Origin of the sequence: Selenomonas sp. oral taxon 149 str. 67H29BP (assembly GCF_000146365.1) — a bacterium.
Lineage (GTDB): Bacteria > Bacillota > Negativicutes > Selenomonadales > Selenomonadaceae > Centipeda > Centipeda felix.
Map to the genome: position 1 here is coordinate 369280 of NZ_GL397087.1, position 54673 is coordinate 423952.

The 54673-nt window shown below is 57.3% G+C and carries 67 protein-coding genes and 4 tRNA genes (2 of these 71 running past the window's edge); 8 read left to right on the plus strand and 63 right to left on the minus strand.

The window, feature by feature from the left end; translation table 11 throughout:
* The 16 genes from HMPREF9166_RS01765 to HMPREF9166_RS01840 form a co-directional block, all read right to left on the minus strand.
* Positions 1-969, minus strand: the 5' portion of a protein-coding gene (locus HMPREF9166_RS01765) for a Xaa-Pro peptidase family protein (RefSeq protein ID WP_009442327.1). It extends 108 nt beyond the left edge of the window; the window shows 969 of its 1077 coding nt (coding positions 1-969); the start codon lies at positions 967-969; its stop codon lies off the left edge, out of view.
* Positions 959-1408: a type II 3-dehydroquinate dehydratase gene (gene aroQ, locus HMPREF9166_RS01770; protein ID WP_039981520.1), complete on the minus strand. Its 450-nt coding sequence runs from the start codon at positions 1406-1408 to the stop codon at positions 959-961. Before aroQ ends, HMPREF9166_RS01765 begins: the two co-directional genes overlap by 11 nt.
* Positions 1409-1417: 9 nt before the next feature.
* Positions 1418-1699: an acylphosphatase gene (locus HMPREF9166_RS01775; protein ID WP_009442329.1), complete on the minus strand. Its 282-nt coding sequence runs from the start codon at positions 1697-1699 to the stop codon at positions 1418-1420.
* Complete coding sequence (locus HMPREF9166_RS01780; RefSeq protein ID WP_009442330.1) at positions 1696-2937, minus strand: U32 family peptidase; 1242 nt, start codon at positions 2935-2937, stop codon at positions 1696-1698. The genes HMPREF9166_RS01775 and HMPREF9166_RS01780 overlap by 4 nt, the downstream gene beginning before the upstream one ends.
* Before the next feature lie 18 nt (positions 2938-2955).
* The gene (gene mltG / locus HMPREF9166_RS01785) at positions 2956-4059 is read right to left on the minus strand and encodes an endolytic transglycosylase MltG (RefSeq protein WP_009442331.1); all 1104 of its coding nucleotides are present in this window, start codon (positions 4057-4059) and stop codon (positions 2956-2958) included.
* 96 nt (positions 4060-4155) lie between these two features.
* Complete coding sequence (locus HMPREF9166_RS01790; RefSeq protein WP_039980842.1) at positions 4156-4461, minus strand: DUF1292 domain-containing protein; 306 nt, start codon at positions 4459-4461, stop codon at positions 4156-4158.
* Positions 4462-4524: 63 nt separating this feature from the next.
* Positions 4525-4956 (minus strand): Holliday junction resolvase RuvX, encoded by a 432-nt coding sequence (gene ruvX, locus HMPREF9166_RS01795; protein WP_009442333.1) that lies wholly within the window; start codon positions 4954-4956, stop codon positions 4525-4527.
* Complete coding sequence (locus HMPREF9166_RS01800) at positions 4953-5204, minus strand: IreB family regulatory phosphoprotein (RefSeq protein ID WP_009442334.1); 252 nt, start codon at positions 5202-5204, stop codon at positions 4953-4955. Before HMPREF9166_RS01800 ends, ruvX begins: the two co-directional genes overlap by 4 nt.
* A gap of 24 nt (positions 5205-5228) precedes the next feature.
* A complete protein-coding gene (locus tag HMPREF9166_RS01805; RefSeq protein ID WP_009442335.1) occupies positions 5229-5879 on the minus strand; it encodes an HAD family phosphatase in 651 nt (216 codons plus the stop codon).
* 148 nt (positions 5880-6027) lie between these two features.
* On the minus strand, positions 6028-7533 hold the full coding sequence (locus HMPREF9166_RS01810) for an IMP dehydrogenase (RefSeq protein ID WP_039980843.1): 1506 nt from the start codon (positions 7531-7533) through the stop codon (positions 6028-6030).
* A gap of 247 nt (positions 7534-7780) precedes the next feature.
* Positions 7781-7869 (minus strand) — tRNA-Leu (locus tag HMPREF9166_RS01815).
* 53 nt (positions 7870-7922) lie between these two features.
* Positions 7923-8321 (minus strand): (deoxy)nucleoside triphosphate pyrophosphohydrolase, encoded by a 399-nt coding sequence (locus tag HMPREF9166_RS01820; protein ID WP_009442337.1) that lies wholly within the window; start codon positions 8319-8321, stop codon positions 7923-7925.
* A gap of 3 nt (positions 8322-8324) precedes the next feature.
* Positions 8325-9305 (minus strand): NAD(P)H-dependent glycerol-3-phosphate dehydrogenase, encoded by a 981-nt coding sequence (locus HMPREF9166_RS01825; RefSeq protein ID WP_009442338.1) that lies wholly within the window; start codon positions 9303-9305, stop codon positions 8325-8327.
* Positions 9302-10036, minus strand: coding sequence for a ThiF family adenylyltransferase (locus tag HMPREF9166_RS01830; RefSeq protein ID WP_009442339.1), 735 nt, complete (start codon positions 10034-10036; stop codon positions 9302-9304). Before HMPREF9166_RS01830 ends, HMPREF9166_RS01825 begins: the two co-directional genes overlap by 4 nt.
* Before the next feature lie 73 nt (positions 10037-10109).
* Positions 10110-10526: a universal stress protein gene (locus HMPREF9166_RS01835; protein ID WP_009442340.1), complete on the minus strand. Its 417-nt coding sequence runs from the start codon at positions 10524-10526 to the stop codon at positions 10110-10112.
* Between the two features lie 28 nt (positions 10527-10554).
* Entirely contained in the window at positions 10555-11043 is a 489-nt protein-coding gene (locus HMPREF9166_RS01840; RefSeq protein ID WP_009442341.1) for a universal stress protein, read from the minus strand.
* 141 nt (positions 11044-11184) lie between these two features.
* Between HMPREF9166_RS01840 and ilvA the strand changes: the two genes are divergently transcribed.
* From ilvA to HMPREF9166_RS01865, 5 genes are all read left to right on the plus strand, one after another.
* On the plus strand, positions 11185-12432 hold the full coding sequence (gene ilvA, locus HMPREF9166_RS01845; RefSeq protein WP_039980845.1) for a threonine ammonia-lyase: 1248 nt from the start codon (positions 11185-11187) through the stop codon (positions 12430-12432).
* 24 nt (positions 12433-12456) lie between these two features.
* Positions 12457-12768 carry a metalloregulator ArsR/SmtB family transcription factor gene (locus tag HMPREF9166_RS01850; RefSeq protein WP_009442343.1) on the plus strand — a complete coding sequence of 104 codons (312 nt, stop codon included), beginning with the start codon at positions 12457-12459 and terminating at the stop codon, positions 12766-12768.
* Between the two features lie 21 nt (positions 12769-12789).
* Positions 12790-13527 (plus strand): C40 family peptidase, encoded by a 738-nt coding sequence (locus tag HMPREF9166_RS01855; RefSeq protein WP_009442344.1) that lies wholly within the window; start codon positions 12790-12792, stop codon positions 13525-13527.
* 43 nt (positions 13528-13570) lie between these two features.
* A tRNA-Pro gene (locus HMPREF9166_RS01860) sits at positions 13571-13647 on the plus strand.
* Between the two features lies 1 nt (position 13648).
* Positions 13649-13725: transfer RNA gene (locus HMPREF9166_RS01865), tRNA-Arg, on the plus strand.
* 256 nt (positions 13726-13981) lie between these two features.
* Here HMPREF9166_RS01865 and HMPREF9166_RS01870 read toward each other — a convergent pair.
* From HMPREF9166_RS01870 to HMPREF9166_RS01910, 8 genes are read right to left on the minus strand one after another with little or no spacing between them, the layout of a single operon-like run.
* Complete coding sequence (locus HMPREF9166_RS01870) at positions 13982-14431, minus strand: flavodoxin family protein (protein WP_009442345.1); 450 nt, start codon at positions 14429-14431, stop codon at positions 13982-13984.
* 17 nt (positions 14432-14448) lie between these two features.
* Complete coding sequence (locus tag HMPREF9166_RS01875; protein WP_009442346.1) at positions 14449-15462, minus strand: alpha/beta hydrolase; 1014 nt, start codon at positions 15460-15462, stop codon at positions 14449-14451.
* Positions 15463-15481: 19 nt separating this feature from the next.
* Complete coding sequence (locus HMPREF9166_RS01880; RefSeq protein WP_009442347.1) at positions 15482-16339, minus strand: aldo/keto reductase; 858 nt, start codon at positions 16337-16339, stop codon at positions 15482-15484.
* 12 nt (positions 16340-16351) lie between these two features.
* Positions 16352-17005, minus strand: a complete 654-nt coding sequence (locus HMPREF9166_RS01885) for a flavodoxin (RefSeq protein ID WP_009442348.1) — start codon at positions 17003-17005, stop codon at positions 16352-16354.
* Between the two features lie 48 nt (positions 17006-17053).
* Positions 17054-18766 carry a carboxylesterase/lipase family protein gene (locus HMPREF9166_RS01890; protein ID WP_009442349.1) on the minus strand — a complete coding sequence of 571 codons (1713 nt, stop codon included), beginning with the start codon at positions 18764-18766 and terminating at the stop codon, positions 17054-17056.
* 23 nt (positions 18767-18789) lie between these two features.
* Entirely contained in the window at positions 18790-19689 is a 900-nt protein-coding gene (locus HMPREF9166_RS12765; RefSeq protein WP_050749689.1) for a cupin domain-containing protein, read from the minus strand.
* A gap of 18 nt (positions 19690-19707) precedes the next feature.
* A complete protein-coding gene (locus tag HMPREF9166_RS01905; RefSeq protein ID WP_009442351.1) occupies positions 19708-20802 on the minus strand; it encodes an alpha/beta hydrolase in 1095 nt (364 codons plus the stop codon).
* Between the two features lie 36 nt (positions 20803-20838).
* A complete protein-coding gene (locus HMPREF9166_RS01910; protein WP_009442352.1) occupies positions 20839-21915 on the minus strand; it encodes an alpha/beta fold hydrolase in 1077 nt (358 codons plus the stop codon).
* Between the two features lie 131 nt (positions 21916-22046).
* Here HMPREF9166_RS01910 and HMPREF9166_RS01915 point away from each other — a divergent pair, with 131 nt between their 5' ends.
* Positions 22047-22481 carry a MerR family transcriptional regulator gene (locus HMPREF9166_RS01915; protein WP_009442353.1) on the plus strand — a complete coding sequence of 145 codons (435 nt, stop codon included), beginning with the start codon at positions 22047-22049 and terminating at the stop codon, positions 22479-22481.
* A 96-nt stretch (positions 22482-22577) separates the two neighbouring features.
* On the opposite strand, the gene HMPREF9166_RS12845 is transcribed toward HMPREF9166_RS01915, so the two are convergent.
* The 8 genes from HMPREF9166_RS12845 to rpsU form a co-directional block, all read right to left on the minus strand.
* Complete coding sequence (locus tag HMPREF9166_RS12845; protein ID WP_009442354.1) at positions 22578-22793, minus strand: DUF86 domain-containing protein; 216 nt, start codon at positions 22791-22793, stop codon at positions 22578-22580.
* A 398-nt stretch (positions 22794-23191) separates the two neighbouring features.
* Positions 23192-23267, minus strand: a tRNA-Ala gene (locus tag HMPREF9166_RS01925).
* Positions 23268-23316: 49 nt separating this feature from the next.
* Complete coding sequence (locus tag HMPREF9166_RS13235; protein ID WP_256359023.1) at positions 23317-23451, minus strand: hypothetical protein; 135 nt, start codon at positions 23449-23451, stop codon at positions 23317-23319.
* A 405-nt stretch (positions 23452-23856) separates the two neighbouring features.
* The gene (gene guaA, locus HMPREF9166_RS01930; protein ID WP_009442358.1) at positions 23857-25413 is read right to left on the minus strand and encodes a glutamine-hydrolyzing GMP synthase; all 1557 of its coding nucleotides are present in this window, start codon (positions 25411-25413) and stop codon (positions 23857-23859) included.
* Between the two features lie 19 nt (positions 25414-25432).
* The gene (locus HMPREF9166_RS01935; RefSeq protein WP_009442359.1) at positions 25433-25936 is read right to left on the minus strand and encodes a regulatory protein RecX; all 504 of its coding nucleotides are present in this window, start codon (positions 25934-25936) and stop codon (positions 25433-25435) included.
* Positions 25933-27072 carry a recombinase RecA gene (gene recA / locus HMPREF9166_RS01940; protein ID WP_009442360.1) on the minus strand — a complete coding sequence of 380 codons (1140 nt, stop codon included), beginning with the start codon at positions 27070-27072 and terminating at the stop codon, positions 25933-25935. Before recA ends, HMPREF9166_RS01935 begins: the two co-directional genes overlap by 4 nt.
* 106 nt (positions 27073-27178) lie before the next feature.
* A complete protein-coding gene (locus HMPREF9166_RS01945) occupies positions 27179-27622 on the minus strand; it encodes a GatB/YqeY domain-containing protein (protein WP_039980847.1) in 444 nt (147 codons plus the stop codon).
* Between the two features lie 65 nt (positions 27623-27687).
* Complete coding sequence (gene rpsU, locus HMPREF9166_RS01950) at positions 27688-27870, minus strand: 30S ribosomal protein S21 (protein ID WP_005841552.1); 183 nt, start codon at positions 27868-27870, stop codon at positions 27688-27690.
* A gap of 294 nt (positions 27871-28164) precedes the next feature.
* On the opposite strand from rpsU, the gene HMPREF9166_RS01955 reads away from it, so the two are divergent.
* Positions 28165-29070, plus strand: a complete 906-nt coding sequence (locus tag HMPREF9166_RS01955; protein ID WP_009442362.1) for a metal ABC transporter substrate-binding protein — start codon at positions 28165-28167, stop codon at positions 29068-29070.
* Between the two features lie 58 nt (positions 29071-29128).
* On the opposite strand, the gene purD is transcribed toward HMPREF9166_RS01955, so the two are convergent.
* From purD to rplU, 21 genes are all read right to left on the minus strand, one after another.
* Positions 29129-30388, minus strand: coding sequence for a phosphoribosylamine--glycine ligase (gene purD, locus HMPREF9166_RS01960; protein WP_009442363.1), 1260 nt, complete (start codon positions 30386-30388; stop codon positions 29129-29131).
* Between the two features lie 10 nt (positions 30389-30398).
* Positions 30399-30992: an IMP cyclohydrolase gene (locus HMPREF9166_RS01965; RefSeq protein WP_009442364.1), complete on the minus strand. Its 594-nt coding sequence runs from the start codon at positions 30990-30992 to the stop codon at positions 30399-30401.
* On the minus strand, positions 30989-31621 hold the full coding sequence (purN, locus tag HMPREF9166_RS01970; protein ID WP_009442365.1) for a phosphoribosylglycinamide formyltransferase: 633 nt from the start codon (positions 31619-31621) through the stop codon (positions 30989-30991). Before purN ends, HMPREF9166_RS01965 begins: the two co-directional genes overlap by 4 nt.
* Positions 31614-32663 (minus strand): phosphoribosylformylglycinamidine cyclo-ligase, encoded by a 1050-nt coding sequence (purM, locus tag HMPREF9166_RS01975; protein WP_009442366.1) that lies wholly within the window; start codon positions 32661-32663, stop codon positions 31614-31616. The genes purN and purM overlap by 8 nt, the downstream gene beginning before the upstream one ends.
* Positions 32664-32669: 6 nt before the next feature.
* Positions 32670-34121 (minus strand): amidophosphoribosyltransferase, encoded by a 1452-nt coding sequence (gene purF / locus HMPREF9166_RS01980; protein WP_009442367.1) that lies wholly within the window; start codon positions 34119-34121, stop codon positions 32670-32672.
* 5 nt (positions 34122-34126) lie between these two features.
* Positions 34127-34840: a phosphoribosylaminoimidazolesuccinocarboxamide synthase gene (purC, locus tag HMPREF9166_RS01985; protein WP_009442368.1), complete on the minus strand. Its 714-nt coding sequence runs from the start codon at positions 34838-34840 to the stop codon at positions 34127-34129.
* Between the two features lie 39 nt (positions 34841-34879).
* Entirely contained in the window at positions 34880-35368 is a 489-nt protein-coding gene (purE, locus tag HMPREF9166_RS01990) for a 5-(carboxyamino)imidazole ribonucleotide mutase (RefSeq protein ID WP_009442369.1), read from the minus strand.
* 105 nt (positions 35369-35473) lie between these two features.
* A complete protein-coding gene (locus tag HMPREF9166_RS01995; RefSeq protein ID WP_009442370.1) occupies positions 35474-36424 on the minus strand; it encodes a chemotaxis protein in 951 nt (316 codons plus the stop codon).
* A gap of 87 nt (positions 36425-36511) precedes the next feature.
* Positions 36512-37411, minus strand: coding sequence for a S1 RNA-binding domain-containing protein (locus tag HMPREF9166_RS02000; RefSeq protein ID WP_009442371.1), 900 nt, complete (start codon positions 37409-37411; stop codon positions 36512-36514).
* Positions 37412-37414: 3 nt separating this feature from the next.
* Entirely contained in the window at positions 37415-37759 is a 345-nt protein-coding gene (gene rsfS / locus HMPREF9166_RS02005) for a ribosome silencing factor (protein WP_009442372.1), read from the minus strand.
* Positions 37760-37762: 3 nt separating this feature from the next.
* Positions 37763-38827, minus strand: a complete 1065-nt coding sequence (locus HMPREF9166_RS02010; protein ID WP_039980850.1) for an LCP family protein — start codon at positions 38825-38827, stop codon at positions 37763-37765.
* Positions 38828-38855: 28 nt separating this feature from the next.
* Positions 38856-39431, minus strand: coding sequence for a bis(5'-nucleosyl)-tetraphosphatase (symmetrical) YqeK (yqeK, locus tag HMPREF9166_RS02015; protein WP_009442374.1), 576 nt, complete (start codon positions 39429-39431; stop codon positions 38856-38858).
* Entirely contained in the window at positions 39415-40035 is a 621-nt protein-coding gene (nadD, locus tag HMPREF9166_RS02020) for a nicotinate-nucleotide adenylyltransferase (RefSeq protein WP_009442375.1), read from the minus strand. Before nadD ends, yqeK begins: the two co-directional genes overlap by 17 nt.
* A gap of 5 nt (positions 40036-40040) precedes the next feature.
* The gene (locus HMPREF9166_RS12665) at positions 40041-40190 is read right to left on the minus strand and encodes a hypothetical protein (protein ID WP_170950763.1); all 150 of its coding nucleotides are present in this window, start codon (positions 40188-40190) and stop codon (positions 40041-40043) included.
* A complete protein-coding gene (locus HMPREF9166_RS02025; RefSeq protein ID WP_039980852.1) occupies positions 40178-41473 on the minus strand; it encodes a glutamate-5-semialdehyde dehydrogenase in 1296 nt (431 codons plus the stop codon). Before HMPREF9166_RS02025 ends, HMPREF9166_RS12665 begins: the two co-directional genes overlap by 13 nt.
* Positions 41474-41485: 12 nt before the next feature.
* Positions 41486-42610, minus strand: coding sequence for a glutamate 5-kinase (gene proB / locus HMPREF9166_RS02030; RefSeq protein ID WP_009442378.1), 1125 nt, complete (start codon positions 42608-42610; stop codon positions 41486-41488).
* Positions 42607-42906 carry a YhbY family RNA-binding protein gene (locus HMPREF9166_RS02035; RefSeq protein WP_009442379.1) on the minus strand — a complete coding sequence of 100 codons (300 nt, stop codon included), beginning with the start codon at positions 42904-42906 and terminating at the stop codon, positions 42607-42609. Before HMPREF9166_RS02035 ends, proB begins: the two co-directional genes overlap by 4 nt.
* Before the next feature lie 13 nt (positions 42907-42919).
* The gene (obgE, locus tag HMPREF9166_RS02040; RefSeq protein ID WP_009442380.1) at positions 42920-44203 is read right to left on the minus strand and encodes a GTPase ObgE; all 1284 of its coding nucleotides are present in this window, start codon (positions 44201-44203) and stop codon (positions 42920-42922) included.
* A 124-nt stretch (positions 44204-44327) separates the two neighbouring features.
* Complete coding sequence (gene rpmA, locus HMPREF9166_RS02045; protein ID WP_006691322.1) at positions 44328-44630, minus strand: 50S ribosomal protein L27; 303 nt, start codon at positions 44628-44630, stop codon at positions 44328-44330.
* Entirely contained in the window at positions 44627-44947 is a 321-nt protein-coding gene (locus tag HMPREF9166_RS02050) for a ribosomal-processing cysteine protease Prp (protein WP_006691323.1), read from the minus strand. Before HMPREF9166_RS02050 ends, rpmA begins: the two co-directional genes overlap by 4 nt.
* Positions 44948-44950: 3 nt before the next feature.
* Positions 44951-45262, minus strand: coding sequence for a 50S ribosomal protein L21 (gene rplU / locus HMPREF9166_RS02055; RefSeq protein WP_006691324.1), 312 nt, complete (start codon positions 45260-45262; stop codon positions 44951-44953).
* Positions 45263-45568: 306 nt separating this feature from the next.
* Between rplU and HMPREF9166_RS02060 the strand changes: the two genes are divergently transcribed.
* Positions 45569-45913: a hypothetical protein gene (locus HMPREF9166_RS02060; RefSeq protein WP_039980854.1), complete on the plus strand. Its 345-nt coding sequence runs from the start codon at positions 45569-45571 to the stop codon at positions 45911-45913.
* A gap of 272 nt (positions 45914-46185) precedes the next feature.
* Here the strand turns inward: HMPREF9166_RS02060 and crcB are convergent, their stop codons facing one another.
* The 10 genes in view from crcB to cobK are tightly spaced (at most 24 nt apart) and all read right to left on the minus strand, a layout consistent with a single transcriptional unit that may run on beyond the window.
* Positions 46186-46557 (minus strand): fluoride efflux transporter CrcB, encoded by a 372-nt coding sequence (gene crcB / locus HMPREF9166_RS02065; RefSeq protein ID WP_006691328.1) that lies wholly within the window; start codon positions 46555-46557, stop codon positions 46186-46188.
* Positions 46554-47177: a histidine phosphatase family protein gene (locus HMPREF9166_RS02070; RefSeq protein WP_009442381.1), complete on the minus strand. Its 624-nt coding sequence runs from the start codon at positions 47175-47177 to the stop codon at positions 46554-46556. Before HMPREF9166_RS02070 ends, crcB begins: the two co-directional genes overlap by 4 nt.
* 24 nt (positions 47178-47201) lie before the next feature.
* Positions 47202-48080 (minus strand): GHMP kinase, encoded by an 879-nt coding sequence (locus HMPREF9166_RS02075; protein WP_009442382.1) that lies wholly within the window; start codon positions 48078-48080, stop codon positions 47202-47204.
* Positions 48068-48838, minus strand: coding sequence for an adenosylcobinamide-GDP ribazoletransferase (cobS, locus tag HMPREF9166_RS02080; RefSeq protein WP_009442383.1), 771 nt, complete (start codon positions 48836-48838; stop codon positions 48068-48070). Before cobS ends, HMPREF9166_RS02075 begins: the two co-directional genes overlap by 13 nt.
* Positions 48839-48849: 11 nt before the next feature.
* Positions 48850-49806, minus strand: coding sequence for an adenosylcobinamide-phosphate synthase CbiB (gene cbiB / locus HMPREF9166_RS02085; protein WP_039980855.1), 957 nt, complete (start codon positions 49804-49806; stop codon positions 48850-48852).
* On the minus strand, positions 49806-51344 hold the full coding sequence (locus HMPREF9166_RS02090; protein ID WP_009442385.1) for a cobyric acid synthase: 1539 nt from the start codon (positions 51342-51344) through the stop codon (positions 49806-49808). The genes cbiB and HMPREF9166_RS02090 overlap by 1 nt, the downstream gene beginning before the upstream one ends.
* The gene (gene cobU, locus HMPREF9166_RS02095; protein ID WP_009442386.1) at positions 51345-51917 is read right to left on the minus strand and encodes a bifunctional adenosylcobinamide kinase/adenosylcobinamide-phosphate guanylyltransferase; all 573 of its coding nucleotides are present in this window, start codon (positions 51915-51917) and stop codon (positions 51345-51347) included.
* Positions 51896-53272 carry a cobyrinate a,c-diamide synthase gene (locus HMPREF9166_RS02100; RefSeq protein WP_009442387.1) on the minus strand — a complete coding sequence of 459 codons (1377 nt, stop codon included), beginning with the start codon at positions 53270-53272 and terminating at the stop codon, positions 51896-51898. Before HMPREF9166_RS02100 ends, cobU begins: the two co-directional genes overlap by 22 nt.
* A 10-nt stretch (positions 53273-53282) precedes the next feature.
* On the minus strand, positions 53283-53918 hold the full coding sequence (locus HMPREF9166_RS02105) for a precorrin-8X methylmutase (RefSeq protein WP_006691336.1): 636 nt from the start codon (positions 53916-53918) through the stop codon (positions 53283-53285).
* 9 nt (positions 53919-53927) lie between these two features.
* Positions 53928-54673 carry the 3' portion of a precorrin-6A reductase gene (gene cobK / locus HMPREF9166_RS02110; RefSeq protein WP_009442388.1) on the minus strand. Its footprint extends 37 nt past the window's final position, so 746 of the gene's 783 nt are visible here — the last part of the coding sequence; its start codon lies off the right edge, out of view — the gene reads right to left on this strand; the stop codon is at positions 53928-53930.

The following is a 54673-nucleotide window of genomic DNA, read 5'->3' on the forward strand; positions in this document are numbered from 1 at the left end:
ATAGATTCCCGGCTCATCGGTAATCAGCATATTCTCCTGCAGTGCGACAGGACAGGACTTCGAAAGGCGCGGCTCCTCGTGGATCTCAAGCCCAAGGCTATGCCCGAGCCCATGTCCAAAATACTGTGCAAGATTCTTCTCAGCGAGAGCATCGCGTGCCACGCGGTCTGCCTCGATCCCTGTGACCCCGGGATGCAGTACCGCGAGTGCACGTTCCTGCGCCGCAAGCACGGCATCATAGCGCTCGCGCTGATGCGCGTCTGCCCGTCCGACGCAGATGGTCCGCGTGATGTCTGAGCAGTAGCCCTCATAGACCGCGCCGAAGTCCATCGTCACGAGCTCGCCGCGCGCGATCTCCTTCGTACTTGCCACGCCGTGCGGCAGACTGCCCCGCACCCCCGAGGCGACAATCGTCGTAAAGGCAGGGCGCTCCGAGCCCTCACGCCGCATGAAGTACTCCATCTCAGCGGCCACCTCACACTCCGTCATGCCGGGGCGAATAACGGTGATGATGTGCGCGAATGCCGCATCGGCAATCGCACAGGCACGGCGAATGGCGGCGATCTCATCCGCATCCTTGACCATGCGCAGTGCATCAAGGGAGAGCGACGTGTCAAAGGAGATCTCTCCCAGCATAGATTTCAGCTGTTCATACCGATCACAGGTCAGTGCACCGCCCTCAAAGCCAAGCGCAAGAATCCCAATATCCTGCGCGGCCTCTGCAATCTTTTTGCTCAGCCCCTCATGCTGTTCGACGACATCATAGCTTGGTGCCTGCAGCTGCGCCTGCTCCATATAGCGATTGTCTGTCATGAGAAGAAGCCGCTCGGGGGTTATAAGGAGTGCCGTGGAGTCACCGCGAAAACCGCTAAAATAATGGACACTCTCCTCTTTCGTGACAAGCACCCCGTCCAGAACCTTCTCTGCCATGAGCGCACGCAGTCGCGCGACTCGTCTCTCAATCTCCATTGTATCCCTCCATGCGGCAGATGATTGCCTCAAGTGCCGCCATATAGCTCTCCGCCCCCAGCCCTGCAACCTGCCCCCAAACGACCGGCGCAATCACCGAGTGATGCCGAAACTCCTCGCGCTGATGGATATTCGAGAGGTGTACCTCGATGACGGGAACCTCAGCGGCAGAAATGGCGTCGCGGATGGCAATACTGTAATGCGTGAAGGCAGCGGCATTCAGGATAATGTAGTCCGTGTTCCCGCGCGCTGCCTGAATGGCATCCACCAAGACGCCCTCGTGATTCGACTGCAGAAATGTGATGGCAAGGCCTGCACGCTCCGCACGACGGCGCAGACGTTCGTTGATGTCGGCGAGCGTCAGCGCGCCGTAAATCTCAGGCTCACGTGTCCCGAGCATATTGAGGTTCGGCCCATTCAGCACCAATATTTTTCCCATCATACTCCTCTAATAGCGCACGTCAAAGCTGCGCTCCCCCTCAAGCAGAGCGCGTTCCTCGACCGTGAGATGATTCACGTGGATAAACATATTTCCTGCACGCATGGCGTCAAATGCCGCCTCGACGGCATCCGCTGCGCCCTGCAGTTCCATTGTCACCGTGCCGTCCGACATATTCTTGACCCACCCCGTGATGTCACGCATCACCGCCTGCTGGCGGACAAACATGCGAAAGCCCACGCCCTGCACACGCCCTTCGGCACATGCAAAGCGGCGAATCACCGTGCTCATGATCCATCCCCCTTTTTCATTGGCACATCGCGGCGCAGGATGCTGTATGGCTCTGCCGGACGCACCAGCCGAATGCGCACGATCTGCTGCGGGTGCGGTGCGGCGTCGATTGGCGTCCCCTCCTCATCCCACATGGCATCGAGAATTTGGCGAAAGGACGGCCCCTTCGGCTGAAAGATCTCAATCTCCTGACCGACGCGCATGTGATTGCGCTGCTCCACCTCTGCCAGCCCTGTCGTGGCATCATAGGCACGCACCAGCCCGACGAACTCCGAGTTCTGCTCATAGGACGAAGACCCATAGATCTGATCCTCTGCCGTCGTCTTTCCGAAGAAAAAGCCTGTCGTGTACGCACGGTGGGATACCTTGTTCAATTCCTCCAGCCACGATGCTTCGACATGGTAGGGCTGCTCTGACAGGCAGGCATCCAGCGCCATGCGATACGCCTTCACAACGCTCGCCACATAGTGAACGCTCTTCATGCGTCCCTCGATCTTCAGGCTGTCCACACCGCATGCGACGACCTCGTCCAGATACGTGAGCAGGCACAGGTCTTTCGAGTTCATGATATAGGTGCCGCGCTCATCCTCGGCGATGGGATAGTACTCTCCGGGACGGGATTCCTCGACCAGTGCATACTTCCATCGGCAGGACTGGGCACAGCTTCCGCGGTTCGCATCGCGCCCCGTGAAGTAACTGCTGAGCAGACATCGTCCGGAATAGGAGATGCACACCGCACCGTGCACGAACAGCTCCAGCTCCACGTCCGTTGCCCGCCGAATCTCCCGTATCTCCGCCGCCGAGAGCTCGCGTGCGAGCACGACGCGCGCCGCGCCAAGCTCCTGCCACGCGCGCACCGTGCGCCAGTTGACATTGTTCGCCTGTGTGCTGACATGGATGGGAAGTCCGGGGGCCGCCTCGCGTGCACACATAAAGACACCGAGGTCGGCAACGAGGACGGCATCTGCCCCTGCCTCCTTAAGAAAGCGCAGATAGTCCGGCAGTGACACCAGATCCTCATTGTGCGGGAACACATTGACCGTCACATAGATCTTCTTTCCCATCCCATGAGCAAGGCGAACGGCCGCCGCAATCTCGTCCTCTGTAAAGTTTCCGCCAAAGGCACGCAGGCCGAACTGCCGTCCGCCGAGATACGCCGCATCCGCACCATAGCGGAGCGCCGCCTCCAGTTTCTCCATCGTCCCCGCAGGGGCAAGGAGCTCAGGTCTGCGCGTCATCGGAGCACCTTCACTGCATCAGCGCACCTGATCGACAAGGGCGAGGTGATCCGCATAATTCGTTGCATAGTAATTCTTTCCATTCCGATCCGCCACGAAATACAGATAGTTCGTATGTGCGGGATGCAGCACGGCCATCAGCGACGCTGTACCGGGGCTTGCAATCGGTCCTGGCGGCAGGCCGACATTCTGATAGGTATTATAGGGCGACGCGACCTCCGTGTCGCTGTAGAGAAGATCCTCCTTCGGCTCATCGAGCAGATACTGCACCGTCGGGTCAGCCTGCAGCGGCATACCAAGGCGCAGACGCTTCAAAAAGATCTGCGCGATGATCGGGCGATCCTCATCATGATACGCCTCCTTCTCCACGAGGGACGCGAGCGTCACGAGTTCATAGATTGAGAGGTGCATCTCCTTGGCGCGGTCTCGCATCTCCTTCGTCAGGCGATGATCGAAATTCTCCGCCATCATCGTCATGATCGAGTCGGCATCGAACGAATCGCTCAGCTCATAGGTGTCGGGGAAAAGGAATCCCTCCGCCGCATAGCGTACATTCTCATGCTGTTCCATATAGGGGTAGGGGCGAAAGGTCTTGGCTCGCTCCATAAAGTCATCCGCGCGCACGAGCCCTTCCTTTTCCAGCCGCTCGGCGATCTCCTTCACACCGAACCCCTCGGGAATCACGAAACGGATCGTGACGGTATTGCCATAGACGAGTTTTTCCAGCGCATCACGCGGCGTCATCCCGGTCTGCATGGCGAACGTACCAGTCTTGACCTTGTTTTCAAGTCCGTTCAGCTTCGCCGTCCACCAGAACTTCATCTCGCTGTCGATCACACCGCGTTCGTGCAGTTCCTTGCCGATGCTGCTGACACTCATCCCGGGGCGTACGGTAAAGTATACAGGCGTCCCCTCATTGGTGGGCGAGGCGGACGGCGACGCAATCAAAAACACAAAAACAAGGAAGAGGAGGGCGACCGCAGCCGCCCCGCCGAATATCATTCTCTTTTGCTTTGGGGTTCCCTTTCCGCGGTAAGCCGCCCGCAGGACCTCCTGCCATTCGGCGTGCTCCAGAAAGTCGCGTGTCTTCTGCCACAACTCCTGCAATGACTCCCGCAACAAAATCCATCCTCTCTTGTCTCAGTGTCGTAGGCCCACGCAGTCTCCTGCTCCACAGAACATCATGGTCCGCTGATGCGGCGGCGATCTGCGAGTCCCTTATTCTTCCTCCTGCTCTGCAAGACGCTCATAGGCGCGGCAGACCGCCTCGAACTCCTCGTCCGTCGGATCTGTGTAGATGTCCTCGCCGCTCTCATCCACGATGATCTTGGCAATCGTCGCCTCGTCCTCATCGTCGCTGTCTTCAAGGGCTCCATCCGCATCCATGTGGAGTGCCACGAGCACGGCAAATCGCTCCGTTCCGAGCGGCACGATCATCTCCTCGCGATAGTAGTGTTCCACTCCCTCCTCATCGGAGATAACGACAATAACGTCCTCGTCGTGAAGTTCTTCCTGCTCAGTCATCTTCTCTGCTCCTTCAATCAAGGAAGCCCGGATAAATACTGTGTGCGTCTCCCGGCGCATCTTTTATCCGTGATTTTCCATATTCTGTCGATCCAAAAATCCCTGTAAAATATAGACCGCCGCCATCTTATCGATCACCTTGCGACGTTTTTTGCGTGAGACATCTCCGGCAATGAGCGCGCGCGAGGCGGCGACGGTCGAGAGGCGCTCATCCCAGTAGTGTACCTCCGTCCTCGGAAAGTGCTCCTCCACCTTCGCCATAAAGGCACGCACAATGCTGCAGCGCTCGCCCTCATCGCCGTTCATGTGCTTTGGCAGACCGGCCACGAGCGCATCGACCTCATACTCCTGCATGAGCTGTCCGAGGCGGGCAATGTCTGCCTCGAGTGTCGTGCGCCGCACTGTCTCAACGCCCTGCGCCGTCAGCCCGAGAAGGTCACTGACTGCAACCCCGATCGTCGCATCACCGAGATCGAGTGACATATAGCGTTTCATTTCTCGTGTTCCAGATAGAAGCGCACGAGCTCATCGAGCAGATCGTCCCGCTCAAGACTCCGTATCTTGCTCCGCGCGTCGCGGTGACTCGTCACATACGCGGGATCACCGGACAGCAAATAGCCGACCAGCTGGTTGATCGGGTTATACCCTTTCTCCCGCATCGCCGCACTCACATCCCGTATGACGACATCTGCCTTTGGCTTATCCTCCCCGAAGGAGAACATCATGGTTTTCTGTTCGTCCATTACCTTACCTCACTATGGAAATAGTCACAGCTTCCCTTGCTTGATCGCATCCAGCGCCGCGTGCAGCGATGGATAAATCCCCGTGCAGATTCCCCGCATCTCCTCTGTCGGCGGCAATGTGTCGGGAATCATCACCGCCACACAGCCCGCTGTCGATGCACCGCGCAGCCCATTGTAGCCATCCTCAAAGACATAGCAGTCCGCCGGTGCGATCTGGATTGCCGCGGCCGCGCGCAGAAAAATATCAGGGGCGGGTTTCCCACGCTCGACCATATCCCCGCCGACAATGGCATCAAAGTACTCTCTCAGGCCGCTCTGCGCGAGATTTTTCTCGATCTGCGTCACCGTCGAACTGCTTGCCGTTGCGATACGGACGCCATGCGCACGAAAATAATGGAGCAGCTCACGCGCCCCCGGCATGATCGGCAAGTTCTTCGCTGCCTCATCACGAACATACTCCGCCACACGGCGCGAATAGGCGTAGGCATCTACCATTGGATAGAAGGAATGCACCACCGCCGCCATCGTCTCCCCACTCGTGCCGCAGCATGCCTTGCCCAGTTCCGGGCTGCGCGGCACACCAAATTCATCGGCGACGACCAGCCATCCATGCTGATACATCTTCTCCGTATCAAAGAGCAGTCCATCCATATCAAAGATCGCGCCTTGCTGCATATCTCCTCCGCCATACTGCAGAAATGAATCCGCACCGGATCAGCCAAATGTCATTCCATCCGTGATTCCCCAAAATCCTATGGTTGATATTACCACAAAATGTGAAAAAAGAAAAGGCGCACTCGCCGTGCGTCTTTTCTGATCTTCGTCAATCCCGTCCGAGTTTATCGCGCAGGATTACATCGTGTGCGCCGCCCTCGACGATGCTGGTCGAGGAGACGAGGGTGAGCTTTGCCTTGTCACGGAACTCCGGGAGGCTGAGCGCACCACAGTTGCACATCGTAGAGCGGATCTTGGAGAGCGTCGTCTGCACGTTCTCCTTCAGCGGTCCTGCATAGGGGACGTAGGAATCAACCCCCTCCTCAAAGGAGAGCTTCTTGCTCCCGCCGAGATCATACCGCTGCCAGTTGCGCGCGCGGTTCGAACCCTCGCCCCAATATTCCTTATAGTAGGTGCCGTTCACCATGACGCGGTCCGTCGGGCTCTCATCGAAGCGTGAGAAGTACCGCCCCAGCATGAGGAAGTCCGCGCCCATGGCAAGCGCGAGCGTCATGTGATAGTCGTAGACGATGCCGCCGTCGGAGCAGATGGGGATGTAGACCCCCGTCTCCTTGTAGTATTTGTCACGCTCGGCACACACGTCGATGAGTGCCGTGGCCTGTCCGCGCCCGATGCCCTTCGTCTCGCGCGTAATGCAGATCGAGCCGCCACCGATGCCGACCTTGATAAAGTCTGCCCCCGCATTTGCGAGGAAACGGAAGCCCTCACCGTCCACGACGTTGCCCGCGCCAACCTTAACCGAATCACCGAACTCCTCGCGGATGTACTGGATTGTCATGCGCTGCCACTCGGAGAACCCCTCCGAGGAGTCAATGCAGAGGACATCGACGCCCGCGTCGATGAGCGCGGGAACACGCTCCGTATAGTCGCGCGTATTGATGCCCGCACCGACAATGTAGCTCTTGTTGTCGTCGGTCAGCTCCAACTCATTTTCCTTGTTGTCCGTGTAGTCTTTGCGGAACACCATATAGCGCAGGCGCTGATTCTTGTCGATGAGCGGCAGCATGTTGAGCTTGTGCTCCCAGATGAGATCGTTGGCGAGCGTCAGTGAGGTCGCATCCGCATCGGCCCAGACGAGCTTCTCGAACGGCGTCATGAACGTATGCGCTTTCGTATCGAGCGACATGCGGGAGACACGGTAGTCACGGCTCGTCACGATGCCGATGAGCTTGCCGTTCGCGGAGCCATCCTCCGTGACCGCCATAGTCGAATGTCCCGTCTTAGCGAGAAGATCGAGCACCCCACCGAGTGTCGTGTCAGGACTGATGTTCGAGTCACTGCTGACAAAGCCCGATTTATAGTTCTTCACACGCGAGACCATCGCCGCCTCTGCCTCGATGGACTGCGAGCCGTAGATGAACGATACACCGCCCTGCTTGGCGAGGGCAATCGCCATCGTGTCGTTGGAGACCGCCTGCATGATCGCAGAGGTCAGCGGGATATTCATCGTGAGCGCCGGCTCTTCATCACGACGAAATTTGACGAGCGGCGTGCGCAGAGAAACATTTGCGGGGAAGCATTCCGCCGAGGAGTAGCCGGGTACGAGCAGATACTCTCCGAACGTATGCGACGGTTCAGTGTAATAATGCGCCAAGGGAACCCATCCTTTCCACTTTTCGAAGAAAGCACTGAAAAATTCACCCATTTATCAGTGCTTACCTAAGATGGCGGTACTGAATTTATCAGTGCTTCCTTAAATTTTTCTGTTAAATATACGCGCTTCCACGCGCTGTGTCAACCAATAAATCAGTATGAGAAATATAGGTGTATGGATAAAAACTCCCTAAGAGTTTCACGTTCTCTTAGGGAGTTTTCGGAAGCCATAATGGCTGATCTTCAAATGGTGCCGAAGGCCGGGGTCGAACCGGCACGCTGCTCACACAGCGGCAGATTTTGAGTCTGCTGCGTCTGCCAATTCCGCCACTTCGGCTTGGGGGAAATACGAGATGTATTATAGCATTCCGCACGGTCTCTTGTCAAATATCAGCGCAGGCGCGGCTCGATCTTCCGGATGAGATCCATGTCTGCCGCAAACCACGGGACACTGTAGAGATCGGCGCGCCCGAGCCACCGCCCCTCGGAGTGGACACGCAGCTGCGGCTCTCCCGCTGCGAGTCGGCAGAGGTAGAGGCGCATGTTCATGTGGTACTCCGGATAATCGTGGTCAACCGTGCCGAGGAGTTCCTCCACTGTGACCATAACGCCGAGCTCCTCCTGCATCTCACGCACAAGTGCCGCCGCATCCATCTCCCCCGGCTCAACCTTTCCGCCCGCGAATTCCCACGTGCCCGCATACGCGCCATAGGAGCGGCATGCGCCAAACACCTTCCCGTCACGCAGGATCGCTCCTGCGACGACATCGATGTGCTTTCGCTCCTCCATGCCCTACTCCTTCTCGCTCTTATTGCGCCGCAGAAACAGCTGCATCAGCTGTGCACGCGGGTCGCATCCATGCGCGACGATCTCATATACCGTCGTGCAGATGGGCAGCTCAACACGATACTCCGCGGCAAGAGCCATCAATGCCTCAGCGGTGTAGACACCCTCGGCGATCTTATGAAAGTCGCCTGCCGTACCGCGCACAACAGCCTCCCCATAGCGGCGGTTGTTGCTGTGCGGAGAAAAGAGCGTTGCCTCGTAGTCACCAAGATGCGACAGCCCGTAGATGGTGTCCCCATCGCCACCCATCGCATGCACCAAACGCGAGAGCTCACGCGCACCGCGCGCCATAAGTGCCCCCTTCAGGCTGCCGTAGGAAAAGCCGTCGAGCATCCCCGCCGCGAGCCCTACCACATTCTTCGCCGCTGCGCCGACCTCTGTGCCGAGGAGATCATCCCCATAATAGAAGCGGATGAGTGGACTGCCAAGCACGTCCACCAGATCGTGCAGCACTGCCCGCTCCTCCCCTGCGAGCACCATGCAGTTCGGAATGCCGCGCACAAAGTCCTGCACATGCCCAGGGCCAACCCAGACGACGGGCTGTATGTCTGCGCCGAGCTCTTCCTTGACCACGGTGGTCAGACGCTTTCCCGTGCCGATCTCAAGCCCTTTCATACAGAGAATCATCCGCTTGGTGCGGAGCTCCTCCATAAGGCTGTGTGCGCATACATCGTGCAGGAAGGCACGCAGTGCCTGTGCATGGATGGAGATGATAACGATCTCCGCCGTCTGCAGCGCCGCTGCGAGATCATCCGTCAGATGAACCTCTGGTGGGAGAGTCAGAAACTCATTCGTCCGTGTCTTCTCCAGTGCCGCGAGATGTTCTGACCCGCTGCGCCCCCACAGCGTCACCGCATGACCGACACGCTGGGCATACCATGCGTGAAACGAGCCCCAACGCCCACATCCGAGAACCGTAACCCTCATGACGATACCTCCACCGCTGCACCCGTCAGTGCACGTACGACAACCCCCGCCATAATCATCCCCGCCACAGGCGGTACAAAGGACACACTGCCCGGTGCCAGATGCCGTCCCGGTGCCGGCGCACAGATGCCCGCGGCGGGACGCTTCGGACGCTCGCGCGAGCAGACGACCGTGAGACGCCGCACGCCGCGTTCCTTCAGCTTTTTCCGCAGAATACGTGCCAATGGATCACCCTTAGTGCGATAGATGTCCATCACCTCAAAGAGCGTGGGGTCAAGTTTGTTGGCCGCTCCCATACTCGCAATCAGCGGTATATTCCGCACCTGACACTGCACGGCAAGATCCACCTTCGCCGTCACCGTATCCACTGCATCCACGGCATAATCATAATGCGTCTCAAAAAAGGAATCCGCCTCCTCAGGCAGATAAAACGCACGAATTTCGCGTACCTCACAATGGGGATTGATCGCTCGGATGCGCTCTGCCATGACCGTGGTCTTGGCTTTTCCCACCGTCTCGGTGAGTGCGTGAATCTGGCGGTTGATATTCGTCACGTCGATCGTATCGTGGTCGATGAGCGTCAGACTGCCTACACCGGCGCGCGCCAACGCCTCTGCCGTGAATGAGCCGACCCCGCCGACGCCGAACACAGCCACCGAGCTCGCTGCAAGGCGTGCAAGTCCTGCGTCGCCAAGCAGCATCTCTGTCCGCGCAAAGCGCTGATCCTCCATCATTCCCTCCCCATTCTACATCGAAAAAGCTGCCGCAACTGAGCGGCAGCTTGAAAGAATCAACCAACGGTCATTACTTTACCACGAGAACAGGACACTTGGACTGCTCGACCACATACTGGCTGACGCTGCCCAGCAGAACCCCCTTGACGACCCCAAGGCCGCGGCTGCCCATGACGATGAGATCGATGTCGTTCGTCTCTGCAAAATCGAGCACGACGACAGCGGGCGACCCCGTATCCGAGAACGACTCCTTCTCGATTCCCTCGGGCACCATCTCCATCGCGCGGTCGAGGACGACATTCCCCGCCTTTGTCACAGAGTCGAGAATCGCATCCGACAGGACGGCATTGATCGCGAGCTGGTTGATGTTTGCGACATAGAGAAAATTCAGCTTTGCACCGCAGATCTTCGCCAGCGTCACCGCCTGCTCAATCGCACGATCTGCTCCCTCGGAACCATCGACAGGAACCAAAATATTCTTCATCATGGAAGTACCTCCTCACTGTTCCTATACTTCAATCATTTCCCGCCACGAGGACACATGCATGTGCACGCTCCAAGACAGTCTGCATCACACTCCCGAGCAGCAGACCGCTCACGCGTGAATGCTTGCGCCCGCTGATGGCAACCAGACGAATGCCCATCACGTCGATAAAGCGCAGGATCTCCTCCGCCGGCATCCCCGCACGATGATGACATGCACGGGCGACCTCCTGCGGAAGCAGGGACTCCGCCACGGTAAAAATCTCCTGCGCCTCTTCTGCCGCAGGGCGTACAATACTCGCGGGAAGCCACGACGCATCCCCCTCGTCCGTGCTCTCGTCAAACGGGGAAACATAGAGGAAATCAACGGATGCCTCCATGAGACGCGCAAGCTCTCCCGCCGGACGAATGACACGCAGCGCATCCTTGGTCCCATCCACGGGAATCAGGATGCGCCCATAGGGGGAATCTCCCATCGCGCACCTCCGCTTCGTCTTGACACGGAAAGCACGGTATTTCATGCTTTCTTTTCCTTATTTTATTCGCGAAATACGGGCAAACTCCTTCTTTATTCCGACAATTTTTCGTTGATGGAAAAGAATTTGACGCGCCTCATTGAACATGATAGACTAACTTCATTAAATAGACAAGGGGAGATTATCATGGGAGAAGAACAGCACGTACCGACCGATGAAGAGATCGTCGCATCCACAGGCATATCCGATATATACGCCGCCGCCAAGAGGCTGGAGGGGATCGTCCGCAAGACGCCGCTGGTATACAGCGACTATTTCTCTGAGCTCTCGGGGAACGCGACCTATCTAAAGCTCGAAAACCTCCAGACGACGGGAGCATTTAAGCTGCGCGGTGCATACAACCGCATCAGCATGCTCACCGAGGAGGAGCGCGCACGCGGCGTCATCACCGCATCGGCCGGAAACCACGCGCAGGGCGTTGCCTACTCCGCGCAAAAGCTTGGGGTCAAGGCGGTCATCTGCATGCCGGCAACGACACCGATCCTAAAGGTGGAGGCGACGCGGGCACTCGGCGCGACCGTCGTACTCCACGGCAACGGATTCGACGACGCCTATGCGCACAGCCTCGAACTGCAGAAAGAGCATGGCTACGTCTACATTCATCCGTTCAACGACCGCAACGTCATCGTCGGACAGGGCACGATCGCCCTTGAAGTAATCGACGCGCTCAAGGACGTAGATGCCATCCTCGTCCCCATCGGCGGTGGTGGACTCGCCTCCGGCATTGCCCTCGGGGCAAAAACCGTCAACCCGCAGGTGAAGGTCATCGGCGTCGAGCCAGAAAACGCCGCCTGTATGAAAGCAGCGCTCTCCTGCGGACACACCATCACCCTCCCGTCTGCCGATACCGTTGCGGATGGCTGCGCCGTACGCACGGCGGGCGCACTCACGCTCACGTTCTGCCGCCGCTACCTCGACGAGATCATCACCGTCTCCGAGATGGAGATCATGAGTGCCCTGCTCTCCCTCATCGAAAAACACAAGCTGATTGCCGAGGGCGCAGGCGTACTCTCACTCGCTGCACTGCAGAAGCTCCACATGAAGGACAAGAAGATCGCCGTCCTCATCAGCGGCGGCAACATCGACATCTCCACCATCTCCGCACTGATCTCCAAGGCACTCATCTCGCGCGGACGCGTCTTCCGCTTCGCCGTACAGTTGCCCGACAAGCCCGGACAGCTGCTCAATGTCGCTCAGATCCTCACAGAGCAGGACGCGAACGTCATCCGTCTTGACCACGATCAGACCATGGTGACTGACAGCTTCCAAAAGGTGCAGCTGACCGTTACCGTAGAGGCGCATGGACAGGATCACGTCGACCGCATCGTGCACGCACTGGAAGAAAATGGCTTTGAAATCAATAAGATCTACTGACCCCGCGAAAGGATATGGGAACGCATGACCTCCGCCCCCGTAAAATCGATCGACGCAGATACAGCACAGCATCTCGCCGACCTCTTCAAAACACTCGGCGATCCGACCCGCATCAAAATTCTCTCCCTGCTCACAAAGACGGAGGAAATGCGTGTCTATGACATCGCCGACAGCCTGACGATGGGACAGTCGGCCATCTCCCATCAGCTCCGCGTGCTCCGCAGCGCGCGTCTGGTCAAGTTCCGTCGTGACGGCAAAGAAGTGCTCTACTCGATTGATGATGACCACGTGATGAAGCTGCTCGGCCAGGGACTCGAGCACGTACAGCACGCATAACCGCATGAAAGGAAGATCGCGATGAATCGCCTGTACCGCCTCCTCACCTGCATGGGCATCGCCCTGCTTCTCATTGGAGGAACGGCATCCGCCTCCCCCACCCTGCGCGAGGGCTCCCATGGACACGATGTGCTCGTCCTGCAGCGAGCCCTGCAGAATGCCGGCTACCAGATCAAATCGATCGACGGCAACTTCGGCAAGGAGACCGAACACGCCGTTGCTGCCTTTCAGCGTGACAATAAGATAAAAATCACAGGCGTCGTCAACAATGCGACGTGGCGTGCCCTGCGCAACGCACCAGCCAAGCGTCCATGGGGCATTGACGTGCCGCGCCCAGCGCCGAAAAAAATCCCACTCGCACCGAATGGGACACCGATCCTGCCCGCAAACAAGGTGCAGGATCTCATCAAGACGGCAAAGACGTATATGGGCACACCCTATGTCTTTGGCGGGGCTACCCCGAAGGGATTTGACTGCTCGGGCTACCTCCAGTACGTCTTTCAGAAGCAGGGAATCACGATCCCGCGCACCGCAGATGAACAGTACAAACTTGGTCTGCGCACCAAGAGTACAAAGGAACTCGTGCCCGGCGACCTTGTCTTCTTCGAGACCTACGAAAAGGGCGCATCGCACTGCGGCATCTACCTTGGCAAGGGGGAGTTCATTCACGCCTCTACGAGCAAGGGCGTACGCATCGATGAACTCTCCAACGATTATTGGCAGCCACGCTTTCTCGGGGGAAAGCACATCGTAAAATGATGAGTTGACTTTTCCCTAACCGCTCATTATAATAATGCGGTATCGGGATGTAGCGCAGTTTGGTAGCGCGCTTGCTTTGGGAGCAAGATGTCGCAGGTTCAAATCCTGTCATCCCGACCATGCACCTGTAGCTCAGTTGGATAGAGCAACGGCCTTCTAAGCCGTGGGTCGAGGGTTCGAATCCCCCCAGGCGCACCATCGGAGAGACGGGGCTGTTGAACGAAGGTAAATTTATCTTTGTGTAACGGCCTTTTTTCGTATAGGGATGGATTGACGAAACAACGATAACGAAAACTTACACCTCTACAGAAATAGGGTACACGAACAAGGACGATAGTGACCATTACACCCACAGACTTGAACTTCACACCCGTATTCTTGATTAAAGAATCTTCATACACAAAAACCTCGGACTGCCTATTCTCAGTCCGAGGTTTTTGATTCTAAAATATTCTTAGCCGATCTTCGCCGCAAGCACATCTGCCTCGCGTACCGATGTCACCATGCCGAGATACGTCAATCCGTAGAGATCAGCAAAACGGCGCATTGTGTATTCGCCCGCCTCCAGCATCCACTTCTCAGGTGCTGCACCTTGGAAAAGGAAGGCAATCTGCCCGTGAAGACTCCCCGCCTCGACAGGACCGTAGAATCGATCCAGCAGATTGCGCACAGCGCCACAGATATTGTGCCAATAAAGCGGCGAACCGATGACGATAAAATCCGCCGCCCGCACTTTTTCAAGCACCCCAGAGAATTGATCGCCTGGCAGCTCCTGTCCATAAACATTGATCCGATAGTCCGTAAGATTCAGCGTCTCATAGGTGTGCCCTTGCAGAAACCTCGCTGCAAGAGCTGCCGTATTTCCGTCTCTGTTCGGACTGCCGTTGATAAACAGTATATTCATACCGTTGCCTCCTCATTTTATCTTTGTGCTATCCAAAAATCTGCGGCACGGTTCAGCCATCCTTCGGCAGCAGTGCCCTCACCAAGCCCGAAGCCATGCGGCAGACCTTCAAACACTTCGATCTCTGCCGCCTGTCCGTTTCTGCGGATCGCCTGTGTACGCCGCTGCATCGTCTGCCATGAGGCAATGCCATCGGCCGTCCCGACACAGCTGTATGTCGGCGGCTCTGTACCATAGACCTCCGACAAGTCCGTATACTGCATAATGACGGCGGCAGGACGCGGATATGAACGCTGTCCAAACGCCTCCGTTCCATGCGAACCGACCCACGCTGTCATACGCGCTCCCGCCGAGCCGCCCCAGAGGGAGTAACCACGCATGTCAACGCCCAGTTCTGCCGCATATTCGTGGAGAAAGGCAACCGCGCGTGAAAGATCTTCGCACGCCGTCTGCGCACGCGGTCGATAGATCAGTGCAAAGGCGTTCACTCCGCGCTCAGAGAGGACGAGCGCATGTGGAAAACTGTCCTGCATCGCCCCCACATAGGCAAATCCGCCGCCCGCACTCACGACGGCGACAGGCGCTCCCGTTCGCCCACGAAAGAAAAACAGCCCTGTATCACGCTTCGAGGGGTCGCGCCGCATCTCCTCCTCTGTGTAGATCGGATAGAAAATCCGATGCCCCGCCGCTGCGTCTGCCGCAAACCGATTCACAACTGCCACGGTTCGCGCAGGCGAGATGTGAGAATACCATGCCAGGCGCAGACTGCCGAGCGTATCGCCATCCATGTACCCGCTCTGTACGGGAAAGAGCAGCCGACCGTACGGTGCAAACAGGAGTGCCCTTGCCACATCCTCCACGCGGGACTCTGCTGAAAACACGCTCATCTCCTCCTCTGCATCGGTGCCGGTCTGTATGTTTTCTGCCTCCCGCGCAAAGGATAAACAGCTGCCGAAGCACAGCATAGCCGCCGCTGCTGCAATGATGCCGCAGACGAAAAGCCGCATACCGTCACCACTACGTTCCCTCATTTCTATTCTTCGCTATGCCTCAATCGTGAATCCTGCGCTCGTGCAGCCATTTCACAAACGCAGGGTCGTCGTGGTTGACGATCTCGCTGTGCCCGAGGTCGAGTTTTGCGATCTCTGCCATCTCCGCCTCATTCAGCGCAAAGTCCCAGATATCGAGATTTACCGCGATGCGCTCAGCACGCACGGACTTCGGCAGGATCGACACGCCACGCTGCGTATTCCAGCGGAGTGCCACCTGCGCCGCCGTCTTTCCGTACTTCTCCCCGATCTTCGTCAGTACGGGATGCGTAAAGATGCCGTGTTTGCCCTCGGCGAGCGGTCCCCATGCCTGCGGCACGACACCGTACTCCTTCATCGTCGCGAGTGCCGCCTCCTGCTGAAAGAACGGATGCAGCTCCACCTGATTCACCATTGGCTTTATCTCCACCGTCTCACAGAAGTTCGCAAGCACGGCAGGATAGAAGTTCGACACGCCGATCACCCGAATCTTCCCCGCGCGGTGCAGCTCCTCGAGCCGCCGCCACGCGCCGAAGAAATCCCCCATCGGCTGATGAATGAGGTAGAGATCGAGATAGTCCAACCCGAGTTTTTGCAGGGAACGCTCAAACGCCGTACCCGCCGCCTCATAGGAGATATCCTGCACCCAGAGCTTCGTTGTGATGAACAGTTCCTCACGCGGCACACCCGACTTTGCAATCGCCGCACCCACCGCCTCCTCGTTCTGATATGCTGCCGCCGTGTCGATCAGGCGGTAGCCCTGCCGAATCGCCTCGATGGTCACGCGCTCACACTCTGCAAGGTCGGGAATCTGGAACACGCCGAAGCCATCAAGCGGCATCATTACACCATTATTGAGTTTTACATTTTCCACTGCCATTTGAAATCCTCCTTAATATTCTTGTTTCGACATCCATTCATAAAGTGCCGTCCGCGCCTCCTCGGGCGACTTCTGCGCGATATGTCCCTGGAGTGCAAAGCCCTCCCTGACATCCGCCTTTGTCACGTCCGCAATCGACCGCTGCGTATCAGAGAGCCCGCTCCCTTCATGTGTGCAGAACGGCAGGATGATCTTGCCCGCGAAATTCTCCCGATCGAGGAAGGTGTAGACAGGCATCGGCATGTCGCTCCACCAAATCGGATAACCGAGAAAGACGATATCGTACTTGCTGAGATCGGGCAGCTCGCCGACGATTTCAGGACGGGCGTTTTCTTCCTTCTCTTGCTTGGCGGCTTCTGTCGCGGGACGGTATTCCTTCGGATACGGCTTGACGGTCTTGATTTCAAAGAGGTCACCGTGCGTGCGTTCGGCGATCATCTCTGCAAGAATCTTTGTGTTTCCCTTCTCGATGTAACCGACACCGCCTGTGTTTTCGTCGGCGCGCGAGAAGTACACGACAAGGACACGCTGATCGCTTCGTGCAGATGCTGTCGTCTGTGTTTCTTTCTGTGCAGAAGTATCTGCGCCCGTTTGCGCATTGCCTCCGCCGCACGCTGTCAGCAGCAGCATCATCGTCGTCATCAGGATTGTCAATAGGGTTCTCATGTCATGACCTCCATTTCATTCGATTCCCATATGTTTTCTTTGCCAAATCTATTGCGCAGGTGCGAGCAGTTTCAATAATTCTGCATCGTGGTGATGTACGAGCTTCGTATCAGCGTCAAACATCATGGTTGCGCCTCCTTGCAGTGTATAGGCATCCCAATTCGGCATGCCGGGCGCTTCGGGTTTTCCCGTGCGGGCGAAATGAATCCAAGCGCGGCTCATCTGCGCTTCGAGTTTCTTTGCCTCCGCGCTTGTGCCGATGCTTTTCTCCGCGCGGTCAATGTTGTGAAATACAAAGGGAATCTCTGCCGTGTGGTAGGACATATAGACTCCGCCCATCATCGGCGAATCCCACGCGAAGAGATAGGCGTAGACAGGTGCGCCGCCCTGCATTGCCTTGTGATCCATGATCTCTTTGATCGGCAGGCGGATCATCGTGTCGACGTAGAGTGCATCTGCACGTTTCTTCTGCGGATAGGCGCGCAGGAATGCCGCCGCGATTTTCTCCGCCTTATCGCCGTATGCGTCCCTCAGACGGCGGTCAACTTCCTCTGTGCTCCAGGTATTCTTGTTGTCGGACTGTGCTCTCTCCATCTGCATGATGTCGGAGAAATTCGTCCACTCCGTCCGATTTGAACCAATGAGCAGTGGGATGTCCTTCCCTGCGGCGGCAAAGCCGTCTGCCGTCACAGGATTCGTCGGCATGAAGTCGCCGTCAATCACCGGCTCCCAGCTCATACCATAGCCTGTTCCGAGTGCCTGTGGAACCTTGAATTCCTCCCCTGCTTGTTTGAGTGCCTCATTCGATGCTGTCGTGAAATGCTCATAGGGAATGGTCTGAATCTCCTCAATGCGTTCTGCCGTAATGCCGAGTTTTTCCAGCGTCAGCTCCGTCACACGCGCTGCCGCTTCTTTTGGCATGAATACCGGTCCCATGGTCGGAGCCGCACCGCTTTCGACGATGCCCTTGTGGAACAGCCCCTTTGCATATGGGGTTGTCATCAGTGCGAGTACTTTTGAACCGCCGCCCGACTCACCAAAGATCGTGACGTTTGCAGGATCACCGCCGAATTGTGCGATGTTGTCCCGCACCCAGCGCAGCGCGTCAACGAGGTCATAGATACCGACATTGTCCGCATTGCGGTATTTCTCCCCATAGGCGGAGAGGTCGAAATGTCCGAGCACATTCAGACGATGATTAACGGAAACAACGACAACGTCGCCCTCACGGCTGAGATTGGCACCGTCATAGGCGGGAATCTCAGCAGACGAACCTGCGGAGAACGCGCCGCCATGCAGCCAGACCATGACGGGGCGTTTCTTGCCGTCCGCGATGCCGGGTGTCCAGATGTTGAGATTCTGGCAGTTGTTGTCCATCGGGAACTCACGCGCGGGGTCTTCCCATGTTGTATTCGGAAAACCGCCCTTTTCCTGCGGCGCAATCGCTCCGTAGTCAAACGCGAGACGTACCCCCTGCCACGGCGTTACGCGCTCGGCGCGGACGAAACGCTCCTTTGCCTCGGCATAGGGAACGTCGTGATAGGTGTAGATGCCCTTGCGCACATAGCCCTGCACCAGACCGCTCTCGGTCGATGCCACAGCAATGCCGGGTCCCGCAAGGAAATCGCCCTGCTCCATGCGAACCGTATTTGCCTTCATTCCATCTGCGGCAAATACCTGCCCCTCGGAAAAGGGCATGCACATAAGCAGACCGAGCGAAAGCAGCGACAGGAACGTCTTTTTTGTTCGTGCTGTTTTCATTCGTTATTCTCCTTTTTACGGAATCATTCGGGTACGATTGCCTCATATTCCGCCGTAGGGAAATCGTACCATGTAACATCGTGATTATCCTGCGGACTGATCGCGATGTGGGCGAATTTGCTTGTGGGAGATGCACCGTGCCAATGAACGACATTGGGCGGACAGAAAACCACATCCCCCGGATGCAGAACCTCCAACGCACCGCCCTTGATCTGATGATAGCCGATGCCGTCGGTCGCAATGAGCACCTGCCCCGTTTTGTGACTGTGCCAGCGGTTGTACGTTCCTGCAGGAAAGGCAACATAGACCCACTCGGGCGAATTTGCGGCATTCGGCGTACCCAGAATCTTTCTGAGGTATACCGCAGAGTTGAAATTGGGCGTTGTCAGCTCCGTCATCCCAGTGCCAAACAAAAACTCGCTGTCATTGTTCTGCATTGCGCTTGGGGCGGCGGCGTTCTCATTCGCCTCCTCGTACTGCTCCTCGGTGAGCGCGCCGGTATGTGCCGCGTGTCCTTCGGGCGCTTTCCATGTGCTGTCATAGATGACGAACTGCTGGAACGCGGCATCCTTTGCCGCGCCGTGGAAATGCGGCACTCCTGCGGGAATATTCACCACATCCCCGGGACGAATCAGAACCGCCTCCTTGCCCCACTCCTGATAAAGTCCCGTCCCTGCGATGCCGATGACGGTCATCGCCCCGTGCACGTGCCAGCCGCTGTAACTGCCGGCTTCAAAGGAAATCACATTCGTCTGCGGAAGGTTGTATGTCTCATCGGTGGCAATGAGGTCATTTCTGTGTACCGTCCCATGAAAGCGATCCGATATATCTGTGCCGAGGGGAAGCGGCATTGCCCATGCGGAGCCGACAGTGAGGCCGAGCGACATAGTCGCCGCCGCGATAAAGCTCTTGCCCTTTTTCATTGACATCATCTCATTCCATCAAAGATTCTTTGCGTAGAACATCTGGAGCTGCGCCACCGCCTGATCCACGTACTCAGGCACCCAGTAGGTACGGATGTGGCTCGCGCTCGGAATCAGGAAAAGCTCTTTGTTTTCCGTGCCGGTCGCCTTGGCAAAGGCATCCTTCGTCATATAGAGGGTGTCCGCCTTCTCGCCTGCAATCATCAGGAGGGGCTGATTGATCAGCTCCATACGATCCTCCACATCAAACGCCATGAGCTTCATAAAGGATTCGGTGGTGTAGATTCCCGTAGCGTTCGGATGACGGTGGGAGAGGCCGTAGTATTCGATGCCGTCGCGATAGAGCGTGTTTTCGGGAAGCTCCGCCATCTTGGCGCGGAGCTGTTCATCGGTGGCGTTCGGCGGGAGGAATCCCTCATAGACAATTTCCCCTGCGAGCTCCTTCTCCCGTGCATCCGCTGCCTTTTGCAGACGTGTCTGGATGCCCTTGATGTCCGCATCCTGGAAACCGTTCCGACGCACCCTGCCGGAGTTGAACATCGACAGCGCGGCAACCGCCTTGATGCGCTTGTCGGTCTGCGCCGCCGCGAGTGTATAGCCGCCGCCGCCGCAAATGCCGAGCGCACCGATGCGGGTCTTGTCCACCTTCGGCAGCTGAGACAGATAGTCCACCATGCCGCTGACATCCTCGATGCGGTTCGAGGGATAGTCCCTCAGTCTCGGCGTGCCGCCGCTCGCGCCCTGATAGCGTGCATCGCAGGCAAGGGCGATGTATCCAAGCTCCGCCAGTCGCTGTGCATACAGCCCTGCCACCTGCTCCTTGCTCGCGCCGTTGGGATGCGCCACGGTCACGGCAGCATATTTCTTGTCGCTCGTTTCATCGTAGTCTGCGGGAAGGTAGAGATTCGCGGCAACCTCGATGCCCTCCACTTCGTACGTTACGGGGCGGATGTTCACCTTGCCCGTGACATTCTCCGTCAGTGCGCCCTGATAGACGAGCCCGAACGGATTCTCGTTCGGACGCTTGCTCTCGCTCGCCGAGGCACCGCCGCCCCCGAATGCAAAGAGTCCGAGAGACATCAAAAGTGCTGATTTCATGATTGATTTTTTCATTGGTAAAACTTCCTTTCCCAAATCCCCAAATGATTATTACTTTTTATCCAAGCCCTTCTCGTGCATCCATCGCTCCATCTCCGCCGCGACCTCTGCGTTGTTGAGGTCGGACATGAGGAAGTGCGTGTTTCCTTTGATGCCAACATCGGGCAGAACGATAATCTCCGCATCGCCGCCATGTGTCCGCACGACCTCCGCCCAGCGGCTTGCGAGGTTCAGCCGCGTGCGCCAGTTGTCGAGACCCCAGATTTCGTGCGGCTTATCGCCCGTCGGGATCTTGTCGCCGAAATAGACGACCATCGGCGTTTTCAGAAGAGCCTCGAACTCCTCCGCCGTCACCTCCATTCCGCGCGCGGGGAACGGGCTTGTTGTCTCCTCAACCACAGGCACCTCGCCCGGCGGGAACGGGAACGTACCCGGTTCGAGAGCGATCACGCCCTTCACTTTGGGACTGCGAATCGCCGCGAGCCACCCCGGACCGCCGCCCGCCGAGTGCGTGATGAGGACATTATCGCCCGTATGGTCAATGACCGCCTCCATTGCCTTTGCGACAACCTCCACATCGAATTTTCCCGTGTCGGGTGTCATCTGATGGAAGAACTGCCGCAGCGACTCCTCGTCGCGCGGGAACGCCATGCCATCGAAGATCATCGGGTACTGCCCGATGCGGAAGTTGTTGAACCAGAGTTGATCCTGCGGCTGTGCTTTGAGCTCTGCGGGCACGGTCGACTGTCCTGCACGCCCGCGGCGCGGTTCATCCACGATGTAGGTCGCCCACCCCTTTGCGAGGAAGATGTTCTGGAAGCCGTCGCGCCCGTCGGGTGTCGTCTCCCACGTCTTGCCCGACTGTCCGTAGCCGTGCAGGAAAATGAGCGCGTTCTTCTTCGCCTTTACAGGACGCTGCCAGAACACATAGGCAGCATCGCCGTGCAGTGTCTCACCGTCGTAGTTCGTCGGTTCGCTGTCCTTGTATACGCCGGGCGCGGTAATTGTCACGCCGCCCGCCATAAAGCTGCCTTGATCCTCGATTGTCACGGGACGGCTCAGTGCCTCGACACTCCCCATAAATAGACTCACCAAAAGTGCTGCCGTCAAAGCATACTGTGTTCGCATGATATCATCCTCCTAAAACAGATCTCCTAGGAGGGGACTTGCCCTGCCCTGCCATCCGTAGTACAATGCTATCATAACAGGCGGTAGCAGCTACCGCGCAAGCCCTTTTTGAAATTTTTTGGAGGAAAATCATGTATACAATGAAGGGAGCCTGTGAAGCGACAGGAATGAGCTATGAGACGCTGAAATTCTACTGCAATCAGGGGCTTCTGCCGAACGTCAAGCGTGATGCACACAATCACCGTATTTTCGACAATCACGATATTGGATGGCTGAAAAGCCTTACCTGCCTCAGAAACTGCGGCATGAGTCTCGCCGAAATGAAGGAATACCTCGCACTCTGCCTCGGCGGCGTCCCCACCATCCCAGAGCGCAAAGAAATCCTTGCAGGCAAGCGTGCGGAACTCGTCGATCGGCTCACTGCTGTCCAAGCATCCATCGACTACATCGACTGGAAGCAGGGATTCTATGACGATGTGCTCTCAGGGCGCACGCCCTACATCAGCAATCTTCTCCCGAATGAAGCGGATGCAGAATCTGCAGAAGAGAGCTCTCTACATGGGTGATTCCATAAGAAAATGACTGCTGCAGAAGGTACATATCCTTATGCAGCAGTCATTTTTATGTGATGATACAATTTCCTAGAGAATCATCATTTGCTGTCATACAGCATCCGTATTCTCATTTTCCGTCAAGCACGCCTCTAACTGTCTTATCAAAATTGGTAATTCTTCAAAAACGACTTCCGCTATAATATTCCAGTTTGTTCCATCATAATCATGCACAAGACGATGCCGCAAGCCTACGATCATCGCCCATGGAATCTCACTATGTTTCGCTTTATACTCCGGGGTCAAATTATGGCTATGCTCCCCCATATTATATAGCGGCGTTGTGACAACGGCAGCTGTGTCATCAGTGCTTCTTTTTCAATGCTATTTTTAGGATATATTCCTGCAGGCGAGCAGCATAGTCATATATCTTTTGAACTCTTTGTCGATCGGAATACTTCATGCCACCAAAACCTTTTCTTTCATAATTGTTTTGTAGAAATTACTGTCCGGGTTGACTTCATCGATCTCAAAAACATCTACTTTTTTCTCTAACGTCTCTCGCAAATCCTCTGCCAGAGCAAAAATCATCGTTCGCTTAAACTGTTCTCCACCGTAAACCAAAAATCCAAATCAATCCGACGATCTTCAATCGTGCAACAGCCCCATTTATTCTTGCAAAAAAAACGGATGCAGGATTTCTCTTGCATCCGTAAGTGTCGATATGGTGGAGACAAGGGGGATCGAACCCCTGACCTCTTGCATGCCATGCAAGCGCTCTCCCAGCTGAGCTATGCCCCCGCGCTCTTCGCGCTGACAAAGGAAAGTATAGCGAAAAGCAGACAGCATGTCAATAGCTGCCAAAAATAAATACCTCCGCCTCATCTTCGAGTGCCGACATGAAATAGGACATGGCCGCATCATGATACTTGTATGCAGGATCACGTAGATATCGGAAGAAATCCTGCCGTGTCACGCTCTGCAATCCGAAGGCCCTCTTAAACGGATCCAGCACCTGTTCAATTAGTGTAAGATGGTGGTAGTGGTACATAGGATGCTCCTTGATCAATGTTGTCTCGTCTCCAACAAAAAAGACAGCGCAAAGCTGTCATATATGATATACTGTCAAAAGGTGCTGCCAAGACGGTAGGCGGTCAATCTTAGCCCCTAGAGAGGGCGATGCCGATGACGATCAACGATTTACTCGCGTTGCTTCTCGTGACGCTGTTTATCCTCGTCGTTCTAAAAGCATAAGAAAGCCCGCCTAGCCCCAGCAAAGTTTAGGCGGGTTTTCTAAACCAAAAGTCTAAATGGGGCTGACCGTCTACCGACAGCACCTTTCTGTGTCTATTATAATCTCTCTCCTCGTTTTCGTCAAATCGTTCTTCTCTCACTCGAACTCGATCGTTCCCGGCGGCTTCCCCGTGCAGTCATAGAGCACGCGGTTCACGCCGCGCACTTCGTTGACGATGCGCGTCGTCACGCGCGCAAGAAGTTCCCATGGGAGCTGCGCGGACTCCGCTGTCATGAAGTCGCTGGTCTCAACGGCGCGCAGGGCGATCGCATAGTCGTACGTACGCCCATCGCCCATGACCCCGACGGAACGCATATTGGTGAGTGCCGCGAAGTACTGCCCGAGATTTTTGTGGATGCCCGCCTTCTCGATCTCCTCACGGTAGATGGCATCTGTCTCCTGAACGATATGTACCTTCTCCTCCGTAACCTCTCCGATGATGCGGATGCCGAGACCGGGCCCCGGAAACGGCTGACGATCAACAAGATAGTCAGGGATACCGAGCTCACGCCCCGCCGCACGCACCTCATCCTTAAAGAGGAGACGCAGCGGCTCGACGATCTCCTTAAAGTCCACATGATCGGGCAATCCGCCAACGTTATGATGCGACTTGATCACCGCAGATTTTCCGAGTCCGCTCTCAATGACATCGGGATAGATTGTCCCCTGCACGAGGAAATCCACCGCACCGATCTCACGTGCCGCCTCCTCAAAGACGCGGATAAACTCCTCGCCGATGATCTTGCGCTTCTGCTCTGGCTCCGTTACGCCCTTAAGCCGCGCATAGAAACGATCACGGGCGTTGATGCGGACAAAATTGACATCATAGGTGCCGCCGCGCCCAAAGACGGCCTCGACCTCATCGCCTTCATTCTTGCGCAGGAGACCATGATCGACAAAGACGCAGGTGAGCTGACTGCCGATTGCCTTGGAGAGGAGCACGGCGGCGACGGAGGAGTCCACACCGCCCGACAGGGCACAGAGAGCCCGCCCACCGCCGATCTGCTGACGCAGTTCCTCAATGGTCTTTTGCACGAAGGAATCCATGCGCCACGTTCCCGTGCATCCGCAGACATCATAGACAAAGCTGCGCAGCATCTCTGTCCCGTGCTCCGTGTGCATCACCTCGGGATGGAACTGCACGGCATAGAGACGCTCTGCGGGGTTATCCATCGCCGCGATGGGGCAGACGGGTGTGCGCGCCGTCACGTGAAAGCCGTGCGGCAGTCCGCTTATGTAGTCCGTATGACTCATCCAGCAGACGTTCGTCTGCGGTATCCCCTGAAAGAGAGGCGACGAGGTGTCGACGATCTCCACCTCCGTACGCCCGTACTCGCTCGTCGGCGCCGTCTCCACGCGTCCGCCGCAGAGATGCGCCATCAGTTGCGCTCCATAGCAGATACCGAGCACGGGGATGCCGAGGGCAAAGAGATCCTTGGGGGCGGTAACAGCCCCCTCGCCATAGACACTGTTCGGACCGCCCGTCAGGATAATACCGCGCGGAGCGAGTGCACGAATCTGCTCCAATGGCAGCGTATGCGGATGCACCTCGCAGTAGACATGGTTCTCACGCACGCGGCGCGCGATGAGCTGATTGTACTGTCCGCCGAAGTCCAGCACCAAGATCATTTCTGTGGCATCGGGTCTGTTCATCTTCGTTCCCCTTCTCACGTTATTCTTCCATATCCTCGGCAAAGGAATCCCTAAAGTGCCGAACGGCACTGTGTGCCACATCGACCGAAAATCCCCGTTGGCAGAGCGTTGCCATCATCTTCTGTTCCCTGTCGCCCGCTTTGTACTTCATGGCAAGGACACGCTCCGCTGCCATCGTCTCGCGTTCATCCGTGTCCTCGGGGACGACGCTCCACACAAGATCATGGTCAAAGCCACGATGGATGAGCTTTGCGCAGATCTGCCGCACCGAGTCACGGCTCTCCTGATAGAGATACATGAACTGCTGTGCACAGAGATCGGCATCATCGAGGTAATGGCGCTCGATCAGGCGCGCGATTGCGGCATCGATCTCCTCTGTCGGGAAGCCCTTACGCATCAGTTTTTCCCGCAGCCTTTTTTCGCTGTGTGCCTGACGCGCAAGATAGTCCACCGCTGTCATGAGGGCTGTGCGCTCCTCCCGCTTTTTGCCCCCGCGCCCTGCTTCAGCCTGCGCAGGCGTCATTCATCTTCTCCCATCGGCGGCTCCTGTGTCGGCAGATCCGAAGGATCCTGCGCTGCTGCCTCAGTGGCAGCAGTCTTCTTGCCTGCTCCCTTTTTCTTCGGCTTCACTCCCTCGACGAGGAGCTTCGTGCGGATCTTCTCCTCGATCTCGGCGATCATCTCGGGTTTTTCCTCAAGAGTCGCCTTGGCGTTTTCCTTGCCCTGTCCGAGGCGTGTTCCCTCGTAGGAGAACCATGCGCCGCTCTTATCGACGATGTCCAGCTCGACGCCCATGTCAATGATGCTGCCGAGACGTGAGACACCCTCCCCGTACATGATGTCAAACTCCGCTGTCTTGAACGGCGGCGCGACCTTGTTTTTAACGATCTTGGCACGCGTACGATTGCCGAGGGATTCCGTGCCCTGCTTGATGGAATCGGCGCGACGCACATCAATGCGCACTGATGCATAGAATTTCAGCGCGCGCCCACCCGTCGTCACCTCCGGATTGCCATAGGTAACGCCGATCTTCTCGCGCAGCTGATTGATGAAGACGGCGGCCGTACGCGTCTTGCTGATGATGCCCGTCAGCTTGCGCATCGCCTGACTCATGAGTCGCGCCTGCAGACCGACCACAGAGGTGCCCATATCGCCCTCAATTTCGGACTTCGGCACGAGAGCTGCGACCGAGTCCACGACAATGATGTCAATCGCGGCACTGTGCACGAGCGCATCCACGATTTCAAGTGCCTGCTCGCCCGTATCCGGCTGTGAGATGAGGAGCTCCTCGATGTTGACGCCGAGCTTGCGTGCATACTCCGGGTCAAGGGCATGCTCTGCGTCGATGAATGCCGCAATACCACCTGCCTTCTGCGCCTCGGCGATCATGTGCAGCGTGACCGTCGTCTTGCCCGAGGACTCGGGGCCAAACACCTCGATGATGCGTCCGCGCGGAATGCCGCCGACGCCAAGTGCGATATCGAGCGGCAGGATCCCCGTGGAGATCACCTCGACGTTCATGTTCGCCTTGGCTTCACCGAGGCGCATGATCGCCCCCTTGCCATGCGCCTTCTCGATGTTCTGCAGGGCATTCTCAAGTGCCTCCTCACGCGTCATCGGCTTATCGAGTTTGCTTGCCCGCTTGTCCTTTTCTGCCATCTGTATCTCCTTGTTCGTTTCTGTGAAAGAATTCTCTCCTTCAATTATATAAAAATCCCCGCTCCTTTGTCAAAGGAAAATGCGGGGATGTGTTCTGAAAAGGAGATTACTTCAAATGTGCACGAACGGCTTCATTGATGAGTTTCCCATCAGCACGCCCTTTGACGCGCGGCATGAGGACCCCCATTACCTTGCCCATGTCCTTTGCCGTCACTGCACCGACTTCGGCGACAGCATCCGCCACGAGCTTCTTCACCTCATCGATACTGAGCTGTGTAGGGAGATAAGGCATCAAAACATCAATCTCCGCCTTGGTCTTGGCAACGAGATCATCGCGCTTGCCGCGTGCGAACTCCTCAATGGAATCGCGGCGCATTTTCACTTCCTTGGAGATGACGCCGATCACCTCATCATCTGTGAGTGTCTTCTTCCCATCGATCTCTGCCTGACGCACCGCACCTCGCACCAGGCGAATGACGGAAAGGCGGTCCTTCTCGCCCCGCTTCATGGCTTCCTTCATATCTGCCGTAAGCTTTTCCATGAGTGACATTGCTTTCATCCTTTCCTATAAAAAGAAAAACATCCGCAGCACTGCGCCGCGGATGCCTTATGCAGTCAGCCCCTGTATTTGCGTTTGCGTGCCGCCTCAGACTTCTTCTTGCGGCGAACGCTCGGTTTCTCGTAATGTTCACGCTTTCGAACTTCGGCAAGAGTACCGGCCTTCTGTGACATACGCTTAAAGCGGCGGAGAGCACTGTCGATCGACTCATTCTTGCCGACCTTGATTTCATTTGCCATGCATTTCCCCTCCCTCCACGCGCGGAGTATTTCGCATCTCAAAATGATGCTCTGTCATTATACTCCATAGGGATAATTCGTGTCAATCTTGTAATCAAATTTTCACAAAATAAGGCTTGAGCCCTATCTTCATTTTATACTCATCTGAACATTTATTTATACATAGTATCTATTGATAAAAATTTTCTATATTTTATGCCTTGCCTATTGACAATCTATCTCACCATGGCGTATCATCTTCCTATCGTCGTTTCACCAATCTAGCAAATGTTCAGTTTTTAAGGAGCAATATTCATGAAAATGACCACAAAAATCCTATCTCTCCTGCTCGTCCTCCTCACGACAGCGCTCCTCGGCTGCGGCGGATCACAGCAATCCGCGGAGAAGAAAGCGGAGAAACCGTTCCGCATCGTCACCTCGTTCTATCCCATGTATATAGCAGCCATCAACATCACAGACGGCGTAGACGGTGTGGAAGTCACCAATATGACGAAACCGCAGACAGGATGCCTGCACGACTACCAACTCATGACCGAGGACATGAAAACACTCGAACATGCCGATGCCTTTGTCATCAACGGTGCCGGCATGGAGGACTTCATGGACAAGGTAACGGGCGCACAGAAGGAAATGAAGATCATCGATGCGTCGCGCGGCATTGAGCTGATCCACGACGACGAGGGCGACAACCCCCACGTCTGGCTGAGCGTCACCGACGCCATCGCGCAGGTGCGCAACATTGCCGATCAGCTGAAGGAAGCCGATCCTGCCCATGCAGACGCTTATGAGAAAAATGCTTCCGCCTACATCGAAAAGCTCACGGCACTGAAAACAGAGATGCACGCCGCGCTCGACGGTGTTCCACATAAGGACATTGTGACATTCCACGAGGCATTCCCCTACTTTGCGAAGGAGTTCCATCTGAACATCATTGCCGTCGTCGAGCGCGAGCCGGGGACGGAGCCGACACCGAGCGAGCTGCAGGAAACCATCGAGCAGGTAAATGCACTCCCGACCAAGGTGCTCTTTACCGAGCCGCAGTACTCCCCTGCCGCCGCAGAGACGATTGCACGTGAGACGGGCGCAAAGATCTATACGCTCGATCCCGTCGTCACGGGAGAAGCAACGCCTGCGGCAAAGAATGCATACATCGACACCATGAAGAAGAATATGGAAGTACTGAAAGAAGCCCTTCAATAACAGCATACACATATAGAAAAAGAGCTTGCCGAACACGGCAAGCTCTTTTTCTGTGAAATTATCGTCCGAGTGCGCGATGCGCAATATCCTTGCGATAGTAAGCATCTTTGAAGGAAATCTTCGTAGCAGCAGCATAGGCCGCATCGACGGCAGAGGATATATCCGCACCGCGCCCAACCACGCCGAGCACGCGTCCGCCATTGGTGACGAGCTTCCCATCTTTCATCGCCGTTCCGGCATGGAAGACGAGTGCACCCATCGCCTCGGCGTCGGCAAGCCCATGGATCTCCTGCCCCTTGTCATAATGTCCCGGATAGCCGCCCGAGGCAAGCACGACACAGACGGCCGCGCCGTCCTTCCAACGGATGGGAACGTCGGCGAGAGTTCCGTCTGCACAGGCACACATGATTGTCACGAGATCGCTGTCGAGAAGCGGAAGAACAACCTGCGTCTCTGGATCGCCGAACCGCGCGTTGAACTCCACGACCTTCGGGCCATCCGCCGTCACCATCAGACCAAGATAGAGACAGCCGCGATAGATGCGTCCTTCCTTCGCCATGGCGGCGATGGTCGGCTTTAGAATCTCCTCCACGGCACGCTCCGTCATCTCCGGTGTCATGACCGGCGCAGGCGCATAGGTCCCCATGCCGCCCGTATTCGGTCCGCGGTCACCGTCATAGGCACGCTTGTGATCCTGCGCGCTGATCATCGGACGGATCGTCGTCCCATCGGTAAAGGCGAGAAGGGATGCCTCCTCCCCCTCCATAAATTCCTCAATGACGACGCGTGCCCCCGCATCACCAAAGGAGTGATCCTCCATGATGGCATCGACGGCATCGAGTGCCTCCTGCTCCGTCATGGCGACGATAACGCCCTTGCCTGCCGCAAGGCCATCCGCCTTGACGACGATGGGAGCGCCCTCCTGACGGATGTAGGCGCGTGCGGGTTCTGCCGCGGTAAAGACCTCATAGCGCGCCGTCGGGATTCCATACTTTTTCATGAGATCCTTAGCGAAGGACTTCGAGACCTCGATCTCCGCTGCGTTCGCGCGCGGGCCAAAGGCACGAATGCCCGCCGCCTCGAGCTCATCCACCAGCCCATTCATCAGCGGCACCTCGGGGCCAACGACGACAAGTCCGATATCTTTCTCCTTGACAAAGCGCAGGATCTTCGCATGATCGTCAAGTGCAATCGCCGCCGACGCGTCCATGCCGGGATTGCCGGGGATGGCGTAAATCTGCTCCGTCTGCGGGCTTTCCGAGAGTTTCCAATACAGAGCGTGCTCGCGCCCGCCCGAGCCGATGACAAGAATATTCACGTCGTCTTCCTCATTTTTCTATCTGCTGTGAGAGATATGCTCCGATGGCACGGTCATACTCTGCCGTATGAGCAAATGCCTCCTGCGCCAGACGCATCCGCGTCATGCCGTCCACCGCACCGTCTTTTTCGATCATCGCGGCGATTTCTGCATAGCGCGACGGATTGGTAATGACAGTGACGAACTTAAAGTTCTTCGCTGCGGCACGAATCATCGCGGGACCGCCGATGTCGATCTGCTCGACCGCCTCGGCAAGTGTAACGTTGGGCTTCGCCACGGTCTCTACGAACGGATAGAGATTGACGACAACGAGATCAATCGGTGTGATCTTCAGCTCCCGCAGCGCCTTCTCGTGCTCCGGATTGCCGCGCACAGCGAGAATCCCGCCGTGCACGAGGGGATTCAAGGTCTTGACGCGGCCATCCATAATCTCAGGAAACCCGGTGACATCACTGACGTAGATAACGGGAATCCCCGCCTCACGCAGCGCCTTCATCGTCCCGCCCGTAGAGACGATCTCAATGCCTGCCTTCTGCAGTGTCCGTGCGAATTCGACGACACCACTCTTATCGGATACGCTGATCAGGGCACGTTTTATCTTCATAATGCTCCTCCTTCGGCAGGGGGCAGGATGTGTACCTGTCTGCCGTCTGTACGAAGTCTGCCATCAACATAGAGTCGAATTGCTGCAGGAAAGATCCGATGTTCCTCCTTTAGAACGCGTGCGGCAAGGCTGTCCTCCGTATCCCCTTCTGCTACAGGCACAGCTGCCTGAAGAATGATGGGGCCGGAGTCCGTCCCCTCATCCACAAAGTGCACCGTACATCCGCTGACCTTCACCCCGTAGGCCAATGCATCCCGATGGGCATGCGCCCCAGGGAAACTTGGCAGCAGTGCGGGGTGGATATTGAGGATGCATCCCGCATAGGCACGCACGAAGAATGGCGACAGGATCCGCATAAACCCTGCCAGCACGACGAGTGTGACCCCGTGCGCATGCAGTTGTTCGAGCAGTACACGCTCAAAGTCCTCGCGTTCAGCATATTCTTTGCGCACAACGGCAGCGGCAGGGATGCCATGTTCCCGCGCGCGCGTGAGCGCATAAGCCTCCGCCTTGTCTGCCAGGACGACGGCAATCTCCGCACAGATGTCCCCGCGCTCCACGGCATCGATGATGGACGCAAGGTTCGACCCGCGCCCCGAGCAGAGCACTCCAATCTTTTCCCTAGGCATCAAAGACACCGCCCTTGATCGTCGTCTCATGTGCGCCCTCGGTCACGCGTCCGATCCGGAAGACCGCCTCATGCTGCGCACCGAGATGTGCCTCGATGCGCGCAGCCTCCTCCTCAGAGGCAATGAGCACCATTCCGATCCCCATGTTGAACGTGCGGTACATCTCCGCCCAGTCGACATTGCCCCACTCCTGCAGAAGGCGGAAGACCGCAGGCATCTCCCACGCGGCGGCATCGACCTCCGCGCCCATCCCATCGGGGAGGGCACGCGGAATGTTTTCATAGAACCCGCCGCCCGTGATGTGCACCATACCGTGAAGATCAAAGTCACGTATCAGCGGCAGGCACACCTGCGGATAGAGACGCGTCGGCGTCAGCAGCTCCTCGCCGATGCTGCGTCCCAATTCCTCCATATACTCATCGCCGCGGAAGCCCTTGTGCTCAAAGACGATCTTGCGCACGAGGGAGTATCCGTTGGAATGTACGCCCGAGGAAGGCAGTCCGAGCAGGACGTCTCCTACCTTCACACGCGCACTCGTGATGAGGCGTTCGCGCTCGACGACACCGACGGCAAACCCCGCGATATCGTACTCACCCACGGGGTAGAACCCCGCCATCTCCGCCGTCTCACCGCCGATGAGCGCACAGCCGGATTCCTTGCAGGCACGGGCAACGCCGGAGACCACGTCGGCAACCTGCGTCGGCTCAAGTTTGCCGACGGCAAGGTAGTCAAGAAAAAACAGAGGCTCTGCCCCCTGCACGAGGATGTCGTTGACACACATCGCCACGGCATCCTGCCCAATGGTATCATGTCGATTCAACAGGAAAGCAAGCCGCAGCTTCGTCCCGACTCCATCCGTTCCGGAGACGAGCACGGGTTCACGATAGTCCTGCGCACGCAGGGCAAACAGACCGCCGAAGCCGCCCAGATCGCCGAGCACCTCCGGACGATAGGTCGCACGCACGCTGTCTTTGATCAGCGATACGGATTCGTTGCCCGCATCGATGTCGACCCCCGCATCACGATAGGTCATCTTTTCCATGGACACTTACATCCCCCTTTCGCGCTGTGCAAGCCGCTGCTGCTCACGCGTGATCGCGTCGCCCGCGTCGAGGGCGGCATCCTCCTCGGGAACCGGGTACTGATTGTTAAAACATGCGTAGCACATGTGATCCGGATTGAGGGCAGGTACGCATGTCCGCAATCCCTCGATGGAGATGAAGTGAAGGGAATCCGCACCGATGAAATTGCGAATCTCCTCAAGGCTCTTCGTCGCCGAGATCAGCTCCTTGCGCACCGACGTATCGATGCCGTAGTAGCAGGGATCGGTGATCGGCGGGCTGCTGATGCAAACATGGATTTCACGCGCTCCGGCATTCCGCAGGAGCCGTACGATCTTGCCGCTCGTCGTGCCGCGCACGATGGAGTCATCCACCATGATGACGGACTTTCCCTCAACAACAGAGCGCACGGGACTCAGCTTCAGCTTGACCGCCGTATCGCGCTGTTTCTGCGTCGGCTGGATGAACGTCCGTCCGATGTAGCGGTTCTTGATGAGGCCCTCCGCAAACGGGATGCCCGTCTCATAGGCGAATCCCGTCGCTGCCGTCGTTCCCGAGTCCGGCACCGAGATGACCACATCACCGCGAAGCCCGGACTCGCGCGCCAGAACACGCCCCATCTCGAAGCGTGCTGCATGAACACTCTGTCCATCGATGATCGAGTCGGGGCGTGCAAAATAGATGTACTCGAAGATGCAGGAAGCAACATCCTGCCCATTGGTGAAACGGTAGGACCTAAGTGCGCCGTTCTCCACGACGACCATCTCTCCCGGCAGCACATCGCGCACGAAGGAAGCTCCGTTGACATCGAGCGCACATGTCTCGGAGGAAAGCACCCAGCCGCCCTCCTCCGTCCGTCCGATACAAAGCGGACGAAAGCCCTGCGGATCGCGCACACCGATGAGCTTGTTCTCCGTCATGATGGTCAGGCAGAATGCGCCGCGTACCTTCTGCGCGGTCTCCAAGATGCGCTCCTCGATGGTCGCCTTCTGTGAGCGTGCGATCAGATGGACAAAGACCTCCGAGTCGATCGTCGTCTGGAACACCGTACCCTTGCTCTCAAGGTCGCGGCGAATCCATGCGGCATTGGTGAGGTCGCCGTTATGCGCCAGTGCCAGCGCACCGCCGGCATAGTTGACGCGCAGCGGCTGTGCATTCGCAGCGAGACTGAACCCCGTGGTCGCATAGCGCACATGACCGATGGCAATTTTGGCATGGTCAAGATGAGGCAGTTCCGAGCGAAACACCTCGGTCACCAGCCCCATCCCTTTTTTGACGTCAATCCATGCACCGTCCGTCAGCGCAATACCCGCACTCTCCTGTCCGCGATGCTGGAGCGCAAAGAGACCGAGATACGTCATCTCGGACACATCCTCCGTCGGAGAATACACGCCGTAGATGCCGCACTCTTCCTTCCACTTTGGCACTTTTTCGTACATCGCTCTTATGCTTCTCCCGTCAGCCTGCGGAGCATCTCCTTATAGGCATCCTCTACGTTGCCGAGGTCGCGGCGGAAACGATCCTTATCCAGTTTCTCCTTCGTATCGCTGTCCCAGAAACGGCAGTTGTCCGGCGAAATCTCATCGGCAAGGATGATCTTCCCGTCGGCATCTCTGCCGAACTCCAGCTTGAAGTCAATGAGATCCACCTTCTTGGACTTGAGGAACTTCGTGAGGATATCATTGATCTTCAGCGACATGCGTTCGATCTCGTCCAGTTCCGCATCCGTCGCGATCTTCATGGCGCGGATGTGATAGCGGTTGAGCATCGGATCGCCGAGATCATCGTTCTTGTAGCAGTACTCGATGACCGGGAACGGCATCGGTACGCCCTCCTCGAGCCCGAGGCGCTTGGCGAGCGAGCCGGCCGCCACATTGCGGATGATGACCTCAAGCGGAATAATCGTGAGCTTCTTCACGAGCATCTCACGATCGCTCGGCATGGAGATATAGTGATGAGCGATGCCCTCCTTCGCCAGCAGGTCGAAGAAAAATGCCGACATCTTGTTGTTCATGATCCCCTTGCCCACGATCGTGCCGCGCTTCGCGCCGTTCCCCGCCGTCGCGTCGTCCTTGTAGTAGACAAGGTACTCATTCGGATTGTCCGTGGCATAAATGATCTTTGCTTTTCCCTCATAAAGAGCCTCTTTACGCTCCATCGTTGTCCTGCCTTTCTTCCCAAATAATAGAAAAATCCCTTAGAGCTGTGCCGCGACGCGATCTGCCTTCTTCTCGACCTCCAGCACCATCTTTTCCCGATAGTCCATGAGTGCCTCGGCGATGGCAGTATCGTATACGGCGAGGATCTCCGCTGCAAAGATTGCCGCATTCTTCGCACCGTTGACTGCCATGGTCGCTACGGGTACGCCCGACGGCATCTGCACCGTGCTGAGCAGCGCATCCATCCCGTTCAGCGGCGTCGCATTGACCGGAACTCCGATCACCGGTTTGATCGTATAGCTCGCTACGACACCTGCGAGATGCGCCGCTGCCCCTGCCGCCACGATAAATGCGGCAAATTCTTTGTCGTGATCTGCCTCCATAACAAAATCACGAACGATAGACGGCGTACGATGTGCTGACGCCACCTTAACAACTGGCTCGATACCAAAGTGTTTCAGGAGCTCAACTGCCGGCTTCAGAATCGGCCAATCAGAATCGCTGCCCATCAAAACTGCTACCTTCATATTATCATCTCCTCATGCCTATGATAGCGAGATTTCAAATTCATGTCAATAGAACGAAAAAAGGACTGCCGTATCGCAGGATACAGCAGTCCCATAGAACAAGTCTCAATTTTCTTTGCTTGTATCGTGCAGGGGCTCACCAAAGATCAGTGTGTCCAGAAGATCGATCAGTTGATTGATCTCTGGTTTCGATACCTGTCCCGATGCACCGAGGCTCTCGCCCTTGCGCCTCATCTCCTCGCTGATGAGCGAGGAGAAGAGAACAAGCGGAACCTCCCCAAGGCGGTCGTCCTCGCGCACGAGCTTCAGCAGACGATGTCCATCCATCTTTGGCATCTCTACATCGGAGATGATGATACGGACGTGGTTCTCGATCGGCCCATTCTTGCGTGCAAGATCCTGCAGATAATCCCATGCATCCTGTCCGTTGCCGAAGTCACGAATGAACTTGTAGCCTGCCTCATGCAGTGTCGTCACGAGGAGTTCACGCAACATCTTGGAGTCCTCGGCAACGACGACATGCGCCGTACCGCGCCGCGTTTTGGCATCCTGTGTTGCCTCGGCAACCGTCGTGAGCTTCTGGTTGATCTCGGGATTGATCTCCGCGATGATCGTCTCAAAGTCCAGCAGTAGAACGATACGATCTTCCATCTTGATGATGCCGACCACGCGCGACCCTTCACCAACATTCGGTGCCGGCTCCATATTTTTCCACGAGATACGATGGATACGGTAAACACTGCCAACGAGGAAACCGATGTCATAGTTATTGATCTCTGTCACGATGATGTTCTGCAGCTCATCCGACGTCTGGAGATTAAGGCAGCGTGCCATATTGACAAGAGGGATTGCCTTACCGCGCAGTGTGAACAAGCCATCGACATAGGGATGGGCCTCTGGCATGGCAGTCACCGGCACACGCGTAATGACCTCGCGTACCTTCGCGACATTGATGCCGTAGTTCACTTTCCCTATGCTGAACTCAACAATCTCAAATTCGTTTGTTCCTGTCTCAAGCAGGATGCCCTTTTTCTCTTCGGTTACCGTATCTGCCATTTATCTCTCCCCCTGCACGTCAACATTCTTCGCTATGCTCTCTATTCGCCCTTGGAAGAAAAAATCCTTCCTTGGATTAAGAAAAAACTAGTTCTTTTTGTGTTCTTCCAATAAGTACGTCCATCCATCCTCTTGATGGATGCGGCCTTCCTTCATCAACCGCCCAAGGGCGCGCTTAAATGCGGCCTTACTGATCCCGAAACGATCCTTAAGCACCGCAGGAGATGTCGCGTCCGTATACGGCATCTTTCCGCCATGTTCCATCAAAAGTGCGAGCAGGCGATCAGCATCCAGCTTGCGCGCGTCCTCTTTCGGGGGGCGCAGGGACGCGTTCAGCCGCCCGTCCTCACGCAGATAAGTCACGCGAATCTCGACGGTCTCGCCGACGCGTGGCCGCCACGGAGCCTCCTGATGATCGATGAACGCAATATAGTGCTCCTCAGTAAAGAGAAAAATACCGCGTTCTGTAATGTTATAGACAGAGCCTCTCAGCCGATCGCCTACATGCACACCCGTGGCAGGGCGAGAGGCACGGCGCAGCTCATCCTCCACCTCCATCGTTACGGCAAGGCGCCCGGACTTATCCGTATAGAGCTTCGCCCAAACTACCTCACCGACCTGCGGCCGTCCGCGCATCCCTGCGTAAGGCAGAAAAATGCCGCGCTCTGCTCCGACATCGAGAAAGGCGCCTTCCTTCGTCACGTTGATGACACGCAGACGAGCAACCTGCCCTTCCTTCATGCGCGGTGTACGCATACTCGCCGTCAGCCGCCGTTTCGGATCGAGGTAAAGAAAGACGCGGACGCGGTCGCCCACCTTGACCGGTGCAGTCTGCTGCATCGTGTGCAGCAGAATATCATCACTCGTATTGCCCGTTTCTGCATCCAAAAAGACGCCCCACTCGGATTCGCGCACGGCAGTGAGTTCCGCCACCTGACTGGGGCCGTATTTACGGTGCGCAGGCACGGGCTTTTGCAGCTCCGCCACGGCCTATTCTTCATAGGGCGTGAGTTTGGCATCGCCCCAGAGCCGCTCCAGCGCATAGTACTCGCGCGCATCCTGCTGAAATATGTGTGCCACCGTATCACCGTAGTCGAGCAGCACCCACTCGCCCTCTCGGTAGCCCTCCTTGTGGAGAAAGTTCACCCCTGCCTCCTCCATCTTCTCCTCGATATTGTCTGCGATCGCGCGCACCTGCGTCGCAGTATTTGCGGAGCAAATAATAAAATAGTCATTGGTCGACATCAGTCCGACCATATCCATCTGTACGATGTCGCGCGCCTTCTTTTCATCCGCTGCCGCCTGAATCACACGGCATTTTTCCTGCTCTGTCAAACTCTACTCCTCCTTCTTCTGCTCTCCTTCCGTCTCCTCCGACGGAAAGAGTTCACGTATGATCTTATCGGTCGCCGCACGATCCATAATCCACACCGTATCATCATCCCGCGCAAAATCGCCCGGCAGCATGATGGTGCGCGGCGGCTGTGCATTCAGCTTCCGCACCACATTCCCGATATGCACGGAATCAAATAACTCAGCACTTGTCGTCACGTTCTGCTTAAGAATATCCGCAATCTGCGGAACCTTCGGCAGCGTATCTACACGGAGCAGCTTGGCGTAGAACGCCTTGACAAACTTTTGCTGCCGCTGCGTACGCCCGAGATCGCCGAGATCATCCCCACGATAGCGCAGGTACTGTTCCGCCTCTGCCCCATCGAGATGGCGATACCCCTGACGCATGTGAATGGAAAGACCCGCCTCCGGATCGTCATAGTCCATATCCCGCTCAATGTAGAGATCGACCCCCCCGACAGCATCGACAATCTTCTCAAAGGTATCCATATCGATGACAACGTACTGATGAATCGAGATGTCGAACATCTGATTGATCGTCCGCACCATCAACGGTGCTCCGCCCACTGCATAGACGTGGGAAAGGCGCGTCTCCCCCTTCCCCTGAGCCATAGGCACCCACGTATCGCGCGGGATATTGAGGATGCGTACCTTGCCCGTCGCATTCTCCATGCTCATGAGCAGAATGGCGTCCGCACGCTTTTCCGGTGCTTCGTCCATATTCACTGCATCGTCGAGACCGAGCACGAGAACATTCGTATAGCCGTCAAACCGCACATCGACCTCGCCGCGGTTTTCCTCCTGACGAACGAGATATGCCTCATACATTTCCCGTATATCATGGTACGCCTCAACACCCCATCCGATCAGATAATAGCCCGAGATGCCGACAAAGACGAGGAGAAAGACCGTGCAGATCAGGCGAAAAAGTCCGCGCAGGACGGCCATGCGTCGGCGGCGTGCACGCTGTGTGCGGCGTCGCTTTATGTTCTCGCGCGAGTTTTCGCTTGCCAGCTGTGCCGCGAGATCCTCCGTATCATAATCGGACAACGCCCCTCTCCCCCCTTTTTCCCTCTGTTCAGCGCTGCCGCAAAAGCAGTTCGTTCCGTGCCGCCACCGTATCCGGATGAACGAGCCCTCCCTTTTTCAGAACGAATTGGATGGACTCCGTGAGTCCGACCAGCAGCATCGCGTCGAGTGATGCCGTACGCGCGAGCTCCCGCAGATGCTCCACCTCCGGATATTCACGCGACGGCTCAATCATATCTGCAAAGTAGATGATCTGATCGAGCGCGGTCATCCCTCTTCCCCCAACCGTATGCCGCCAGATCGCCTGCGCAATGCCCGCGTCATCGACGCCATAGTCCTCATAGATGAGATAGGCGCCCACGTAGGCGTGCAGGAGCAGGGGCATCGCCGCCTCGATCCTGCCGATGGGAATCCCGCGCCGCCGCGCCTCTCCGGGAAGCTCCGCTGTCGCGTAGGTGCGCCCGCAGTCATGCAGAAGCCCTGCGGTACGTGCGCGTTCCTCGTCCATGCCGAAGCGTCGTGCCAGTTCCGCCGCCGTATCCGCCACCCCGAGCGAATGCTGATAGCGTCCCGGCGCAAGACGTTCTGCCAGACGAGCGCGCATCTCCTCATACGTCATGTCCATGCGCACGATATAACCCCCTCCCTACAATATACTCCTCTACGGCACGCGGTACAAGATGCCGGATGGATTTTCCTGCGCGTACGCGTGCGCGGATCATCGTCGACGAGATCTCCAGATGTGGCGTCGGAACGACGTCAATGTGGCGGCGCTCCTCCGCTGTAAACTGCTCCGCGAGAAGCGTCTCATCAAGCGGCGTCCCCTGCCGCGTCGCCACGATGAACTGACAGGACTGCAAGAGGCGATGCGGTTCATGCCATCGGTACAGATCATTCATCGCATCCGCACCCGTAATAAAGAAAAGCGCCGCCCCGTCAAATTGGTCGTGGAGCGCCGCTATGGTATCCACCGTATAGGACGGTCCCTCCCGACGCAGTTCCATGTCCGAAAGAGAAAAGTTCGGATTGTCCTGTATGGCACACGCCGTCATGGCAAAACGATCCGCAATGGATGCCGCACGTGTGCCGTCCTTGTGCGGGGGACGTGCGGAAGGGATAAAGAGCACCTCATTCAGCTCCGCCTCCGCGCGCACCATCTCCGCCGTAATCAGATGTCCCATGTGAATTGGGTCGAACGTTCCACCCATGATTCCGATGCGCTTTTCCATCCGATTCACCTCACGATGCAGACTGCCAGCAAAAGAACGGTGCAGAGCAGTAGGAAGGTCGCCCCCGCATACAGATAGTCACGCAGATCATGCCGTCCCTTCGGCGATTCTGCATACTGCCGCATAGTGCGCCAATATCCGATCAGGCGCCGCATCCGCCGCACGACTCCGATGCAGCAGGCGTATTTTCCCGCACCTGCCCCTCGCCATAGACAAGATACTTCGTACTCGTCAGAGCCTCGAGCCCCATCGGACCACGTGCATGAAGTTTCTGTGTGCTGATGCCGATCTCCGCACCAAAGCCAAACTCGAACCCGTCCGTAAACCGCGTCGAAGCATTGACATAAACCGTCGAGGCATCTGCCCTCTGCTGAAAGGCATGTGCCGTACGGATGTCATTCGTCACAATCGCCTCGGAATGCCCTGTCCCATAGCGATTGATGTGACGCAGTGCGGCATCCATATCCGCGACGACACGGACGGAGAGGATGAGGTCACCGTACTCCGTCGCCCAGTCCTCCTCCGTTGCCGCAGCCACGTCGCTGAGAATCGCACACGTCTCTGCACAGCCGCGCAGCTCCACTCCATCGACACGCAGTTGCTCTGCCATCTGCGTCAAAAATGCAGCGGCAATATCACGATGCACGAGCACGGTCTCTGCCGCGTTGCAGACTGAGGGGCGCGAAACCTTGGCATTCCGCACGATACGACATGCCATCGTGAGGTTCGCGCCGCGGTCAACATAGATATGACAGATGCCGGATCCCGTCTCGATCACAGGGACGCTGCTGCTCTCCACGATGTGGCGAATCAGCCCTGCCCCGCCGCGCGGAATAAGGACATCCAGCAGCCCTGTGAGATGCGTCATCACATCCACGGCACTGCGCTCCTTCATCGCGAGCATCTGAACGGCTCCCACAGGAATGCCGGCAGCATAGGCAGCGCGTGAAAGGACATCGGCAATAACAGCGTTGGAGCGCAGTGCATCCGAGCCGCCGCGCAGGAGCACGGCATTTCCTGACTTCAGACAGAGCCCGATCGCATCCGCCGTCACATTCGGGCGCGCCTCGTAGATCATACCGACAACCCCGAGCGGTACGCGGACACGGTGAATCTCCAGACCATTCGGACGGCGCACAGCGTAGTCCTCCCGCCCAAGCGGGTCAGGAAGCGCTGCGGTCAGCTGCAGCCCCTCCGCCATCGCATGGATGCGCTCCGGCGTGAGCCGCAGGCGGTCGATGTAGCAAGCGCGCACCTCCGCCGCCTCAGCGTCTGCCACATCGGCGGCGTTCTCCTGCAGAATCTTCGCCGCGTGCTCCGTCAGCGCCGCCGCCATCGCATGCAGAGCCCCATCGCGCACATCGCTGCGGAGCACCGCAAGAGCATAGGATGCCTCCTTTGCGGCTTCCGCCTGCGCCCGCACTGCCTGCTCCATCATCGCCATCGCTCCTTACTGCATCAGCACCAAATTATCCCGGTGTATGATCTCCTCATGTGATGCGTCTGAGACAAGACCTTGAAAGTCCTGCGTCTGATGTCCCATCAACCGTGCTATATCCGCCGTGCCGTAGGCGGTGATCCCACGGGCAATCTCCTGTCCCTGAGGGCTGAGCACACGCACCATCTCGCCCGCGGCAAAGTCGCCGTCCACGGCCGTCACACCGACGGCGAGAACACTCGCACCGCGCTGCATCGCCGCTGCACACCCAGCATCGACAGACAGCTCTCCCGCGAGCTTCTTGCCAAAGGCGAGCCAGCTCTTGCGCGTCCTGAGATGCGCCTCACGCGCAGGGAAGATCGTTCCGATGTCCTCCCCACGCAGAATGCCGCGGATGATGCCGTCCTCATCACCGCGTGCTATCACCATCGTCGCACCGGCATTGCGCGCAATCTTTGCCGCCTCGATCTTCGTCTGCATCCCGCCCGTGCCCTGCGCTGATCCGGCACCGCCCGCAAGATGCTCAATCTCGGGCGTAATCTCTGCGATCTCGGAGATCAGCTGCGCCGACGCATCCGTCCGCGGGTTTGCCGTATAGACTCCGTCGATATCCGAAAGGATAATGAGCGCATCGGCATCGACAAGTGCCGCGACAACCGCCGAAAGGTTGTCGTTGTCTCCGATTTTGATCTCATCCACCGCCACAGCGTCGTTCTCATTGATGACGGGAATGACCTGCATATCAAGCAGGGCGAGAAGGGCACGGCGCGAGTTGATGTACTGATGATGACGCGCCGCATTCTCCTTGGTCAGGAGCACCTGTGCCATCGTTCGTCCATACTCATGAAAGAGCTTTTCATAAATGTGGAGAAGGTATCCCTGCCCGATCGCCGCAAGGGCCTGCCGCGCAGGCACCGCTGCAGGACGTTCCTTCATGCCAAGCGCATTCATTCCCGCCGCAATTGCACCGGAGGAAACGAGGAGAATCTCCTTGCCCTGATTGGCCTCGTCGATCAGCTCACGCACAAGATGCTCGATGCGGCGCAGATTCATTCCGCCCGAGGGATGCGTCAGCGTACTTGTTCCAACCTTTACGACAATGCGCTTCGCCTCGGAGAGACGCGCCCGCGCAGTCACAGCTCAATCCTCGGCTTGTCAAAATTTCGTTTGAACAGGAGCCCGTTCCTGCCGATCACCTGAACGAGGTTGGCGTCGGCGCGCTCGGCAAGCATGGTAATCGCGTCTGTCGGTTCCTCCGGCGCATTCTGCAGAACACGCACCTTGATCAGCTCGCGCTTTTTTATCACCTCACGTGCGGATGCCACCACAGCAGGACTGACTCCCTCCTTGCCGATCATGACGACCGCTTCCTCCGTCATGCCGAGGGAGCGCAGCTTTCGTATCTGCTTACTGGAAAGTGATTTTCGCAGCAACGTCTTTCCTCCGTTAATCCTGATAGTCGAACGCCATATCACCGATGTGGACGGTCATGCCTTCCTTGATGCCGCGTGCACGGAGCTTCTCATCCAGCCCCTTGAGCCGCCATATATACTGGAATCGGCGCACGGCTTCATCATTGTTGAAATTGGTCATGGCGACCAGCTTCTCGATGGCCTTTCCCGAGACGATGAAATCGCCCGCATCGTTGCGTGAGACCGTCACCTTCTCGTCATCGTCCGCATTCTGATCGTAGACGACGACATCATCCTCCTGCGCCTCCGGCTCAGGGACATAGGCGTCCAGCCACGCACCGACCCGATCAATCAGCTCCTGCACGCCTTCACGCGTCGCCGCAGAGATAGCGAAGAACGCAAGCCCCTCCTGTGCGGCGAGCTCCTTCAGACGCGGCAGATGCTCCGCCGCAGAGGGAAGATCGATCTTGTTGGCGACGAGGAACTGTGTGCGCCGCGCAATCTTCTCGCTGTAGCGTGCCAGCTCCGCATTGATCTTGTAGTAGTCCTCTACAGGGTCACGGCCTTCGATCCCGGAAGCATCCACAATGTGCAGGATCAGCCGTGTGCGCTCCACATGGCGCAGAAAGTCATGCCCCAGCCCCACGCCGTCGGCGGCGCCCTCGATCAGCCCTGGGATATCCGCCATGACGAAGCTCTTCTCATAGTCCGTCTGGACAACGCCGAGGACAGGCGTAATCGTCGTAAAATGGTAGTCTGCGATCTCGGGACGTGCAGCCGAGCAGGAAGCGACAAGGCTCGACTTTCCGACACTCGGATAGCCGACCAGCCCGACATCGGCAAGCAGCTTCAGCTCAAGGCGAAGCTTTCGTCCCTCGCCCGGCTCACCGAACTCAGCAAAGGACGGCGCACGGTTGGCAGAGTTGGCAAACTTGGCATTGCCGCGCCCGCCGCGTCCGCCGCGTGCAATCACCGCCTCCATCCCAATCTCTGCGAGGTCGGCAAGCACCTCTCCTGTCGCCTCATCCATCACAATCGTACCGGGCGGGACATCGACATAGAGGGGGGCCGCATTTTTACCGAACTGGTTCTTGTACTCACCGTTCTCGCCGTTCTTCGCGACGAACTTGCGGCGATAGCGAAAGGAGAGCAGCGTATTCAGATTGCGGTCGGCACGAAAGATCACATCGCCGCCGCGTCCGCCGTCACCGCCCGAAGGACCGCCCTTGGGCATAAACTTTTCATGGCGAAACGCGGACTTGCCGTGACCGCCGTCCCCCGCCTTCACCGTGATTTGGGCACGATCGATAAACTGCATACGTCCCTCCCTCTTTACACAATAAGCTGTTCCCGCAAGTGCATTTTCACCTGCGAAAACAGCTTCTAAAAGAGCCTGTACTAGAGAGTACAGGCATCTCTGCGTATCAAACTTCCGTGCGCTCTTAGACCGCTGCACCCGCGAGCGGATACACGCTGATCTGACGCTGATGGCGTCCCTTGCGCTCGAAGGCGACCTTGCCGTCAATCTTTGCAAAGATCGTGTCATCCTTGCCGATGCCGACATTGTGCCCCGGATGGAAATGCGTACCGCGCTGACGTACGATAATGCTGCCTGCCGTCACATGCGTACCCGCCTGCTCCTTCACGCCAAGGCGCTTCGAATGGCTGTCACGTCCATTGCGCGTCGAGCTGACACCCTTTTTATGTGCAAAAAGCTGCAAATCAAACGAGAACAAATTATTCACCCCTTTACTGCCTGAATCTGAATGCCTTTCGGGCTGATCTTTTCAATCTCTGCGAGTCCCATCCACATGGTTCGCAGAATCGCTTCACTGCGTTCATCCGGCGGTTCAGAGAGCCGCACACGGAGGTTGCCGCTCGCAATGTCATAGGTGACGGCGCGATGCAGATGCTCCATTATTCCGAGAAGCGCGGACTGCGTGAGCGCAGATACACCGGCACAGACAATATCCTGTCCGCGTGCCGCCGTTCCGCTGTGCCCTGAAACAGCATAACCGTCGATCATCCCATCTTCATTCACGAAGATCTTGACCGAAATCACGGATTAGCCCTCGATCTTCTCGATAACGACTTTCGTGAACGGCTGACGATGACCCTGACGCTTGCGGTAGTTTGACTTTGCCTTGTACTTGAAGACCAGGATCTTCTTGCCCTTGCCGTGTGCCGCGACCTTGCCCGTCACCTTCGCGCCGTCCACCATCGGACGACCGATCTTGACATCTGCGCCGTTGACAACGGTCAAAACCTGGTCGAAAACGACAGCCTCGCCCTCGCCCGCCTCGAGCTTCTCCACAAAAATGGTATCGCCCTCAGCGACCTTGTACTGCTTGCCGCCCGTCTTTACGATTGCATACATGAAAACACCTCCCTATCACGTTACTCGCCGGCTGCGGTTCGGCAGCGCCGATTGTGTGACCTCGCCGTGCGGTTGGGGATGGGCTTTCGCCCAAACAGGCTATACGCCTACATTAGGGGATAATAGCATATCAAAAGGGCAGTTGTCAAGACGGAGAGATAGAACACTCCCTCGATTCTGCTGTCATTCTCCGCTGACTCATGTTATTATTAGTGTGGATTACAGAAGACAGAGCGTCCTTCATGGCATAAAGAAGGCTCTCTCCATAAGTAAGACAAACTCATCCGTTGAAAGGAGACAGATAGAATGAAGCCGATATGTCAGAACTTCCAAATTTCAGAAATAGATTTGCATGATTCATTACTGCAAGATATAGCGGTTTTATATCAAGAAAAAAGGATTGTCATATCATTGATATTGCCCCAATTTCCTCCCATAAGAAACGCAGAACAGGCAGCAGCTCTAATTATGGAGAACACATCACATTTTGACATATCATTCGAAGAACCATGGGGACAAGGAACATATATTTTCTCAGAAGAAATACGGCAATCTCCAAATGGACAACTGCATTTGACCATAACGTTGAACTCTGGTGACACAATAAGAATTATCGGAACGAAGATATCTTTAGAGAAATCCCCTCAATGAGGCTGATGCTCAAAAAGCAACTGTTCTGTGAACGATATCATAAACAACTATCGAAACAAGATCATTATTTACGATAATATATGTCTATTCTTTAATCATACCGCCAAAGATTTTATTTTCGTATGCCAACAAAACAATATTCCCATACAGGCTCTTGAAGCATTTCTATATCGGGAAAGGCGATTCAGCCCGCCATGCACAGAAGGCAGGGCTGCTGAGCGAAGTTGAATGGCTTTACGCAGCGCCCCAAATGAAATGGATAGGAGATGCCCCTATTCCCAGCCGCTCACCAGATGCTTTGCCAGCAGGAGGGCAAGAATGCCGAGCACGATGCTCAGCGCGATATAGGCAAGGGCGACGGCGAGCTTTCCGTTCTCGATGAGAGAAAGCGTTTCCAACGAAAAGGTGGAGAATGTCGTAAAGCCGCCGCATATCCCTGTCTGGAGAAAGAGGACAAGGCGTGGGTCAAGGCCGCTCTGACGTCCCGCCAGACCGACGACGGCGCCGATGGCGAAACATCCAAGGATGTTGACAGCAAACGTAGCAAGAGGAAAACCGCTCCCGAGTTTCGGCACGACCTGTCCCAGCAGAAAGCGCAAAATCGCTCCGACCGCTCCGCCAAGCCCGACGGCGAGGACGCTCATTGTACCGTTCCCGCACGCAAATGTGCCACATCGTTCATGCGCGTCAATACAGCAAAACCGTCGTCCTCGAAGCGGATGCAGTTAACCGCCGTGTTGAGCTGAGAAATGTGCCAGATCGAGCGGATCGGCATGGCAAGTATATCGGCGATCAGAATGCGGATTGCCGCACCGTGCGAGACGATGATGACGCGCTCGCCTCGATGCTCTGCGGCGATCGTGCGCACACGCCCTGCGATGCGCTTTTGGAACACGGAAAAGTCCTCACTGTCCGGAATATTCGCATGCTCCGGATCACGGTAAAAATGCTTCAGCGTCTCGGGATCCTCGGTGTTGATCTCACTGAAGAAGCGCCCTTCCCATGCCCCGAAGTGAAGTTCGCGCAGAGCAGGATCGGGTACAACGGTCAGACCGAGCCGCGCTGCAAGCGGTGCCGCCGTCTCCATCGTCCGTATGAGATCACTCGCATAGAACGCATCTGCATGGCCGACGTCGAGATGCTGTCCGAGCAGTGCTGCCTGTGCGTGTCCCTCCGGTGAGAGCGGCACATCCGATTGTCCCTGAAAACGTCCCGTCTTATTCCACTCAGTCTCCCCATGACGTATGATGATAATTTCCGTCATTTCCCTTCCCCTTCCTATGATTTTCTATGCGCGAATCTCACAGACAACGCCGCCCGAGATCAGCCGTTCCTGACACATAAAGGCATACGTGCCGTAAAATTCCTGTGCCAGCTGATGCGTACGCGCGTCGATCGCCGCCGTCGACAGATCGGATGCCCAGAGTGCACCAACCACCGTACCGCTGTGTGCCACCAGCGCACCGAGCGCTCCTCTGCTCTGCGCCGCCGTGATGAAGCGTTCCAGTTCTGGCTTTTCTAGGTGCCGCTGGTTGCGCCGTGCGCTCTCGGTCGCCGCCTGTCCGAGGAGGTGCTCTTTTTCTGCCCCACTCACGGCAAATGCCTGATCGACCGTATGCAGCAGAGCGCGATAGGCGTCGTCCTGGTCGCCTGCATTGCCCTTGCTCTGATAGTAGGCGATGGTATCGACCTCACCGCCCGCATCAAAGATGGAGATGCCGAGCAGCGGAACATTATGGTACTGACCGAACAGTTCCCCCGTCGTATGACTGACGTGCGAAAGCCCCGCAAAGGCAATGCCGTCGCTCGGCTCGATGGCGATGGCGATGTCCATGATCTCGCGCGCCGTCAGTTCCCGTCCGTATGCACGCGCTGCGGCATAGGATACCGCGGCGATATCCGCACTCGAGGACGCCATGCCCTTACCCTGTGGGATCTCCGTCTCAAGACGGATGCCAAAGCGAAACGCCTCCTCACCGATGTGAACGAGCGTCCGCCGCAGTGCTTCCTGTGCCTTGGTCCCCAGTCCATGTATCCCCGTAAACGCATCCGAGACCGTCGCCGTCGCATACATGCTGATCGGTGCGGTGACAAGAAACGGCGTTCCCGCAAGAGAGCCCTCGATCAGCTCCCCGCAGGACGCGGGCGCTTTTGCTATAATTTCCATAATAACCCCCAAATGTTCGGATGTGTTGATGCCAGGGAAAAGGTGGCGAGAACCAGAGTCTCCGTCAATACGGTGACCGCACCATAGACATCACCTGTCACTCCGCCGAGGATATTGGTGATCGTGCGGCAGAAAAGAAGGGCAAAGAGCACGCCCAACAGCAGCGAAAGTGCCGCCAATACGCCCCACGGCAGGACAAGCACCGCCGTCGTCACAGCAGCGATGAGAACGGTGCGTCGATCTGCCATATCGGCAAAGGTCTTTCCGACACCTTCCACACGGGCGTATGGAAAGAGCGCGATCGCAAGTACCATGGCAAGCCTGCCGATGATTGGCATGACGAAGAGCGCGGGCACAAAGAGGAGCGGATGCATATCGGAGATCAGGGCAAACTGCACGAACATGAGCATGACGAAAGAAACGACGCCAAATGCGCCCGCGCGGCTGTCCTTCATGATCTCGAGCTGACGTGCGCGCTCCCGCCCCGAGAAGATGCCGTCCGCCGTATCCATAAAGCCGTCCGCATGGATACCGCCCGTCAGGAGAATCGGCAGGATGAGGATCAGGACGCACGTCAGCGACCGCACGCCGAGGAAGTAGATGAGCACCCACGCCGCAAGCATGTAGCACAGGCCGAGCACGAGCCCCACCAACGGGAAAAAACGCGTACTGCGCCCAAAGTCCTCCGCCGTCCACGCCGTCTGTCGGACGAAGCGGATCCGTGTGAGAAACTGAAGGCCGATCAAAAAAGAATGCATAGAACCGATCCTTAACGATAGAGCGAAAACAAATAGGCAAAGAGCAGAAATAGAACCGTCGCCGTATACATGAGCCGTACCGCGCCCAAGATGTGTTTGGGGGCAATGTCCATGTGGGCGTCGCCCATATAAGCACGGAAGTGCTTTTGTCCAAAGTAGTAGTTGATGCCGCCGAGACGGATGTGCAGTGCGCCCGCCACAGGAGCCTCCGCATATCCGCCGTTCGGACTGGGATGCCCCGCCGCGTCGCGCCGCAGGATAAAGAGCGCGTTGCGTGCATCATAGCGCAGGAGGAAGGCCGCCATCACAAAGAGGATGCTCGTGATGCGCGCGGGAACATAGTTCAGCACATCGTCCACACGCGCCGCCATGCGCCCGAAGTAGAGATAGCGGTCATTCTTGTAGCCGAGCATGGAGTCCATTGTATTCGCTGCCCGATAGAGCACGGCGAGCGGTGCGCCGCCGAGGAGAAAGAAGAAAAGCGGCGAGATGACTCCGTCCACTGTATTCTCCGCGACGGTCTCAATCGCCGCGCGCGCAGCGTCCTCCTCGTCGAGCTCCGCCGTATCCCGCCCGACGATATAGCCGACGCGCACCCGTGCACCCACAAGGTTATCCCCGTCGAGCAGGGCATAGATTTCATGCCCCGCCTTTGCCAGTGACCGTGGAGAGATACAGAAATAGAGCAGGATGATTTCGAGGACATCTGCCCCCCATGCCACAGGCAGATGCCGCGTGGCAAGGATCAGCCCCTCCGCCGCAGCGTAGGAAATCGAGAGGACAATCAGCACCAGCAGAGTCCCCATGGCGAACTTCCTGCCGTCTCCTCCATAGGATGGATAGAGGTGCCAATCCAGCCATCCGATAAATCGCCCGAGAAAGGCGACGGGATGCAGGCGGTTCTGCGGATCCCCCGCTATCGTATCGAGAAAAAACGCCGCCATGGCGGCGATGGGCGGGGCGATCATCATGACTCTCCTGCCGCAATGATCGCTGCCAGTTTATCCATATCGAGACTCCGCTGCACCGTCGCAGCCAGACGGTCATAGGCATGCTCCTTTTCCGCCCCGCAGCGGTACTGAATGGGAAGCTCCTCCATGCCGCGCCGCACGCGCAGGCGGTTGAGCACCGCCCGACGGAAATGATCATCGTCAAAGATGCCGTGGATATACGTGCCCACGACTCCTCCGTCTGCCGAGGCCGCGCCGTCCAATACCGACTCTTCCGCATTTCCTGCACGGACGATGCGGAACGGACGGCATACCTCCTCGGCAAATGTGGTGTCGCCCATGTGAATCTCATAGCCCCGCATCCCGTGCACAGAGATGTTCTCCCCCAAGAAGGGAAACGCCGCACAGTCCGCCGTGACCTGCCTCAGATGCTTGCGCGCGGCAAAGGTCGTCGTGAGCGGCAGATACCCCAGCCCCTCCACCGCATCATGCTCCGACTCGGTATGGAGCGGATCGGAGATCCTCTCCCCGAGCATCTGATAGCCGCCGCAGATCCCAAAGAGCGGCGTTCCCGCTGTGACGCACGTACGGATCGCATCCGCGAGCCCTGCCTGCCGGATGTGAAGGAGATCCTCCGTCGTATTCTTCGAGCCCGGCAGGAGGATGAGATCCGGATGCCCCAGTTCCTCGGGCGTGCGCACGTAATAGAGCGCGACATCCGGCTCGTGTGCCAGCGCGTCAAAGTCCGTAAAGTTCGAGAGTTTCGGCGTGCGAATGACCGCGATGCGCAGCTGTCCATCGAGGGCGGCCGTATCGCCATAGTGCTGCTCGTCGAGGGAGACAGAGTCCTCCTCGTCGATGCCGAGCGCGTCGATGTGCGGGACGACCCCGAGGACAGGCTTTCCCGTCTTTTGCTCCAAGAAGTCAAGGGCGGGCGTGAGGAGGCTCACATCACCGCGAAATTTGTTGATGACAAGCCCCTTGACAAGCGCGCGCTCCTCCGCGTCGAGCAGTTCCAATGTCCCCACGAGAGAGGCGAGCGCACCGCCGCGGTCGATGTCGGCGATCAGGAGGACGGGCGCACGGAGATGCTTTGCCACGCGCATATTGACGATATCGTTCGCCTTGAGGTTGATCTCGGCGGGGCTGCCCGCACCCTCGATCACGAGCAGATCATACGCGGCACGCAGGCGATCCAGTGACACCTCAACGGCCTCCCACGCCTTGAGCGAATAGCCCGTGTGGTACTCCCGCGCACTCATATTGCCGACCGGTTCGCCCATGATGACAACCTGTGACTGCGCGTTCCCCGTCGGTTTGAGGAGGACGGGGTTCATATCGACTTTGGGGGCAAGACCCGCCGCCTCCGCCTGTGCCACCTGTGCCCTTCCCATCTCCCGCCCGTCGAGCGTGACATAGGAATTCAGCGCCATGTTCTGCGCCTTGAAGGGCACGACACGCTTGCCCTGCTGATGAAAAATACGGCAGAGTGCCGTCGTCAGGATGCTCTTGCCGACATGGGAGCTCGTCCCCATCAGCATGATGCTCTTTGCCATTTACACCGCCTCCGCCAGTTTTTTGAGATCAACAGGAATGCCGCAGGTGACGAGATAGACCTTTGCCGCGCGGCGGGCGAGCTGCTGATTAGCAAGCCCCGCCATATCCCGATAGAGCCGTCCGAGGCGATTGGCGGGAACGATCCCGTCTCCCACCTCATTCGTGACAAAAATTGTCGTCGCATCGGCTTCCTCAGCGGCACAAATGAGCGCATGGATACGCGCCTCGACATGGCGTGCAAAGGAGTCGCGCTCCTGTTCCTCCTCCGAATACTGGAGCATGTCGTTGCTGAGAAACATCGTCACACAGTCAAAGAGGATAACGCCGTGCGCCTTCCCCGCCTCCCGGATGGCATTCTCAGAGGAAAATGGTGCCTCGTAGGTCGTCCAGTCTGCCGGACGGCGCGACTGATGCAGATCGACACGCAGCTGCATTTCTGCATCATAGATCTGCGCAGTCGCAATATAGGCGACGGCTGTGCCGCTCTCTGCGGCACAGCGCGCCGCACAGCGTTCGGCAAACGAGGATTTGCCCGAGCGAACGCCGCCCGTTACGAGAATGATCTGCCCCATTGATGACACGCCTCCACAAAATGCTCCGCCGCGCTGCGGCATCCTGCAAAGTGCAGGTGCAGATAACTGCCGAGCGTATTCCTGCGGCGATGTCCTGCCGCATACTGCGCGCCGCTGCGCAGTTTCGTAAAGCGGAAAGGACGGAGCCCACTCTCTTCCGCCTCCGTTTCCTCGACGGAAAAGTGAAACTCGTGCCCATGCAGGATAAGCCCTGTCGTACCGAGTATCGTATCCTCCGTCTGCTCCGCCTCCACGTAACCGACCATCTGCAGGCGTTCGGTCATGCGCGCCCGTGCCGCGAACACCCCCGCCATCTCATGCTCTGCTCCCGCAAAGTCCACCATGGAGCGCATGAGGTACATATAGCCGCCGCATTCGGCGTAGATGGGCATCCCCTCCTCCGACGCTGCACGTATCGCAGCGCGCATCGCCGTATTTTGCGCTAGGTCTGCGGCAAACATCTCGGGGAAGCCGCCGCCGATGATGATGCCGTCCACATCCGGCAGTGCCGCATCGTGCAGCGGGCTGAACTCCACCAACTCCGCGCCGCATGCACGGAGTTCGTCGAGACTCGCCGCATAGTAGAAGGAAAACGCCTCATCGCGCGCAACAGCAATGCGGCACGGATACTGCGGCGAGTATTTCTCCCCCGCTGCTGCCGAAAGGGGCGGTGCCGTCTTAGCCAGAGCCATAATGCGGTCGATGTCGAGCCCCGTCTCAACGCACGTCCCAAGGCTCTGAATCATCGCCTTTGCTTCATGCTCCTCCACGGGGGTCAGACCAAGATGACGTTCGGGAAGGACAAAAGAAGCATCGCGGCGCAGCGACCCATAGACAGGCATATCAATCCCCGCCATAGCCGTACGAACCATCGCCTCATGTGTCCCGCTGCCGAGACGGTTGAGCAGTACACCTGCGAGTTTTATGCTTGGATCGTAGCTGCGAAAGCCAAGTGCTGTCGCAGCAGCGGAAGCCCCGACGGATTTGACATCCATGACGAGGAGCACGGGCGCATCCAGAACCTTTGCGATGGCGGCGGTCGAACTGATGCCGCGCCGGCCGCCGTCGTACAGCCCCATCACACCCTCGATCACGGCAATGTCTGCGCCGCGGCACTCACGGGCAAAGATTTCCGCGAGCCGTGCCTCTGGCACAAGCCATGTATCCAGATTATGCCCCGTACGCCCGCCTGCGATGCGGTGATAGCCGAGGTCGATGTAGTCGGGGCCGACCTTAAAGGACTGTACGGAAAGGCCGCGCGCCCGCAGTGCTGCAAGCAGTCCTGCCGTCAGCGTTGTCTTTCCTGCCCCCGACTGCGTTGCCGCGATCACAATGCGCGGAATATTCCACTGCATGATGTGCTCCTCAGGGACGGGTATTGTCGATCATATACATCAGCGCATTGACTGCCGCCGCCGCAATTGGGCTGCCGCCCTTCGACCCTTCGACCGTAATGTAGGGAACGATGTCGTTTGCGGCGAGCTCCGCCTTGGACTCTGCCGCACCGACAAAGCCGACGGGAATACCGACGATACAGGCAGGGCGAATCCCCTCCTCACGAACCAGGCGCAGAACCTCAAAGAGCGCCGTCGGTGCGTTGCCGATGGCGACGATGCTGCCGTCCATATCCTTGCCAAACGTACGCATGGCAACCATTGAGCGCGTAATCCCCTCCGCCTTTGCGCGTGCGGCAACATCGGGATCCGCCACCAGACAGTGCACCGTACCGCCGAACGAGGCAAGTTTCTTCTTGTTGATGCCCGTACGCACCATCTCGACATCCGTATAGATATCGACCCCGCGTTTCAGAGCGGCAATCGCCGCGTCGATCGCCTGCGGGTGTACGCGTGTAATGGGCGCATAGCCCACATCTCCCGATGCGTGAATGAGGCGCGAGTAGAGCTTCGTCTCACGCTCGTCGAGATGCAGCTCTGCCAGATGCGGTGCGATCAGCTCCATACTGCGATTTTCAATGGTCATCGGCTCTTTGATAAAATCCATGAAGGTCTCCTATTTTCTATCGTAAATATCAGCAACAAATGTCAGAACTTCCTCCGCCGTATGGGCCAGATGCGGATAGGAAAGCACGGGGCGGTCGATCACCACGACAGGCAGACCGAGATCTTCCGCCGCCTGAAACTTCGCATCCGTCCCGCCGACAGTGCCGCTGTTCTTCGTCACAATCACGTCTGCTTCGTACTTCTCGTACATGGCACGGTTCAGCGCACGGGAAAAGGGCCCCTGCATCGCAATGATCTGCGCGGGCGTCAGCCCCAGCTCCGCGCAGAGTGCCACGACCTCCGCCGTCGGCAGAACGCGCGCTGTGAGCACGCAGTCAAACGTCGCTGCTGCATGGACGAAACGCTCCAGATTGCGGCTGCCCGTCGTCAGAAAGATATGCCGCCCCAAGCCCGCCGCGGTCTCCGCAGCCTCCTCATAGGAGTGTACGAGATGCACCTTCTCATACGAGATATCGCTCAGATCGCGCTCGTAGCGGATGTAGGGAACATCTGCCGCCGCACACGCCGCCATGGCGTTGCGCGAAACATTGACAGCGTAAGGATGCGTCGCATCGACAAAGACGCGAACGTCATGTGTCCTAAAATACGCCGCCATTTCATCCGCATTGAGCGGCGTATCATGCACCGTCAGATGCCCGCCTGCCGCACGCTGCGCCTCGAGCAGCTGCTCCCCGTAGGAACTCACAACAGATGCTGTCACGTCGTATCCCGCTTCGCAGAGACGGCGGACGACGG

Bases quoted from the DNA above. Each gene is read 5' to 3' on its own strand.
- aroQ (WP_039981520.1), bottom strand. From the start codon at position 1,408: ATGGGAAAAATATTGGTGCTGAATGGGCCGAACCTCAATATGCTCGGG.
- HMPREF9166_RS01775 (WP_009442329.1), bottom strand. From the start codon at position 1,699: ATGAGCACGGTGATTCGCCGCTTTGCATGTGCCGAAGGGCGTGTGCAG.
- HMPREF9166_RS01780 (WP_009442330.1), bottom strand. From the start codon at position 2,937: ATGACGCGCAGACCTGAGCTCCTTGCCCCTGCGGGGACGATGGAGAAA.
- HMPREF9166_RS01790 (WP_039980842.1), bottom strand. From the start codon at position 4,461: ATGACTGAGCAGGAAGAACTTCACGACGAGGACGTTATTGTCGTTATC.
- ruvX (WP_009442333.1), bottom strand. From the start codon at position 4,956: ATGAAACGCTATATGTCACTCGATCTCGGTGATGCGACGATCGGGGTT.
- HMPREF9166_RS01800 (WP_009442334.1), bottom strand. From the start codon at position 5,204: ATGGACGAACAGAAAACCATGATGTTCTCCTTCGGGGAGGATAAGCCA.
- HMPREF9166_RS01805 (WP_009442335.1), bottom strand. From the start codon at position 5,879: ATGCAGCAAGGCGCGATCTTTGATATGGATGGACTGCTCTTTGATACG.
- HMPREF9166_RS01820 (WP_009442337.1), bottom strand. From the start codon at position 8,321: ATGGAGGAGCGAAAGCACATCGATGTCGTCGCAGGAGCGATCCTGCGT.
- HMPREF9166_RS01825 (WP_009442338.1), bottom strand. From the start codon at position 9,305: ATGAGGGTTACGGTTCTCGGATGTGGGCGTTGGGGCTCGTTTCACGCA.
- HMPREF9166_RS01830 (WP_009442339.1), bottom strand. From the start codon at position 10,036: ATGGAGGATCAGCGCTTTGCGCGGACAGAGATGCTGCTTGGCGACGCA.
- HMPREF9166_RS01835 (WP_009442340.1), bottom strand. From the start codon at position 10,526: ATGATGAAGAATATTTTGGTTCCTGTCGATGGTTCCGAGGGAGCAGAT.
- HMPREF9166_RS01840 (WP_009442341.1), bottom strand. From the start codon at position 11,043: ATGAAATACCGTGCTTTCCGTGTCAAGACGAAGCGGAGGTGCGCGATG.
- ilvA (WP_039980845.1), top strand. From the start codon at position 11,185: ATGGGAGAAGAACAGCACGTACCGACCGATGAAGAGATCGTCGCATCC.
- HMPREF9166_RS01850 (WP_009442343.1), top strand. From the start codon at position 12,457: ATGACCTCCGCCCCCGTAAAATCGATCGACGCAGATACAGCACAGCAT.
- HMPREF9166_RS01855 (WP_009442344.1), top strand. From the start codon at position 12,790: ATGAATCGCCTGTACCGCCTCCTCACCTGCATGGGCATCGCCCTGCTT.
- HMPREF9166_RS01870 (WP_009442345.1), bottom strand. From the start codon at position 14,431: ATGAATATACTGTTTATCAACGGCAGTCCGAACAGAGACGGAAATACG.
- HMPREF9166_RS01875 (WP_009442346.1), bottom strand. From the start codon at position 15,462: ATGAGGGAACGTAGTGGTGACGGTATGCGGCTTTTCGTCTGCGGCATC.
- HMPREF9166_RS01880 (WP_009442347.1), bottom strand. From the start codon at position 16,339: ATGGCAGTGGAAAATGTAAAACTCAATAATGGTGTAATGATGCCGCTT.
- HMPREF9166_RS01885 (WP_009442348.1), bottom strand. From the start codon at position 17,005: ATGAGAACCCTATTGACAATCCTGATGACGACGATGATGCTGCTGCTG.
- HMPREF9166_RS01890 (WP_009442349.1), bottom strand. From the start codon at position 18,766: ATGAAAACAGCACGAACAAAAAAGACGTTCCTGTCGCTGCTTTCGCTC.
- HMPREF9166_RS12765 (WP_050749689.1), bottom strand. From the start codon at position 19,689: ATGAAAAAGGGCAAGAGCTTTATCGCGGCGGCGACTATGTCGCTCGGC.
- HMPREF9166_RS01905 (WP_009442351.1), bottom strand. From the start codon at position 20,802: ATGAAAAAATCAATCATGAAATCAGCACTTTTGATGTCTCTCGGACTC.
- HMPREF9166_RS01910 (WP_009442352.1), bottom strand. From the start codon at position 21,915: ATGCGAACACAGTATGCTTTGACGGCAGCACTTTTGGTGAGTCTATTT.
- HMPREF9166_RS01915 (WP_009442353.1), top strand. From the start codon at position 22,047: ATGTATACAATGAAGGGAGCCTGTGAAGCGACAGGAATGAGCTATGAG.
- HMPREF9166_RS12845 (WP_009442354.1), bottom strand. From the start codon at position 22,793: ATGGGGGAGCATAGCCATAATTTGACCCCGGAGTATAAAGCGAAACAT.
- guaA (WP_009442358.1), bottom strand. From the start codon at position 25,413: ATGAACAGACCCGATGCCACAGAAATGATCTTGGTGCTGGACTTCGGC.
- HMPREF9166_RS01935 (WP_009442359.1), bottom strand. From the start codon at position 25,936: ATGACGCCTGCGCAGGCTGAAGCAGGGCGCGGGGGCAAAAAGCGGGAG.
- recA (WP_009442360.1), bottom strand. From the start codon at position 27,072: ATGGCAGAAAAGGACAAGCGGGCAAGCAAACTCGATAAGCCGATGACG.
- HMPREF9166_RS01945 (WP_039980847.1), bottom strand. From the start codon at position 27,622: ATGTCACTCATGGAAAAGCTTACGGCAGATATGAAGGAAGCCATGAAG.
- rpsU (WP_005841552.1), bottom strand. From the start codon at position 27,870: ATGGCAAATGAAATCAAGGTCGGCAAGAATGAGTCGATCGACAGTGCT.
- HMPREF9166_RS01955 (WP_009442362.1), top strand. From the start codon at position 28,165: ATGAAAATGACCACAAAAATCCTATCTCTCCTGCTCGTCCTCCTCACG.
- HMPREF9166_RS01965 (WP_009442364.1), bottom strand. From the start codon at position 30,992: ATGAAGATAAAACGTGCCCTGATCAGCGTATCCGATAAGAGTGGTGTC.
- purN (WP_009442365.1), bottom strand. From the start codon at position 31,621: ATGCCTAGGGAAAAGATTGGAGTGCTCTGCTCGGGGCGCGGGTCGAAC.
- purM (WP_009442366.1), bottom strand. From the start codon at position 32,663: ATGGAAAAGATGACCTATCGTGATGCGGGGGTCGACATCGATGCGGGC.
- purF (WP_009442367.1), bottom strand. From the start codon at position 34,121: ATGTACGAAAAAGTGCCAAAGTGGAAGGAAGAGTGCGGCATCTACGGC.
- purC (WP_009442368.1), bottom strand. From the start codon at position 34,840: ATGGAGCGTAAAGAGGCTCTTTATGAGGGAAAAGCAAAGATCATTTAT.
- purE (WP_009442369.1), bottom strand. From the start codon at position 35,368: ATGAAGGTAGCAGTTTTGATGGGCAGCGATTCTGATTGGCCGATTCTG.
- HMPREF9166_RS01995 (WP_009442370.1), bottom strand. From the start codon at position 36,424: ATGGCAGATACGGTAACCGAAGAGAAAAAGGGCATCCTGCTTGAGACA.
- yqeK (WP_009442374.1), bottom strand. From the start codon at position 39,431: ATGGACATGACGTATGAGGAGATGCGCGCTCGTCTGGCAGAACGTCTT.
- nadD (WP_009442375.1), bottom strand. From the start codon at position 40,035: ATGGAAAAGCGCATCGGAATCATGGGTGGAACGTTCGACCCAATTCAC.
- HMPREF9166_RS12665 (WP_170950763.1), bottom strand. From the start codon at position 40,190: ATGCGGCGCCTGATCGGATATTGGCGCACTATGCGGCAGTATGCAGAA.
- HMPREF9166_RS02025 (WP_039980852.1), bottom strand. From the start codon at position 41,473: ATGATGGAGCAGGCAGTGCGGGCGCAGGCGGAAGCCGCAAAGGAGGCA.
- obgE (WP_009442380.1), bottom strand. From the start codon at position 44,203: ATGCAGTTTATCGATCGTGCCCAAATCACGGTGAAGGCGGGGGACGGC.
- rplU (WP_006691324.1), bottom strand. From the start codon at position 45,262: ATGTATGCAATCGTAAAGACGGGCGGCAAGCAGTACAAGGTCGCTGAG.
- HMPREF9166_RS02060 (WP_039980854.1), top strand. From the start codon at position 45,569: ATGAAGCCGATATGTCAGAACTTCCAAATTTCAGAAATAGATTTGCAT.
- crcB (WP_006691328.1), bottom strand. From the start codon at position 46,557: ATGAGCGTCCTCGCCGTCGGGCTTGGCGGAGCGGTCGGAGCGATTTTG.
- HMPREF9166_RS02070 (WP_009442381.1), bottom strand. From the start codon at position 47,177: ATGACGGAAATTATCATCATACGTCATGGGGAGACTGAGTGGAATAAG.
- HMPREF9166_RS02075 (WP_009442382.1), bottom strand. From the start codon at position 48,080: ATGGAAATTATAGCAAAAGCGCCCGCGTCCTGCGGGGAGCTGATCGAG.
- cobS (WP_009442383.1), bottom strand. From the start codon at position 48,838: ATGCATTCTTTTTTGATCGGCCTTCAGTTTCTCACACGGATCCGCTTC.
- cbiB (WP_039980855.1), bottom strand. From the start codon at position 49,806: ATGATCGCCCCGCCCATCGCCGCCATGGCGGCGTTTTTTCTCGATACG.
- HMPREF9166_RS02090 (WP_009442385.1), bottom strand. From the start codon at position 51,344: ATGGCAAAGAGCATCATGCTGATGGGGACGAGCTCCCATGTCGGCAAG.
- cobU (WP_009442386.1), bottom strand. From the start codon at position 51,917: ATGGGGCAGATCATTCTCGTAACGGGCGGCGTTCGCTCGGGCAAATCC.
- HMPREF9166_RS02100 (WP_009442387.1), bottom strand. From the start codon at position 53,272: ATGCAGTGGAATATTCCGCGCATTGTGATCGCGGCAACGCAGTCGGGG.
- HMPREF9166_RS02105 (WP_006691336.1), bottom strand. From the start codon at position 53,918: ATGGATTTTATCAAAGAGCCGATGACCATTGAAAATCGCAGTATGGAG.